Genomic DNA, 52,767 nt, shown 5'->3' with positions numbered 1-52,767 from the left:
TGGATCGGGCTGGCCGTCCTTGCCGTGATCGTGTTGATGACGGTCGTCGGCCGGTCCGGCGGCTACGAGACGGTGGACACCGGCAAGGTCGTTCTCACTGCTCCAGCAGTGAATCCGGGGCTCACCCCCGTCAGTCCCCGCGTCCCCTGCACGACCGCGGCCCCCGCTCCCACCCGGAGCGGGGGCCGCGGTCGTGCCAGGAACGTACAAGACCGGAGCCGCGCGGAAGCGGCAGGCTCGGAACGCCGGACGGAGCGGCCGACGAGGGCCATCGCCGCTCCGGCTTCGCCGGCCCGCAGAGTCCGCACAGCCCGAGAGGATCCGGATGCCCGAGTCCACCGCCCCCGCGTCCACCACTACTGAGCCCACCGCCCCCGCGCCCGCCGTCACTGAGCCCGCCGCCCCCGCGCGCGCCGCCTCCGAGCCCGCCGCCCCCGAGCCCGCCGCCGTGAACATCGCCGAGAAGCTGTCGCAGTTCGGCGAGCTGTGGTCGCAGAAGCGCATCGCCGTGCTCAACGACTACGAGGTCAAGGTCGCCAAGCTGAAGGGGGAGTTCGTTTGGCACACCCATGAGAACACCGACGAGCTGTTCCTGGTCGTCGCGGGGCGGCTCACGATCCAGCTCCGCGACGGCGACGTGGTGCTGGGACCCGGGGAGCTGTTCGTCGTCCCGCGTGGTGTGGAGCACTGCCCGGTGGCCCACGAGGAGACCGCGATCCTCCTGGTCGAGCCGGCCGGAACGCTCAACACCGGTGACGCGGGCGGGCCGATGACCAAGCCGGCCGAGAGCCTGGCCTGAGGGGGAGCCCTGAGCGAGCCGCCCTCACAGGCCCAGCTCGGCGGCCGTCGGCGGCTGGGCCCCCGGGCGGGTGCAGGTGAGGGCGGCGGCCCGGGCGGCCAGGGTCAGAAGGCCGTGCCAGTCGTCAGAGGTGAGGGCGGCGAGGGCGGCGGGGGAGAGGGCGTCCCGCAGCGCCAGTCCGTGCAGCAGTGCCGCCGTGACGGTGTCGCCCGCGCCGATGGTGTCGGCCACCTCGACCCGCGGGGCGGGGGCCGACACCTCCAGTCCGGCCGCCGTGACCACCGTGAGTCCCGCCGCGCCACGGGTCAGGACCACGGCCCGCGGTCCCGCCGCCGCCCACTCGCGCGGCGTGCCGCCCAGCCAGCCGGCGTCCTCCTCGGACAGCTTCAGCAGCGTGACCGCCGGGAGCCAGGAACGGAACCGTTCCCGGTACGCGGCGGGGGAGGGGATCAGCCCGGCCCGGATGTTCGGGTCGAGGACGGTGAACAGGCCCTCGGCCGCCGAGCTCCGCAGCAGCTGCTCGTAGGCGGTCGCCCCCGGCTCCAGCACCAGCGAGCAGGTCCCGAAGGACACCGCCCGGGTCCCCTCCGGCAGCCGCCCGGGCACCTGGAACAACCGGTCCGCGGTGCCCTCGACGTAGAACGCGTACGAGGCGGACCCGGAGTCGTCCAGCAGGGCCGCCGCCAGCGTGGTCGGCTCCGGCCCCCGCTGCACCGGCCCGGTGTCCACCCCCGACGCCCGCAGCCCGTCCAGCAGCGCCTCCCCGTAGCCGTCCGTGGAGACGCGCGAACAGAACGCCACCTCGGCGCCCAGCCGCCCCAGGGCCACCGCGGTGTTGTACGGGCCGCCGCCGGGCGCCGGGCGCAGCAAGGAGAGCGGCCCCCGCTCCTGGGGCACCAGGTCGATCAGGGCCTCACCGGCGACGACGAACACGGGCGGCTCCTTCTGCGGAGGGGACGACACGGGGCACGGCACGGCACCGTCGGCGAGGGCCGACGGGGTCACCACTCCCGCCGACGGGGGCACGGCCCCACGCTCGCACACCACGGGGCCCCCGGTATCGTCTGGCCTGTTCGAACTCCACGCAGACCAGGGGAGCCCCCGCATGTCCGGCAGCGACGACATCCGCCGACGTACCGTCCTGCGCGGCGCCGCGCTCACCCCCGTCGCCGGCCTGGGACTGGTGGCCTGCGGCGGCGCGGGCAACGACTCCTCCGGCGGCGCCGTGGAGCCCGGCGTCGAGCTCGGCGCGGACAGCGACGTCCCCAAGGGCGGCACCAAGCTCTTCGCGAAGCAGAAGGTCGTGGTCAGCCGCGGCGACGACGGCGCGCTCAAGGCCTGGAGCACCGTCTGCACCCACGCCGGCTGCGTGATGACCAAGCTGGACGGCACCACGATCACCTGCGGCTGCCACGGCAGCCAGTTCGACGCCGAAAACGGTCAGGTGGTCAACCCGCCGGCGACGGTTCCGCTCACCGAAGTGCCCGTGAAGGTCGAGAACGGCAAGATCGTCACGGCCCAGGCGTCCTGACACTGCCCCCCAGTAGGGTTGGGGTCATGGCCGACCCCTCCAGCTACCGCCCCCGGCCGGGGGAGATTCCGGACACCCCCGGGGTGTACCGCTTCCGCGACGAGCACCGCCGGGTGATCTACGTCGGCAAGGCGAAGAGTCTGCGCCAGCGGCTGTCCAGCTACTTCCAGGACCTCGCCAACCTGCACCCCCGGACCCGGTCCATGGTCACCACGGCCTCGTCCGTGGAATGGACGGTGGTCTCCACCGAGGTCGAGGCGCTCCAGCTGGAGTACACCTGGATCAAGGAGTTCGACCCCCGGTTCAACGTCAAGTACCGCGACGACAAGAGCTACCCCTACCTCGCGGTGACGATGAACGAGGAGATCCCGCGCGTCCAGGTCATGCGCGGCGCCAAGAAGAAGGGCGTGCGCTACTTCGGCCCGTACGGCCACGCCTGGGCGATCCGCGACACCGTGGACCTGCTGCTGCGCGTCTTCCCGGTCCGCACCTGCTCCGCCGGCGTCTACAAGAACGCCGCCCGCACCGGGCGGCCCTGCCTGCTCGGCTACATCGACAAGTGCTCGGCGCCCTGCGTCGGCCGGATCTCCCCCGAGGACCACCGGGACCTCGCCGAGGAGTTCTGCGACTTCATGGGCGGCCGCACCGGCACCTACGTCCGCCGCCTCGAACAGCAGATGACGATCGCCGCCGAGGACATGGAGTACGAGCGCGCCGCCCGGCTGCGCGACGACATCGGCGCGCTGCGCAAGGCCATGGAGAAGAGCGCGGTGGTGCTCGCCGACGCCACCGACGCCGACCTGGTGGCCGTCGCCGAGGACGAGCTGGAGGCCGCCGTCCAGATCTTCCACGTCCGCGGCGGCCGGATCCGCGGCCAGCGCGGCTGGGTCACCGACAAGGTGGAGGCCGTCACCACCGGCGACCTCGTCGAACACGCCCTCCAGCAGCTGTACGGCGAGGAGGCCGGCGACGCCGTCCCCCGCGAGGTGCTGGTCACCGCCCTGCCCGAGCCGCTGGAGCCGGTGCAGGACTGGCTGGCCGAGCGCCGCGGCTCCCACACCTCGCTGCGGGTGCCGCAGCGGGGCGACAAGAAGGCGCTGATGGAGACGGTGACGCGCAACGCCCAGCAGGCGCTCGTGCTGCACAAGACCAAGCGCGCCTCCGACCTGACCACCCGCTCCCGGGCCCTGGAGGAGATCGCCGAGGCGCTCGGGCTGGACAGCGCGCCGCTGCGCATCGAGTGCTACGACATCTCCCACCTCCAGGGCGAGGACGTGGTCGCGTCCATGGTCGTCTTCGAGGACGGCCTGCAGCGCAAGAGCGAGTACCGGCGCTTCGAGATCAAGGGCTTCGAGGGGCAGGACGACGTCCGCTCCATGCACGAGGTCATCTTCCGCCGGTTCCGGCGCTACCTGGCCGAGAAGGAGCGCACCGGCGAGTGGGCCGAGGGCGCGGTCGGCGGCGAGGTCACCGCCTCCGTGACCGAGGAGGACGGCCGGCCGCGGCGCTTCGCGTACCCGCCGCAGCTGGTGGTGGTCGACGGCGGGCGTCCGCAGGTCGCGGCGGCGCGGCGGGCGCTGGACGAGCTGGGCATCGACGACGTGGCCGTCTGCGGACTCGCCAAGCGGCTGGAGGAGGTGTGGCTCCCCGACGAGGAGGACCCGCTGGTCCTCCCGCGCTCCAGCGAGGGCCTGTACCTGCTCCAGCGGGTGCGGGACGAGGCGCACCGGTTCGCCATCACCTACCAGCGCGGCAAGCGGGCCAAGCGCCTGCGGTCCGGGCCGCTGGACGCGGTGACGGGCCTCGGTGAGACGCGCAAGCAGGCGCTGCTCAAGCACTTCGGGTCGGTCAAGCGGCTGCGCGCCGCGACGATCGAGCAGATCCAGGAGGTGCCGGGGATAGGCCGCAAGACGGCGGAGACGGTGGCCGCGGCGCTGGCAGCCGCGGTGCCGGGCGGTCCCGCCGTCAACACGGCCACCGGTGAGATCCTGGACGACACCCCGCCACCGCCCGCGCCCCGCCCGGCCCCCGCGCCGCGCTCCGCGCCCGAGGTGACGGAACTCCCGGAGCACGAGCCGACGGCGCCCGGCGGCGGAACCCCGCAGACCGCACCGGCGGCGCCCGCCGGCGCGGTCCCGCGGCACGAACCGCCGGCGGGCCACCCTGCCGAGGAACACGACGCCGGCCGGGACGACCACCCGGGCGGCGATGATCAAGGCGTGAGCGAGGACGCGGCCGGGAAGGCGCGCGACGGTGGCCCCGAGGGGTCGCCGGACGGCAAGGACGAGAGACGGGGGCAGCACGCATGACGCAGCAACAGCCGGGGCAACCGGCCGGTACGGACGACGGAGCGGCACAGGTGACGACGGGACCCGAGAGCACCCCGGCGGCGGTCGACACGGCCACCCCCGAACTGGTGATCATCTCCGGCATGTCCGGGGCCGGCCGCTCCACCGCGGCCAAGTGCCTCGAGGACCTCGGCTGGTTCGTCGTCGACAACCTGCCGCCCGCCCTGATCCCCACCATGGTGGAGCTCGGCGCCCGCAGCCAGGGCAACGTCGCCCGCATCGCCGTGGTCGTCGACGTCCGCGGCCGCCGCTTCTTCGACAACCTCCGCGAGTCCCTCGCCGAGCTCGACGCCCGCCAGGTCAAGCGGCGCTTCGTGTTCCTGGAGTCCTCCGACGACGCGCTGGTGCGCCGCTTCGAGTCGGTGCGCCGCCCGCACCCGCTCCAGGGCGACGGCCGCATCGTCGACGGCATCGCCGCCGAGCGCGAACTCCTGCGCGAGCTGCGCGGCGACGCCGATCTGGTGATCGACACCTCCGGCCTCAACGTGCACCAGCTGCGCGCCAAGATGGACGCCCAGTTCGCCGGCGAGGAGGAGCCGGAGCTGCGGGCCACCGTCATGTCGTTCGGCTTCAAGTACGGCCTGCCGGTCGACGCCGACCTCGTCGTCGACATGCGCTTCCTGCCGAACCCGCACTGGGTGCCCGAGCTGCGCGCGTACACCGGCCTCAACGAGGAGGTGGCCGCCTATGTCTTCTCCCAGCCCGGCGCCAAGGAGTTCCTCGACCGGTACACCGAACTGCTGCACATGATCGCGGCCGGCTACCGCCGCGAGGGCAAGCGCTACGTGACCGTCGCGGTTGGCTGCACCGGCGGCAAGCACCGCTCGGTCGCCATGTCCGAGAAGCTCGCCAAGCGCCTGGTCGCCGACGGTGTCGAGACGGTGGTCGTCCACCGGGACATGGGACGCGAATGAGACGCCACACCCCGCGGCTGACCAGCCTGCGCCGCAGCGCCGTCCCCGCCTTCCGCAAGGAGGGCAGGACGGCCGGCCGCGCCGCCACGGAGGCCCGGGGGGCCCGCCCCCGACGCAGGGGCGCCCCGCCCAAGGTCGTCGCCCTGGGCGGCGGCATGGGCCTGTCCGCCTCGCTGGCGGCACTGCGCCGGATCACCGGCGACCTCACCGCCGTGGTCACCGTCGCCGACGACGGCGGCTCCAGCGGCCGCCTGCGCCAGGAACTGGGCGTGCTGCCGCCCGGCGACCTCCGCAAGGCGCTGGCCGCGCTCTGCGGCGACGACGACTGGGGCCAGACCTGGGCCCGCGTCATCCAGCACCGCTTCCAGACCGAGGGCGACCTGCACGGCCACGCCGTCGGCAACCTGCTGATCGTGGCCCTGTGGGAACAGCTGGGCGATCACGTGCAGGCGCTGGACCTGGTGGGCCGGCTGCTCGGCGCGGACGGCCGGGTGCTGCCGATGTCCGCGGTGCCGCTGGAGCTGCAGGCCCTGGTGAAGGGCCACGACCCGGCGCGCCCGGAGGACGTGGACACCGTCCGCGGCCAGGCCACGGTGGCCCTCACCCCCGGTGAGGTGCAGTCCGTCCACCTGGTGCCGCACGACCCGCCGGCCGTCCCGGAGGCCGTCGAGGCGGTGCTGGACGCCGACTGGGTGGTCCTCGGACCGGGGTCCTGGTTCTCCTCGGTGATGCCGCACCTGCTGGTGCCCGAACTGCTCGACGCGCTCACCCGGACCCGCGCGCGCCGGGTGCTCTCGCTGAACCTCGCGCCGCAGCCCGGAGAAACCGAGGGCTTCTCCCCGCAGCGTCATGTGGAGGTTTTGGCACGACACGCCCCTAAACTCGCCCTGGACGTGGTGCTGGCCGACGAGGCCGCCGTACCGGACCGCGAAGCGCTCGCCGCGGCCGCCAAGCGGGTCGGCGCGGCGGTCGAGCTGGCCCCCGTGGCCCGGACCGACGGAACCCCCCGGCACGACCCGGAGCTGCTGGCAGCCGCGTACGACCGTATTTTTCGGATGCATGGAAGGATCGGCCCATGGCGATGACGCCGGCTGTGAAGGACGAGATCTCACGGCTTCCCGTCACCAGGACGTGCTGCAGAAAGGCGGAGGTCTCCGCCCTGCTGCGCTTCGCCGGAGGCCTCCACCTGGTCAGCGGGCGGATCGTGATCGAGGCCGAGCTGGACACCGCCATGGCGGCCCGGCGCCTCAAGCGCGACATCCTGGAGATCTTCGGCCACAGCTCCGAGCTGATCGTCATGGCGCCCGGCGGCCTGCGCCGCGGTTCCCGGTTCGTGGTGCGGGTGGTCGCGGGCGGTGACCAGCTGGCGCGGCAGACCGGCCTGGTCGACGGCCGCGGCCGCCCGATCCGCGGCCTGCCGCCGCAGGTCGTCTCCGGCGCCACCTGCGACGCCGAGGCTGCCTGGCGGGGGGCCTTCCTGGCCCACGGTTCGCTGACCGAGCCCGGCCGCTCCTCCTCGCTGGAGGTGACCTGCCCCGGCCCCGAGGCGGCCCTCGCCCTGGTCGGCGCGGCCCGGCGGCTGTCCATCGCCGCCAAGGCCCGCGAGGTGCGCGGCGTGGACCGCGTCGTCGTCCGTGACGGTGATGCCATCGGCGCGCTGTTGACGCGACTCGGGGCGCACGAGTCGGTGCTCGCCTGGGAGGAGCGGCGGATGCGCCGCGAGGTCCGGGCCACCGCCAACCGGCTGGCCAACTTCGACGACGCCAACCTGCGCCGCTCGGCCCGCGCCGCGGTGGCCGCCGGCGCCCGCGTGCAGCGCGCGCTGGAGATCCTGGGCGACGAGGTTCCCGAGCATCTCGCGGCGGCCGGGCGGCTGCGGATGGACCACAAGCAGGCCTCCCTGGAGGAGCTGGGCGCGCTCGCCGACCCGCCGCTCACCAAGGACGCGGTGGCCGGCCGGATCCGGCGCCTGCTCGCCATGGCGGACAAGCGCGCCTCGGACCTCGGAATCCCTGGCACGGAGGCTGGTCTGTCCGAGGAACTGGCGGACAACCTCGCTGGTTGACGCATATTCAAAGGGCTGTACGGGGGCGCGGAATCGGACCGCGCCCCCGTCGTCATGTGTGCGCGAGGGTGCACGGAAGAGCGTGTTCCGTCCGGCTACCGGCGGGTAAGGAAGGGCCTGCCGGGTATGGGTCATCTCAATGTCACTTCCGGGCCTCACGAGCGGTAGGGTCGGAGGCGGTCGGGGACAACTCATGCAACTCGCCGGGCGGCGGCTTTGCCGTACCGGCGCACAACAAGGAGATGGGTTCGTGACGATCCGCGTAGGCATCAACGGCTTCGGCCGCATCGGTCGCAACTACTTCCGGGCTCTGCTCGACCAGGGTGCGGATGTCGAAGTCGTGGCTGTCAACGACCTTGGTGACACCGCGACCACCGCACACCTGCTGAAGTACGACACCGTCCTGGGTCGCCTGGCCGAGGAGGTCACCCACACCGAGGACTCGATCACCGTCGGCGGGAAGACCGTCAAGGTGCTCTCCGAGCGCAACCCGGCGGACATCCCCTGGGGCGAGCTCGGCGTCGACATCGTCATCGAGTCGACCGGCATCTTCACCAAGCGCGAGGCCGCGGCCCAGCACCTCGCCGGCGGCGCCAAGAAGGTGCTGATCTCCGCGCCCGCCAAGGGCGAGGACCTCACCGTGGTGATGGGCGTCAACGAGAACCAGTACGACCCGGAGAACCACCACGTCATCTCCAACGCCTCCTGCACCACCAACTGTGTGGCGCCGATGGCGAAGGTCCTGGACGAGAACTTCGGCATCGTCAAGGGCCTGATGACGACGGTGCACGCGTACACCAACGACCAGCGCATCCTGGACTTCCCGCACTCGGACCTGCGCCGGGCCCGGGCCGCGGCGGTCAACATCATTCCGACGACCACGGGCGCGGCGAAGGCGACCGCCCTGGTCCTCCCGCAGCTCAAGGGCAAGCTGGACGGCATGGCCATGCGCGTCCCGGTTCCCACCGGCTCGGTCACCGACCTGGTCGTGGAGCTCTCCCGCGAGACCACCAAGGAAGAGGTCAACGCGGTCTTCCAGAAGGCCGCCGAGGGCCCCCTCAAGGGCATCCTGGTCTACACCGAGGACCCGATCGTCTCCTCCGACATCGTCTCCCAGCCGGCGTCCTGCACCTTCGACTCCTCCCTGACGATGGTCCAGGAGGGCAAGTCCGTGAAGGTCATCGGCTGGTACGACAACGAGTGGGGCTACTCCCACCGCCTCGTCGACCTGACGGTCTTCGTGGGCAACCAGCTCTGAGCCTCGAGCCACAACGTACAGTTCCACCGATGTGAAGACAGGGCTTGGACGGCGCAGCGAGGCGCCGTCCGGGCCCTGCTCCATGTCTGAATCAGCTCAGTCGATTCAGCTCAGTCACCGAGGAGTCCCTGTATGAAGACGATCGACGAACTGCTCGCCGAAGGAGTGGACGGCAGGCGCGTGTTCGTCCGCGCCGACCTCAACGTGCCGCTGGCGGAGGGCCGGATCACCGACGACGGGCGCATCCGGGCCGTCCTGCCGACCGTGAAGGCGCTCGCCGAGGCCGGCGCCAAGGTGGTCGTCGCCTCGCACCTGGGCCGCCCCAAGGGCGCCCCGGACCCCGCCTTCACCCTGCGGCCCGCCGCCGACCGCCTGGGCGAACTGCTCGGCGCCCCGGTGGCCTTCGCCGAGGACACCGTCGGCCCCTCCGCCCAGGAGACCGTGAACGGGCTCGAGGCGGGTCAGGTCGCCGTGATCGAGAACCTGCGCTTCAACGCGGGCGAGACCTCCAAGGACGACGCCGAGCGCGGCGGGTTCGCCGACAGCCTCGCCGCCCTCGCGGACGTCTACGTCGGCGACGGTTTCGGCGCGGTGCACCGCAAGCACGCGTCGGTGTACGACCTGCCGGCCCGCCTGCCGCACTACGCCGGCTACCTGATCGCCGCCGAGGTCAAGGTCCTCGAGCGGCTCACCGACGACGTCGCCCGCCCCTACGCGGTGGTCCTCGGCGGCGCCAAGGTCTCCGACAAGCTCGCCGTGATCGACCGGCTGCTGGGCAAGGCCGACCGCATCCTCATCGGCGGCGGCATGGCCTTCACCTTCCTCAAGGCCAAGGGGTACGAGGTCGGCACCTCCCTCCTGCAGGAGGACCAGCTCGGCACCGTCACCGAGTACATGGAGCGCGCCGAGAAGAGCGGCGTGGAGATCGTCCTGCCGGTCGACGCCCTCGTCACCCCGCAGTTCCCGGACCTGAAGACCAAGGCCCCGGCGAACCCCGACACCGTCGACGCCGACGCCATGCCGGCCGACCAGGCGGGCATGGACATCGGCCCGCGCAGCGGCGAGCTCTACGCCGAGAAGCTCGCCGACGCCGCCACCGTGTTCTGGAACGGCCCCATGGGCGTCTTCGAACACCCCGACTTCGCCCAGGGCACCCGCGCCGTCGCGCAGGCCCTCACCGAGTCCAAGGGCTTCACCGTGGTGGGCGGCGGAGACTCCGCCGCGGCGGTCCGTACGCTTGGCTTCGACGAGAACGCTTTCGGCCACATCTCGACCGGCGGCGGCGCCTCCCTCGAATACCTCGAGGGCAAGACGCTCCCCGGCCTCGCCGCACTGGAGGACTGACCCGATGACCACCCGTACGCCGCTGATGGCGGGCAACTGGAAGATGAACCTCAACCACCTCGAGGCCATCGCCCACGTCCAGAAGCTCGCGTTCGCCCTGGCGGAGAAGGACTACGAGGCCGTCGAGGTCGCCGTGCTGCCGCCGTTCACGGACCTGCGTTCCGTGCAGACGCTGGTCGACGGCGACAAGCTCAAGGTCAAGTACGGCGCCCAGGACATCTCCGCGCACGACTCCGGCGCCTACACCGGCGAGATCTCCGGCGCGATGCTGGCCAAGCTCAAGTGCTCCTTCGTGGCGGTCGGCCACTCCGAGCGCCGCCAGTACCACGCCGAGACCGACGAGATCGTCAACGCCAAGGTCAAGGCCGCCTTCAAGCACGAGCTCACGCCGATCCTGTGCGTGGGCGAGGAGCTCGAGGTCCGCCAGGCCGGCCGCCACGTCGAGCACACGCTCGCGCAGGTCGCCGGCGGCCTCAAGGACGTCCCGGCCGAGCAGGCCGAGACCGTCGTGGTCGCCTACGAGCCGGTCTGGGCGATCGGTACCGGCCAGGTCTGCGGCGCCGACGACGCCCAGGAGGTCTGCGGGGCGATCCGCGAGAAGCTCGCCGAGCTGTACTCCCAGGACATCGCCGACAAGATCCGCATCCAGTACGGCGGCTCGGTGAAGTCCGGCAACGTCGCCGAGATCATGTCCAAGCCGGACATCGACGGCGCGCTCATCGGCGGCGCCTCGCTGGACGTGGACGAGTTCGTGAAGATCGTCCGGTTCCGCGACCAGTGACCGGCCGTGACCGGTGGGTGATGCCCGCCGGTAGCGAGTAGGCGGCGGGGAGGATCCGTCGTACCCTTGCGGGGTCCGGTGTCCTGACCAGCGTGCCGCGTGCGGCGGGCGAGGTCGTCAGGGGCGCCGGGCCGCGCGTCGTCCATCCGATTCCGAGGAAGTTGGTCCAGCCGTGGTTATGGGGTTCCAGATCGCCCTGATCGTCTTCAGCTTGCTGATGATGCTGCTGGTGCTGATGCACAAGGGCAAGGGCGGCGGCCTGTCCGACATGTTCGGTGGCGGTATGCAGTCCTCGGTCGGCGGTTCGTCCGTCGCCGAGCGCAACCTGGACCGCATCACCGTGGTCGTCGGCCTGCTGTGGTTCGTCTGCATCGTGGTCCTCGCCATCATCACGAAGTCGCCCTCGGTCGGCGGCTGACCGGAAACCGACGCCGATCGACCGTCGTCGGCCGAAAGGCGAAGGGCGGCGGCCCACGATCCCGATCCACTCCCCGCGCAAGGCCCCATGACGGGTGCGCCTCCCCGGAGGCCGCCTATCATGGGGCCTGCGTCCGTTCGGGGGCCCGCAACTCCCGCCACTGGACGCGCGTTGGGCCTTACGTAGACTGACCGGGCCTACTGAGGGCGCTCGCGGCGAAGCGCTGCGCCGAGAAGCTTCGCGGCACCATCACGCAGGGAGTTACGACCGTGGCAAGTGGCAACGCGATCCGAGGAAGTCGGGTCGGGGCGGGGCCGATGGGCGAGGCCGAGCGCGGCGAGTCCGCGCCGCGGCTGCGCGTCTCCTTCTGGTGCTCCAACGGGCACGAGACCCAGCCGAGTTTCGCGAGTGACGCGCAGGTCCCCGACAACTGGGACTGCCCGCGCTGCGGCTTCCCGGCGGGCCAGGACCGGGACAACCCGCCGGACCCGCCCCGCACCGAGCCGTACAAGACCCATCTCGCCTACGTGCGGGAGCGGCGCAGCGACGCCGACGGCGAGGCGATCCTCGCCGAGGCGCTGGCCAAGCTGCGCGGCGAGATCTGATCCGCCGTCAACGGCCGGACGCCGAACGGGCGTCCGGCCGTTGCGTCATGCCCGCGCGGGCCCGGGCGCGGCGGTCCGCCGGCACGGCCGTCGGTGATTTCGGCCTGTGGACAAACGCGCCATGTCGGGACTGATCAACTAGGTTGGCAGAGGCCGCTGCACGGGTACGCGGCCCGCACACCTTGCAGGCATTGCAGGCACGAAAGAGGGCAGAGTCGATGAACGCAGAGAGCCGTCCGAGGCTCAACCGGCTGCCGGAGTGGAACGCTCTGGCCAAGCACCGCGAGGCGCTCGGCGAGGTGCGGCTGCGCGAACTGTTCGACGCGGAGCCCGGCCGCGGGCCGGCGTACACCCTGCGGGTGGGCGACCTGCACATCGACTACTCCAAGCACCTGATCACCGACGAGACGCTGCGCCTGCTGCGCGACCTCGCCGCCGCCCGTGACGTCTTCGGGCTGCGGGACGCCATGTTCCGCGGCGAGAAGATCAACATCACCGAGGACCGGGCGGTCCTGCACACCGCGCTCCGCGCGCCCCGCGACGCCTCCGTCGAGGTGGACGGAGCCGACGTCGTCCCGGAGGTGCACACCGTCCTGAAGAAGATGGCCGGCTTCGCCGACCGGGTCCGCTCCGGCGACTGGACCGGCCACACCGGCCGGCGCATCCGCAACGTGGTGAACATCGGCATCGGCGGCTCCGACCTGGGCCCGGCGATGGCCTACGAGGCGCTGCGCTCGTACACCGACCGCTCGCTCACCTTCCGGTTCGTCTCCAACGTCGACGGCGCCGACCTGCACGAGGCGCTGCAGGACCTGGACGCCGAGGAGACGCTGTTCATCGTCGCCTCCAAGACCTTCACCACCATCGAGACGGTCACCAACGCCACCTCCGCGCGGACCTGGCTGCTGGAGCGGCTGGGCGCCGGCCAAGAGGCGGTGGCCAAGCACTTCGTGGCGCTGTCCACCAACGCCGGCAAGGTCTCCGAGTTCGGCATCGACACCGAGAACATGTTCGCGTTCTGGGACTGGGTCGGCGGCCGTTACTCCTACGACTCGGCGATCGGCCTGTCGCTGATGATCGCGATCGGCCCGGACCGCTTCCGCGAGATGCTCGAGGGCTTCCACCTGGTCGACGAGCACTTCCGCACCGCCCCGCCGGAGGAGAACGCACCGCTGCTGCTCGGCCTGCTGGGCATCTGGTACAACAACTTCCACGACGCCCAGTCGCACGCGGTCCTGCCCTACAGCCACTACCTGTCGAAGTTCACGGCCTACCTGCAGCAGCTGGACATGGAGTCCAACGGCAAGTACGTGGCCCGCGACGGGCGGCCGGTGGAGTGGCAGACCGGGCCGGTGGTCTGGGGCACGCCCGGCACCAACGGGCAGCACGCGTACTACCAGTTGATCCACCAGGGCACCAAGCTGATCCCCGCCGACTTCATCGGCTTCGCCCGCCCGGTGGAAGGGCTCAGCCCCGAACTCGAGGCGCAGCACGACCTGTTGATGGCGAACTTCTTCGCCCAGACGCAGGCGCTGGCCTTCGGCAAGACGCCGGAGGAGGTCCGGGCGGAGGGCGTCGCCGAGGAACTGGTGCCGCACCGCGTGTTCCTGGGCGACCACCCGACGACCACGATCCTGGCGGAGTCGCTCACGCCGTCCGTGCTGGGGCAGTTGGTCGCGCTCTACGAGCACAAGGTGTTCGTCCAGGGCGCGGTGTGGGACATCGACTCCTTCGACCAGTGGGGCGTCGAGCTGGGCAAGGTCCTCGCCAAGCGGGTGGAGCCGGCGCTCACGGAGGGGGCCGACGTGCCGGGGCTGGACGGGTCCACCAAGGCCCTGGTCGCCACGTACCGGGAGCTGCGCGGCCGCTGACCCGGGTCTCCGCCGCCGGAACCGCTGCGCCGGGGCTGTTCCCTCACCCAGCTTCGCCCCTTCCCCGAACCGGGGCTCCGCCCCGGACCCCTGGCCCGCCCGGCGAGCCGTCCCGCGGTCACGTGCGGGTCTGCGCCCACCTGTGCCGCCCCAGCGGCACGATTGCCCGCAGGGTGAACCGGCTGCCCAGCACCCTCTGCGGGCGGCACGGGCGGCACGGTGGGCGCAGGCCGTCACGTACGCACGGGACCTGACCCGCACCAGGGCGCAAGCACAGCGAAGCCCCCGGCGCCGGAAATCGGGCACCGGGGGCTTCGGCAGAGCCAGGGCTACAGCTTGGACGCGGCCGCCGCGTCGAGGAGCCACACCGTGGCCTCACGGCCGTGCACCCCCGCCGCGGGCGCCTCGGCAGGGTCGATCCCGCCGCGCAGAACCGTCGCCGCGGCCTCCGCCTTGTCCTCGCCCGCCGCGAGCAGCCACACCTGACGCGCCGCCCGGATCGCCGGCAGCGTCAGCGACACCCGCACCGGCGGCGGCTTCGGCGCCTCCCGCACGGCGACCACCGTGCGCTCGGCCTCCCGCACCCCGGGCAGCCCCGGGAAGAGGGAGGCGACATGGGTGTCGGGCCCGACGCCCAGCATCAGCACGTCGAACTCCGGCACCGCCGCGCCGTCCCCGGCGGCCAGCGCCAGCTCCTGCGCGTAGGCGGCGGCCGCAGCCTCGACGTCGTCGCCGTGCGGCCCGTCGGAGGCCGGCATCGCGTGCACCCGCGCCGGGTCCACCGGGACCGCGTCCAGCAGCGCCTCACGGGCCTGCGTGACGTTGCGCTCCGGGTCCCCGGCCGGCAGGTACCGCTCGTCGCCCCACCACAGGTCCAGGCGGGCCCAGTCCACGGCGTCCCGCGCGGGCGAGGCGGCCAGCGCGGCCAGCAGCCCGTTGCCGTTGCGGCCGCCGGTCAGCACCACCGAGGCGTGCCCCCGTTCGGCCTGGGCGTCGACCACGGCGGTGATGAACCGCGCCGCGGCGGCCCGCGCCATCAGGTCCTTGTCGCGGTGGACCAGCAGCCGCGCCTCGACCCCGCTCACTTGGCCGCCGCCCGCTTCACGGCGGGACCGCGCTTGGCGGTCCGCTTCGCGGGACCCTTCACGACGTCCTCCTCGGGTACCTGGACCGCTTCCGCGTCGCCCGCCCCGGAGGCGTTCTGCGCGGGGACTCCCTCCGCCGGGACGCCCTCCGCACCCTTCCCGCCGAAGGCGTCGGCGGCGTCCGCCCCGGCGTAGAGCCGGTCCACCCCGTACTGCAGGGTGGCGGCGTACGTCTCGTCGGGGTCCAGCCGCCGCAGTTCCTCGGCGATCAGCTCCGAGGTCTCCCGCCGCTTGAGCGCCACCTGGCGGTCCGGCTGGCCCTCGATGCCGAGGGTGGCCAGGGTGCCGTCGGCGCGGTCCAGGGTGATCCGGCCGCAGTTGGTGTCCATCCGGACGCCGGTCAGCCCGGGCCCGGCGGAACGCAGGCGGCGCACCGGCACGTCGAGGCGCTCGGCCAGCCACATCGCCAGCAGCTCGCAGCTCGGGTTGAACTCCTCGCCCTCGACCTCGACGGCCTTGACCTGGCAGGAGACCTGGTCGAGCGCGGCGGCCAGCATCGACCGCCACGGGGTGATCCGGGTCCACGACAGGTCGGTGTCGCCGGGGGTGTAGGCGTCGGACAGCGCGCGCAGCTCGCCGACCGGGTCCTCCGACGCGTAGGTGTCCGTCACCCGGCGCTGGGCCAGTGCGCCCAGCGGGTCCTTCGCCGGGTCCAGCGGCGCGTTTATCGGCCACCAGACCACCACGGGGGCGTCCGGCAGCAGCAGCGGCAGCACCACGGACTGGGCGTGGTTGACCACCTCGCCGTAGAGCCGCAGCACCACCGTCTCGCCGGCCCCGGCGTCCGCGCCCAGCCGCACCTCGGCGTCGAGGCGGGACTGGGTGCGGTCGCGCGGGGAGCGGGCGTGCCGCTTGATGACCGCGATCAGCCGCGCGGGGTGCTCGTGCGAGGCCTCCGACGCCGCCTTCATGGCGTCGTAGGCGTTCTCCTCGTCGGTGACGACGACCAGGGTGAGCACCATGCCGACGGCGGGGGCGCCCAGGGCGCGGCGGCCCTGGACCAGCGCCTTGTTGATCTTGCTGGCCGTGGTGTCGGTGAGGTCGATCTTCATGGCCGGCGCCAGCTCCGTCCGTCTCGTGCGAGCATCTCGTCCGCTTCTGCGGGTCCCCAGGTTCCGGCCGGATATTGGGCGGGAGCTCCCTCGGCGTCCCAGAACTGCTCGATCGGGTCGAGGATCTTCCAGGAGAGCTCCACCTCCTCCGTGCGGGGGAAGAGGTTGGCGTCGCCGAGCAGGACGTCGAGGATCAGCCGCTCGTAGGCCTCCGGGCTGGACTCGGTGAACGACTCGCCGTAGGCGAAGTCCATCGAGACGTCCCGGATCTCCATCGAGGTGCCCGGCACCTTGGAGCCGAACCGGACCGTCATGCCCTCGTCGGGCTGCACCCGGATCACCATGGCGTTCTGCCCGAGCTCCTCGGTGGCCGTGTGGCCGAACGGGGAGTGCGGGGCGCGCTGGAAGACCACCGCGATCTCGGTGACCCGGCGGCCCAGCCGCTTGCCGGCGCGCAGGTAGAAGGGGACGCCCGCCCAGCGGCGGTTGTCGATCTCCAGCTTGATCGCCGCGTAGGTGTCGGTCCGGGAGGACTGGTCGATGCCCTCCTCCTCCAGGTAGCCGACGGCCTTCGCGCCGCCCTGCCAGCCCGCCGTGTACTGGGCGCGCACCGTGGAGGCGCCCAGGTCGGAGGGGAGCCGCACCGCGCCGAGGACCTTGGTCTTCTCGGCGGCCAGCGCGTCCGCGTCGAAGGAGGCGGGCTCCTCCATCGCGGTCAGGGCGAGCAGCTGCAGCAGGTGGTTCTGGATGACGTCACGGGCCGCGCCGATACCGTCGTAGTACCCGGCCCGGCCGCCGATGCCGATGTCCTCGGCCATGGTGATCTGCACGTGGTCCACGTAGGACCGGTTCCACAGCGGCTCGAACATCTGGTTGGCGAAGCGGAGCGCCAGGATGTTCTGGACGGTCTCCTTGCCGAGGTAATGGTCGATGCGGAAGACCTGCTCCGGCTGGAACACCTCGTGGACCAGGGAGTTGAGCTCCTCGGCCGACTTCAGGTCGTGGCCGAACGGCTTCTCGATCACCGCGCGGCGCCAGGCGCCGTCGTTCTGGTCGGCCAGGCCGTGCTTCTTCAGCTGCTGGATGACCACCGGGAAGGACCCGGGCGGGACGGACAGGTAGAAGGCGAAGTTTCCGCCGGTGCCCTGGGCGCGGTTCAGCTCGTCGATGGTGTCGCGCAGCGACTCGAAGGACGCGTCGTCGTCGAAGGAACCCTGGACGAACCGCATGCCCTGGGCCAGCTGCTGCCAGACCTCCTCGCGGAACGGCGTGCGGGAGTGCTCCTTGACGGCGTCGTGGACCACCTGGGCGAAGTCCTCGTCCGCCCACTCACGGCGGGCGAAGCCCACCAGGGAGAAACCCGGCGGCAGCAGACCACGGTTCGCGAGGTCGTACACCGCCGGCATCAGCTTCTTGCGGGACAGGTCGCCCGTGACGCCGAAGATCACCAGGCCCGACGGCCCCGCGATACGCGGGAGCCGTCGGTCCAGGGCGTCACGGAGCGGGTTCGCTCCGGTGACAGGAGAGGGTGACAAGGTCTAGGCCTCCGAGGGGGCGAGCCGCTCGAGCTCGGCCTTGGTCGAGTTCAGCAGGTCGTTCCAGGCGGCCTCGAACTTCTCGACGCCCTCCTTCTCCAGCAGCTCGACGACCTCGTCGTACGAGATGCCCAGGGCCTCGACGGCGTCCAGGTCGGCGCGCGCCTGCTCGTAGGTGCCGGTGACCGTGTCGCCGGTGATCTGACCGTGGTCGCCCACGGCCTCGAGGGTGCCGCCCGGCATGGTGTTCACCGTGTTGGGCGCGACCAGGTCGTCGACGTACAGGGTGTCCTTGTACGCCTTGTCCTTGACGCCGGTGGAGGCCCACAGCGGGCGCTGGCGATTGGCGCCCGCGCGCTCCAGGGCGTTCCAGCGCTCGGAGCCGAAGACCTCCTCGTACGCCTGGTAGGCCAAACGGGCGTTGGCCAGGGCGGCCTTGCCGCGGGCGGCCTTGGCGTCGTCGGTGCCCAGGGCGTCGATCCGCTTGTCGATCTCGGTGTCGACCCGGGAGACGAAGAAGGAGGCCACGGAGTGGATCTTCGACAGGTCCAGGCCGCGCTCCTTGGCCTTCTCCAGACCGGCCAGGTAGGCGTCCATCACCTGGCGGTAGCGCTCGAGGGAGAAGATCAGCGTGACGTTGACGCTGATGCCCAGACCGATGACGTCGGTGATCGCGGGCAGGCCCGCCAGGGTCGCCGGGATCTTGATCAGCGTGTTCGGGCGGTCCACCAGCCAGGCCAGCTGCTTGGCCTCGGCGACCGTGGCCCGCTCGTCGTGCGCCAGACGGGGGTCGACCTCGATCGACACCCGGCCGTCACGGCCGTCGGTGGCGTCGAAGACGGGGCGCAGCACGTCGGCCGCGTCGCGGACGTCCGCCGTCGTGATCATCCGGATCGCCTCCTCGACCGTCACCTTGCGGGCGGCGAGGTCGGTGAGCTGGGTGTCGTAGCCGTCACCCTCGGAGATCGCCTTCTGGAAGATCGACGGGTTGGTGGTGACACCGACCACGTGCTGGTCGTCGATCAGCTCCTGCAGGGCCCCGGAGGAGATCAGCTTGCGGGACAGGTCGTCCAGCCAGATCGCCACACCCTCGTCGGAGAGGCGCTTGAGTGCGTCTGTCATGAGTTTTGCATCTCCTACTTGATCGGTATCAGCGTCAGCGCTGGGCGGCGGCGAGGGATTCCCGGGCCTGGGCGGCGATGTTCTCGGCCGTGAAGCCGTACTCGCGGAACAGCACCTTCGCGTCGGCGGAGGCGCCGAAGTGCTCCAGCGAGACGATCCGGCCGGCGTCGCCCACGAAGCGGTGCCAGGTCAGGCCGACACCGGCCTCGACCGCGACCCGCGCCTTCACGGACGGGGGCAGCACGCTGTCCCGGTACGCCTGGTCCTGCTCGTCGAACCACTCCACGGACGGCATGGAGACGACCCGGGTCGGGACGCCCTCCGCCTGGAGCTGCTCGCGGGCCTCGACGGCCAGGTGCACCTCGGAGCCGGTGGCGATCAGCACGACCTGGGGCTCGCCACCCTCGGCGTCCTTCAGCACGTAGCCGCCGCGGGCGGTGTCCTCGTTCGCCTCGTACACCGGCACGCCCTGGCGGGTGAGCGCCAGACCGTGCGGGGCGCCCTTGCCGAACTCCTTGGTCCAGCGGCGCTGGATCTCGCGCCAGGCGAGCGCCGTCTCGTTGGCGTCGGCAGGACGGACGATGTTCAGGCCCGGGATGGCGCGCAGCGAGGCCAGGTGCTCCACCGGCTGGTGGGTCGGGCCGTCCTCGCCGAGACCGATCGAGTCGTGCGTCCACACGAAGGTCACCGGCAGGTGCATCAGCGCGGACAGGCGGACGGCGTTGCGCATGTAGTCGGAGAACACCAGGAAGGTGCCGCCGTAGACGCGCGTGTTGCCGTGCAGGGCGATGCCGTTCATCTCGGCGCCCATGGAGTGCTCACGGATGCCGAAGTGGATGGTGCGGCCGTACGGGTCGGCCTCCGGCAGCGGGTTGCCCTTCGGGAGGAAGGAGCTCGTCTTGTCGATCGTGGTGTTGTTGGAGCCGGCGAGGTCGGCCGAGCCGCCCCACAGCTCCGGTACGACCGAGCCGAGCGCCTGAAGCACCTTGCCCGAGGCGGCACGGGTAGCCACCGAGGTGCCCGCCTCGAAGACCGGGAGCTTCTCCTCCCAGCCGGCCGGCAGCTCGCCCGCGGCGATGCGGTCGAACTCGGCGGCCCGCTCCGGGTTGGCCTCGCGCCACGCCTGGAACTGCTTGTCCCACTCCGCGCGGGCGTCCCGGCCGCGGTCCACGGCCTTGCGGGTGTGGCCGATGACCTCGTCGGAGACCTCGAAGGTCTGCTCCGGGTCGAAGCCCAGCACGCGCTTGGTCGCCGCGACCTCGTCGTCGCCGAGCGCCGAGCCGTGCGCGGCCTCGGTGTTCTGCGCGTTCGGGGCGGGCCAGGCGATGATGGAGCGCATCGCGATGAAGGAAGGCCGGTCGGTCACGGCCTTCGCGGCCTGGACGGCCTCGTAGATCGCGGCCGGGTCCAGGTCGCCGTTCTCCTGCGGCTCGACCCGCTGGACGTGCCAGCCGTAGGCCTCGTACCGCTTGCAGACGTCCTCGGAGACCGCGGTCTCCGTGTCGCCCTCGATCGAGATGTGGTTGTCGTCCCACAGCAGGACCAGGTTGCCCAGCTTCTGGTGGCCCGCCATGGAGGAGGCCTCGGCGGCGATGCCCTCCTGGAGGCAGCCGTCGCCGGCGACGCAGAAGACGAAGTGGTCGAAGGGCGACTCGCCCGGCGCCGCCTCGGGGTCGAACAGGCCGCGCTCGTAGCGGGAGGCCATCGCCATGCCGACCGCGTTCGCCACGCCCTGGCCCAGCGGGCCGGTGGTGGTCTCCACGCCGGTGGTGTGGCCGTACTCCGGGTGACCGGGGGTCTTGGAGCCCCAGGTGCGGAAGGCCTTCAGGTCGTCCAGCTCAAGGCCGAAGCCGGCCAGGTAGAGCTGGGTGTAGAGGGTCAGGGACGAGTGCCCCGCCGAGAGGACGAAGCGGTCACGGCCCACCCAGTCGGCGTCGGTGGGGTCGTGGCGCATGACCTTCTGGAACAGCGTGTACGCCGCCGGCGCGAGGCTCATGGCCGTACCGGGATGGCCGTTGCCGACCTTCTGTACGGCGTCGGCGGCCAGGATGCGCGCGGTGTCCACCGCGCGCCGGTCCAGCTCTGTCCACTCGAGGGCTGTGGTGGTCGGCTTGTTGCTCACCCTGGGTCAGGGCTCCTCTCCACATGTCTAATGCCGGTGAGGTGTGCGCCCACCGGTCCCACCGACGGGTTCCGAGCCGCCGGCGGGTCGAGCCTATCCCGTGCAAACACGGCCTTCTCCCCTGTGACCAGAGTGTGGCCACAGCCCCGATTCTTCTGCGTTCACACCCGCTCACATGGGCATTTCTTCTGCGAACGAAGCCGCTCACATGGGCGAACGACGAGGCCCTCGCGAGGGCCTCCGCGGGTCCTCGGCGAGGCCTCCGCCAGGCCCCTCGTCATGCCCGTCGCCGGGTCCGTCGTCGTGCCCGTCGAGCGGTCCGTCGCGGCGGCCCGACGCCGGTTTGGACACGAGGCCTGCCGCGGGGCGCGGAAGCCTCCCCCGCCGGGTTCCCCGGCCGGTGCTCCCAACACGACAGCACCCCCGCGAATCGTGGGGTCTGGGCAACGTCTAGAGTGGCGTGGTACGCGCGAGCCTTCGCCGGACCTTTCCGACAGGTCCGATTCGGCGAGGGCTCGCTGGGATGTCTCTGTCAGGGGTGTGCGTGACGGCCGTTGAATCCCGTCCAGCGGCGGTGTCCGGGGCGAGCACGAGCAGCCCGAGGCCCAACCGCCGGCCGGTCCGGGCCCGGGTCATGGCCTTCGTGGCGCTCACCAAGCCGCGGATCATCGAGCTGCTGCTCATCACCACCGTTCCGGTGATGTTCCTGGCCGAGCAGGGCGTCCCCGACCTCTCGCTCGTGCTGCTGACCTGCCTCGGCGGGTACCTCTCCGCGGGCGGCGCCAACGCGCTGAACATGTGGTACGACCGCGACATCGACGCGCTCATGGACCGCACCTCGCAGCGTCCGCTGGTCACCGGCATGGTGAGTCCGCGCGAGTGCCTCGCCTTCGGCCTCACCCTGGCCGCGGTCTCCACCCTGCTGTTCGGGCTCACGGTCAACTGGCTGTCCGCCTGGCTCTCGCTCGGCGCGCTCTTCTTCTACGTCGTCGTCTACACGATGATCCTCAAGCGCCGCACGGCGCAGAACATCGTCTGGGGCGGCATCGCCGGCTGCATGCCGGTGCTGATCGGCTGGTCCGCGGTCACCGACTCCCTCTCCTGGGCGCCGGTCGTCCTCTTCCTCGTCATCTTCTTCTGGACGCCGCCGCACTACTGGCCGCTGTCGATGAAGGTCAAGGACGACTACGCGCGGGCGGGCGTGCCGATGCTGCCGGTACTGGCCTCCAACAAGGTCGTCGCCCGGCAGATCGTCGTCTACAGCTGGGTCATGGTCGCGGTCTCGCTGCTGCTGACGCCGCTGGGCTACACCGGCTGGTTCTACACCGCGGTCGCGCTGGCCGCGGGCGGCTGGTGGCTGTGGGAGGCCCACGCGCTCCAGGGCCGCGCCAAGGCGGAGGTCACCGGCGGGAAGCTCAAGGAGATGCGGCTGTTCCACTGGTCGATCACCTACGTCTCGGTGCTCTTCGTCGCCGTCGCCGTCGACCCCTTCCTGCGCTGACGCGGTCCGTTCCGCAATGCTTCGCCCCGACGCGAGGGGCGGGTGGCCAACGCCACCCGCCCCTCGCGTCGCCGCTTTCACTACCCGTCGGTAGCATCCTGACCATGGCAGACACGCAGCAGGTTGACGAGGCGGCCGCCCCGGCGGACGCGCACGGTGAGCGGCGCGCCGCGAAGCTCGCCAAGCAGATCGGGTCCTTCGCCGCGCAGCACGGCGGCGCGGAGGGCCAGGTGGCGCACCTCGGCCGCAAGGGGGCGCGGATCGTCCTGGTGGGCGAGGACGGCGAGTGGGGCGACCTGGTGGCCCCCACGTACGAGGTGGCCGTCGCGGCCGTCACCAAGGCGGGCATCACCGTCCACGAGGACTTCGACGGGGAGTTCGCCGCGAAGGTCAGGACGGGCCCGTACGAGTGGTCCCGGATGGCCGGCATCCAGCTCGGCGGCCCCAAGAATCCCGCCTGAGCCCTCCCCGCCCGAGCCGCCCCGCCCCGGCGCACCCGCGCCGGCCCGCGAGGCGGCTCCGGCGTTTCCAGGGCCCTCGCCGGGCCTCCTGGGTGCACAGGCGCGGGCCCGCACCGCGGAAGGCCGGGGGAACGCGCTGTGCCCCGCCGCGGAGGTCGCAGCGGGGCACAGGGGAGTGCGTCGTGGGGGAGTTACGCGGGGACGGGCTCCGCGGAGGAGGCCGGGACCGCGTCGGGCTCCGTGGCGGGACGCTCGCGCATCGCCAGCAGCACCCGCAGGGTGAAGATCCACACCAGCGCGGAGCCCCCCATGTGCAGCCCCACCAGCAGCTCCGGCAGGTCCAGGAAGTACTGGACGTACCCGATCAGGCCCTGGCCCAGCAGCACCAGGAACAGGTCCCGGGTCCGCGCCAGCGTCACCCGAGGGGAGTCGAACAGCTTCAGCCCCACCCACAGCGCCGCCGTGAGCAGCACCGTCAGCCAGGCCAGCACCGCGTGCGCACGGGTCACCGACTCCCAGTCCAGCGGCATCCGCGGCACGTCACTGGAGTCACCCGCGTGCGGTCCCGCGCCCGTGACCACCGTGCCGACGGCGATCAGCAGCGCGGACACCACCACCAGCGCCCAGGTCAGCCGCCGCAGCGGCGGCGCCGCCAGGGGGCGCGGCGCGGCGTCGCCCTCGCCGGCCCGGTGCCACATCACCGTGGCCGCCGCGATCAACGCGGAGGAGAGCAGGAAGTGCGCGGCCACCGTGTACGGGTTGAGACCGACCAGCACCACGATGCCGCCGAGCACCGCGTTGCCCATCACGATCCAGAACTGCAGCCAGCCGAGGCGGGTCAGCTCCCGCCGGAACGGCTTGGTGGAGCGGGCGGCGATGATCGCCCAGCCGACCGCCGCGCACAGCACGTACGTCAGCAGCCGGTTGCCGAACTCGATGACACCGTGCCAGCCCATCTCCCGCGTGGTGGCGAGCGAGTCGGCGGTGCACTTGGGCCAGGTCGGGCAGCCGAGGCCGGAGCCGGTCAGCCGGACGGCGCCGCCGGTGACCACGATGACCACCGCCATGACGAGCGCGACGAACGCCGCTCGGCGGACGGTCCGCGGATCGGGGGTCCAGCGGGCGGCGATGTAGGCAAGGGGGTTGCGGACCGCGGTCAGCGGCCCGCCGGGAATCTCGTTCGGCACGCGCACCATCGTAGAACGGGGCTTGTGCACGCTTTCACGAGGGTCCGTCCGAAACCCTGTGACGTTACTCCCAGCGGAAGAAACGGCCCGCCGCGGCCAGGCCGACCGCCGCCCAGACGGCCAGGATCCCCAGATCGCCCCACGGCATGCCGGCCCCGTGCTGGAGCACGTCCCGCAGGCCGCCGGAGAGCGCGGCGATGGGCAGCAGCCCCAGCACCGCCTGCGCGGCCTCGGGGAACTTCTCCAGCGGCACCACCACGCCGCCGCCGACCAGCAGCAGCAGGAAGACCAGGTTGGCCGCCGCGAGGGTTGCCTCGGCCTTCAGCGTGCCGGCCATCAGCAGCCCGAGACCGGAGAAGGCGGCGGTGCCCAGCACCAGCAGCAGGAAGACCGCGAAGGGGTTGCCCCGCGGGGACCAGCCCAGCGCGAGGGCGATGACGGTGAGCAGCGCGATCTGCAGCACCTCGGTGACCAGCACCGAGAGCGTCTTGGCGGTCATCAGCCCCCACCGCGGCAACGGCGACGCCGCCAGCCGCTTGAGGACCCCGTAGCGGCGCTCGAAGCCGGTGGCGATGGCCTGGCCGGTGAAGGCGGTGGACATCACCGCCAGTGCCAGCACGCCGGGCGCCAGGAAGTCCACGGCCTTCCCCTCACCGGTGTCGACGATGTCCACGGTGCTGAACAGCACCAGCAGCAGCGTCGGGATCACCACGGTGAGCAGCAGCTGCTCGCCGTTGCGCAGCAGCATCCGCGTCTCCAGCGCGGCCTGCGCGGCGATCATGCGGCCCAGCGGCGCGGCGCCCGGCCTGGGGGAGTAGGTCCCGGTGGCGGTCATGCGCGCAGCTCCTTGCCCGTGAGCTCCAGGCTGTGTCCTCCCGGGGGACGACCCCCGGACCCCCGGCCGGAGGTCGTGGTGTGCGAGGGGTGGTTCACGTCCGCAGTTCCTTCCCGGTGAGCTCCAGGAACACGTCTTCCAGGGTGTGGCGTTCGACGGCGATCCGCTCCGGCATCACCCCGTGCTGGGCGCACCAGGAGGTGACGGTGGCCAGCAGTTGGGGGCCCACGTCGCCGGTGACCCGGTAGGAGCCGGGGACGATCTCGGAGGCCAAGGAGCCGGAGGGCAGCGCCTTGAGGAGCGAGGCCACGTCCAGCCCGGGGCGGCCGGAGAAGCGCAGCGTGTTCTCGGCGCCCCCGCGGCACAGCCGGTCGGGGGAGCCCTGGGCGATCACCTTGCCGGCGTCGACGATGGCGACGTCGTCGGCGAGCTGCTCGGCCTCGTCCATGTGGTGGGTGGTGAGGATGACCGACACGCCGTCCTCGCGCAGGTCGCGCACCAGCTCCCAGGTGGCCCGGCGGGCCTGCGGGTCGAGGCCGGCGGTGGGCTCGTCGAGGAAGACCAGCTCCGGCCGGCCGACGACCGCCATGGCGAGCGCGAGCCGCTGCTGCTGGCCGCCGGAGAGCCGGCGGTAGGAGGTGCGGCCGCAGGAACCGAGACCGAGGCGTTCGATCAGCGCGTCGACGTCCAGCGGGTGGGCGTGCAGCTTCGCGACGTGGCGGAGCATCTCGTCGGCGCGGGCGCCGGAGTACACGCCGCCGGACTGGAGCATCACCCCGATCCGCGGCCGCAGCTCGGCGGCCTGGCGCACGGGGTCGAGCCCGAGGACCCGGACCGTGCCCGCGTCGGGGCGGCGGTAGCCCTCACAGGTCTCGACGGTGGTGGTCTTGCCGGCGCCGTTGGGGCCCAGGACGGCGGTGATGCCCGCCCGGGCCACCAGGTCGAGGCCGTCCACCGCGGTCTTGGTTCCGTACCGTTTCACCAGAGCCTGGATCTGGACGACGGGGGCCGCGGGATCGCTGTGCATGGGACACGAGTCTAGGTTCGCGCGGCGCCCGTCCCGTCCCCGGGTACCGGATCGACGGCGTCCGCCGCGGGGCCGTGCCCGCCGTCCGCCGCGGGCCGGTGCTCGCGCAGCCAGCCCTCCGCGTAGGCCACCGCGTCGGCGAGCGGGAACAGGCGGGCTCGCGCCGCCCCCGCCCGGCCGTGCGCCACCAGGCCCGGACGATCCCGCTCGAGGTCCTCGCCGAGCCGGTCGAAGTCGTCGGAGTCGAGCGCCACGTCGGTCACCACCTCCCACCCGTCGGGGCCCGGCCGCCCTCGCCTCTCCAGCACCGGGGAAGGCGTCCGGTACTCGGCGAGGTGCAGAGCGGTGCAGGAGTCGTAGCCGACGCCCAGCAGCAGCACCCGGGCGCCGAGCCGCTCCAGCCGGGCCAGCGGGCTGTGCTCGCCGAGCGCGCAGTCGGCGGCGTGGCCCTCGACGATCTCGGCGGCGCGGCGGCCGAGGGCGGCGAAGGAGGTCTGCGGATGCGCGCTGCGCACCGCGCCCGGCCAGGCGCGCACGGTCTCCGCGATCACGCCCATGTGCTGCGCCGGAGTGGTCGCGGCGTCGTAGCGGGGCATGGTGGCGCGGACCGTCTCCCACCACTCCCGGGGGATCGGCGGGTTCTCCCAGTAGGCCGGGTCGGACAGCGCGCCGGACTGCGCGGGCACCGCCAGGGTTTTTTCCGGACCGACGGCGTCCAGGAGTGCCTGGACGACCGCGACGGCGCCACCGTTCACCCACCCGAGTGAGCTCAGGGAGGAGTGGACGAGCAGGGTCCCACCTGCGCGGACACCCAGGGAACGCAGGTCGGCGGCGAGCGAGGGACGGGTCACCAGGGGGCCCGCGACGGGTTCGGAAGCCATGGGGTGCAGGGTCTTCGGGCCCTCGGCGGTCCCGCAACCCGATTTACCGGAACGCGTCTTTCCGCAGGTCAGGTTAGGTGTACCTAAGTGATGAAGGGCACCACCGGGCCGGAGAGGCGCGGGTTGTCCGTCCGCCGGTAATTACGCAACAATGGCGTTGTGAAAAACGTCGGCCAGGAAGAAACCGCGACCGGGGAGCGTTCCACACGCAACCGGGTCGTGCGCTCCATCCTGGACCACGGCCCGTCGACGGTCGCCGAACTCGCCGGCCGCCTGCGGCTGACCCAGGCCGCGGTGCGCAGGCATCTGGACGCGCTGGTCGCCGACGAGGTGGTCGAGGCCCGCGAGCGCCGGGTCTACGGCGCGCGCACGCGCGGGCGACCCGCGAAGGTGTTCGTGCTGACGGACGGAGGCAGGGACGCCTTCGACCAGTCGTACGACCAGCTGGCCAAGGACGCGCTGCGCTGGATCGCGGACCAGGAGGGCGGTGAGCGGGCGGTGGCCGCTTTCGCACGTGCCCGGCTGGCCGCGCAGGCAGGCGCCTACCGCACGGCGCTGGAGTCCGTCCCGCCCGAGCACAAGGCCGAGGCGCTGGCCAGAGCGCTGTCCGCGGACGGGTACGCTGCCAGTGCGCGCAGCGCTCCCTCCCCGCAACTCGGCGAGCAGCTCTGCCAGCATCACTGCCCGGTCGCCCATGTCGCTGAGGAGTTTCCGCAGCTGTGCGAGGCCGAGACGGAGATCTTCTCCGAACTGCTCGGCACCCACGTCCAGCGACTGGCCACGATCGCGCACGGTGACGGCGTCTGCACGACGTTCATCCCCAAGATTTCCAGGATCGACGACCACGCCACCAGTGGTCATCCATCATCTACGAGCACGGCCGGGAGGAACCCCGCATGACTCTCCCCACGGAGACTGCCCACCCCGAACTCGAGGGTCTGGGTAAGTACGAGTACGGCTGGGCGGACCCCGACGCGGCCGGCGCCGCCGCCAAGCGAGGACTCAACGAGGACGTCGTCCGCGACATCTCCTCGAAGAAGTCCGAGCCGGAGTGGATGACCAAGCTGCGCCTCAAGGGTCTGAACCTCTTCGAGAAGAAGCCCATGCCGAACTGGGGCTCGGACCTGTCGGGCATCGACTTCGACAACATCAAGTACTTCGTGCGCTCCACGGAGAAGCAGGCGACCTCCTGGGAAGAGCTCCCCGAGGACATCAAGAACACCTACGACCGGCTGGGCATCCCGGAGGCGGAGAAGCAGCGCCTGGTCGCCGGTGTCGCCGCCCAGTACGAGTCGGAGGTCGTCTACCACCAGATCCGCGAGGACCTGGAGGAGCAGGGCGTCATCTTCCTCGACACCGACACGGCGCTCAAGGAGCACCCGGAGCTCTTCAAGGAGTACTTCGGCACCGTGATCCCGGCCGGCGACAACAAGTTCGCCGCGCTGAACACGGCCGTGTGGTCCGGCGGCTCCTTCATCTACGTGCCGAAGGGCGTGCACGTCGAGATCCCGCTCCAGGCCTACTTCCGTATCAACACGGAGAACATGGGCCAGTTCGAGCGGACCCTGATCATCGTCGACGAGGGCGCCTACGTGCACTACGTCGAGGGCTGCACCGCGCCGATCTACCAGTCGGACTCGCTGCACTCCGCGGTCGTCGAGATCATCGTCAAGAAGAACGCCCGCTGCCGTTACACGACCATCCAGAACTGGTCGAACAACGTCTACAACCTGGTCACCAAGCGCGCCGTGGCGTACGAGGGCGCGACCATGGAGTGGATCGACGGCAACATCGGCTCCAAGGTGACGATGAAGTACCCGGCCGTCTACCTGATGGGCGAGCACGCCAAGGGCGAGACCCTGTCCATCGCCTTCGCGGGCGAGGGCCAGCACCAGGACGCCGGCGCGAAGATGGTCCACATGGCGCCGAACACGTCGTCGAACATCGTCTCCAAGTCGGTGGCGCGCGGTGGCGGCCGCACCTCCTACCGCGGCCTGATCGAGATCGGCGAGGGCGCGCCCGGCTCCAAGTCGAACGTGCTCTGCGACGCGCTGCTGGTCGACACGATCTCCCGCTCCGACACGTACCCCTACGTGGACGTCCGCGAGGACGACGTGTCCATGGGCCACGAGGCGACCGTCTCCAAGGTCTCCGAGGACCAGCTCTTCTACCTGATGAGCCGCGGTCTCTCCGAGTTCGAGGCGATGGCGATGATCGTGCGCGGCTTCGTCGAGCCGATCGCCAAGGAGCTGCCCATGGAGTACGCCCTCGAGCTCAACCGGCTGATCGAGCTCCAGATGGAGGGCGCGGTCGGCTGACCCCGGCCCCCGCCCCACCCGTCCGGTCCTGAAGCAACGAACAGTCCTGAAGCAACGAAAGCGAGCATGACGACAGCCATGGCTGACGCTCAGAACCTCCCGGTGGGCTCGACCACCACCGGATCCATCGCGGTGGCCGCCGAGTCGACCGTCGCCACGCGCATGAGCGCGCCGCCCTCCTTCGACGTGGCGGACTTCCCGGTCCCGCACGGCCGCGAGGAGGAGTGGCGGTTCACCCCGCTGGCGCGCCTGCGCGGTCTGCACGACGGGACCGCCACCGCCTCCGGCGACGGCGTGAAGGTCACCGTCGACGCCCCCGAGGGCGTCACGGTGGAGTCCGTCGGCCGCGGTGACGCCCGCCTCGGCCGCGCCGGCAAGCCGGTCGACCGGGTCGCCGCCCAGGCGTACTCGGCGTTCGAGCAGGCCACCGTGGTGACCGTGCCCAAGGAGGCCGTGCTGAGCGAGCCGGTCCGCGTGACCGTCGCCGGTCAGGGCGGCACCTGCTACTCCCACACCGTGGTCGAGCTGGGCGCGTTCGCCGAGGCCGTCGTCGTGGTGGACCACAGCGGCGACGCCGTCTACGCCGGCAACGTCGAGTACGTCCTCGGCGACGGCGCCAAGCTGACCGTCGTCTCCGTGCAGGACTGGGACGAGAAGGCCGTCCACGTCGGCCAGCACAACGCGCTGGTCGGCCGCGACGCCTCCTTCAAGTCCGTCGTCGTCACCTTCGGCGGCGACGTGGTGCGCCTGCACCCCCGCGTCGAGTACGCCGGTCCCGGCGGCGAGGCCGAGCTGTTCGGCCTGTACTTCACCGACCAGGGCCAGCACCAGGAGCACCGCCTCCTCGTCGACCACAACATCCCGCACTGCAAGTCCAACGTGGTCTACAAGGGCGCCCTCCAGGGCGAGCAGGCCCACGCGGTGTGGATCGGCGACGTGCTGATCGAGGCCGCTGCCGAGGGCACCGACACCTACGAGATGAACCGCAACCTGGTTCTGACCGACGGCGCCCGCGTCGACTCCGTGCCGAACCTCGAGATCGAGACCGGCGAGATCGTCGGCGCCGGCCACGCCAGCGCCACCGGCCGCTTCGACGACGAGCAGCTCTTCTACCTGATGGCCCGCGGCATCCCGGAGTACGAGGCCCGCCGCCTCGTCGTCCGCGGCTTCTTCGCCGAGCTGGTCCAGCAGATCGGTGTCGACGACATCGAGGAGCGCCTGCTCGCCAAGATCGACGAGGAGCTGGAGGCGTCGGTCGCATGACGACCTTCGTACGCGCCTGCGCGCTGGCCGAGCTGGAGGAGGACACCCCCAAGCGGGTGGAACTCGACGGCACGCCGGTCGCCGTCGTGCGCACCGAGGGCGAGGTGTTCGCGATCAACGACGTCTGCTCGCACGCGAACGTCTCCCTCGCCGAGGGCGAGGTGGAGGACTGCCGGATCGAGTGCTGGCTGCACGGCTCCGCGTTCGACCTCCGCACCGGCAAGCCGTCCGGCCTTCCCGCCACGCGCCCCGTCCCCGTATACCCCGTAAAGATCGAAGGGGACGACGTGCTCGTCTCCCTCACCCAGGAGTCCTGAGGCACCCATGGCAACGCTTGAAATCCGAGACCTGCACGTCACCGTCGAGGCCGACAACGCCACGAAGGAGATCCTCAAGGGCGTCGACCTCACCGTGAAGCAGGGCGAGACGCACGCCATCATGGGCCCCAACGGCTCCGGCAAGTCGACTCTCGCCTACTCCCTGGCGGGTCACCCGAAGTACACGATCACCGGCGGCACGGTCACCCTCGACGGCGAGGACGTCATCGAGATGTCCGTCGACGAGCGCGCCCGCGCCGGCCTGTTCCTCGCCATGCAGTACCCGGTCGAGGTCCCCGGCGTCTCCGTGTCGAACTTCCTGCGCACCTCCGCCACCGCCATCCGCGGCGAGGCCCCCAAGCTGCGCACCTGGGTGAAGGAGGTCAAGGAGGCCATGGAGCGCCTCAACATGGACCCCGCCTTCGCCGAGCGCAACGTCAACGAGGGCTTCTCCGGCGGTGAGAAGAAGCGCCACGAGATCCTCCAGCTCGAGCTGCTCAAGCCGAAGATCGCGATCCTCGACGAGACGGACTCCGGCCTCGACGTCGACGCCCTGCGCGTCGTCTCCGAGGGCGTCAACCGGGTCCGCGAGAGCGGCGAGGTCGGCACCCTGCTGATCACGCACTACACGCGCATCCTGCGCTACATCAAGCCCGACCACGTCCACGTCTTCGCGAACGGCCGCATCGTCGAGTCCGGCGGTCCCGAGCTCGCCGACAAGCTGGAGAACGAGGGCTACGAGGCCTACACGAAGGGTGGCGCTTCCGAGTGACACAGCTGCCGGGCCTCCTCGACGACCTTGAGGCGATCCGCAAGGACTTCCCCCTCCTGGACCGCGAGGTCCACGACGGGCGGAAGATCGTGTACCTGGACAACGCCGCGACCTCGCAGAAGCCGCGTCAGGTGCTCGACGCCCTCAACGCCTACTACGAGCGCCACAACGCCAATGTCCACCGCGGGGTGCACGTGCTCGCCGAGGAGGCCACGGCGCTGTACGAAGGCGCGCGCGACAAGGTGGCGGAGTTCGTCAACGCCCCCAGTCGCGACGAGGTGATCTTCACCAAGAACGCCTCCGAGTCCCTCAACCTGGTCGCCAACATGCTGGGCTGGGCCGACGAGCCCTACCGCGTGGACAGCGACACCGAGATCGTCATCACGGAGATGGAGCACCACTCCAATATCGTGCCGTGGCAGCTGCTGGCGCAGCGCACGGGCGCGAAGCTGAAGTGGTTCGGCCTCACCGACGACGGCCGCCTCGACCTGTCGAACATCGAGGAGGTCATCACCGAGAAGACGAAGATCGTCTCCTTCGTGCTGGTCTCCAACATCCTCGGCACGCACAACCCGGTCGACGCGATCGTGCGGCGGGCCCAGGAGGTCGGCGCGCTGGTCTGCGTCGACGCCTCCCAGGCCGCCCCGCACATGCCGCTGGACGTGCAGGCCCTGGGCGCCGACTTCGTGGCCTTCACCGGCCACAAGATGTGCGCCCCGACCGGCATCGGCGTTCTCTGGGGCCGCCAGGAGCTCCTGGAGGACCTGCCCCCGTTCCTCGGCGGCGGCGAGATGATCGAGACGGTCTCGATGAGCTCGTCGACCTACGCCCCGGCGCCCCACAAGTTCGAGGCGGGCACCCCGCCGATCGCGCAGGCGGTCGGTCTCGGCGCGGCGATCGACTACCTGTCGGCCATCGGCATGGAGAAGATCCACGCGCACGAGAAGGCGATCACCGAGTACGCGGTCAAGCGCCTGATCGAGGTCCCCGACCTGCGGATCATCGGCCCGGCCACGGCCGAGGACCGCGGCGCGGCGATCTCCTTCACGCTCGGCGACATCCACCCGCACGACGTGGGCCAGGTCCTCGACGAGCAGGGCATCGCCGTCCGGGTCGGGCACCACTGCGCGCGGCCCGTCTGCCTGCGGTACGGAATTCCCGCGACCACGCGAGCGTCGTTCTATCTGTACTCCACGCCGGCCGAGGTCGATGCCCTGGTCGACGGCCTGGAGCACGTACGGAACTTCTTCGGCTGAGAGGACGCGGCGGAGCCGTGAAGCTGGATTCGATGTACCAGGACGTCATCCTGGACCACTACAAGAACCCGCACGGGCGTGGTCTGCGCGATGGCGACGCCGAGGTGCACCACGTCAACCCCACCTGCGGTGACGAGATCACCCTGCGCGTGAAGTACGACGGCACGAAGGTCACCGACGTGTCGTACGAGGGGCAGGGCTGCTCGATCAGCCAGGCCTCCGCGTCCGTGCTCAACGAGCTGCTGGTCGGCAAGGAGCTGGACGAGGCGCGCGAGATCCAGGAGACCTTCCTGGAGCTGATGCAGTCCAAGGGGAAGATCGAGCCGGACGACGCCATGGAGGAGGTGCTGGAGGACGCGGTCGCGTTCGCCGGCGTCTCCAAGTACCCGGCCCGGGTGAAGTGCGCGCTGCTGAGCTGGATGGCCTGGAAGGACGCGACCGCCCAGGCGCTGGGCGCCACCGACAAGGAGACCCCCGCATGAGCGAGACGGTTGAGATGAAGCCCGCCTCGGAGGAAGAGGTCCGTGAGGCCCTGCTGGACGTCGTCGACCCCGAGCTGGGCATCGACGTCGTCAACCTGGGCCTGATCTACGGCGTGCACGTCGACGACGCGAACATCGCGACCATCGACATGACGCTGACCTCGGCGGCCTGCCCGCTGACCGACGTCATCGAGGACCAGGCCAAGTCGGCCACCGACGGCCTGGTCAGCGAGCTGCGGATCAACTGGGTCTGGATGCCGCCGTGGGGCCCGGACAAGATCACCGACGACGGCCGCGAGCAGCTGCGGGCGCTGGGCTTCAACGTCTGACGCCGCCCGCACCCGCGCCTGAACGGCGGAACGGCCCTTCCTCGACCCCCTTGCCGGGGGCCGAGGAAGGGCCGTTCGCCGTTGTCCGTTGTCCGGGGGGACGGCCGCGTCAGGCGGTGCCGCCGCGCAGGATCGACGTCATCTTCTTGCCGCGGGCCAGCTCGTCGACGAGCTTGTCCATCCAGCGGATCCGCTGCATCAGCGGGTCCTCGATCTCCTCGACCCGGTGGCCGCAGATCACGCCGGTGATCAGCGAGGCGTTCGGATTCATGGCGGGGGCCCGGTCGAAGAAGGTCTCCAGGTCCGTGCCGTCGGCGGCGACCCGGTCCAGTCCGGCGTCGTCGTAGCCGGTGAGCCAGGTGATCACCTGGCGGAGCTCGTCCTCACTGCGGCCCTTGCGCGCCACCTTGGTCACGTACAGCGGGTAGATGGAGGCGAAGGTCATGCGCCTGATGCGGTCGGCGGCCACGGTGTGCTCCCCACGTCGTCGGTCGCCCCCACTGTAGTTCCGCGGGAGGTTCCGCGGGGCGTGCCCGTTCAGCCGTCGAGCGGGGCCGCGCCACCGTCCCGGACCACCCGGAGGGCCTCCGTCACGCTCGCCACCACGTCGGTGACCGGGTAGAGGACGCGACGGACGATGCGGTCGCGGTCCACCACCAGCGTCAGCCGCTTCAGACGGCTCACCCCGCCAGCCCGGAAGGTGGGCAGGCGCAACGCCGCGGTCAGGGTCAGCCCCGCGTCCGACAGCAGCGGGAAGCGCAGGCCCTCCGCGTCGGCGAACGCCCGCTGCTCGTCCGGGCGCTGGGTGGAGACGCCGTGCACGGTCGCGCCCGCCGCGGTGAACTCGGCCAGGCTGTCGCGGTAGGTGCAGGACTCCAGGGTGCAGCCCGGCGCGCCGGGGATGCCGGCCCAGCCCGGCGGATAGGCGTCCTTGCGGGCGTAGGCCCCGGGGAAGCAGTAGAGGACCGTGAACGGGGTGTCGGAACAGACCGGGTCGCGCGGTCCGCCGTCCAGGTCCGTCAGGGTCAGCGGGGGCACCCTGGTGCCGGTCAGGGCCAGGACGCGGGCCGCCTCCGCGGACTCCTCGGTCGCCGTCGCCATGGTCTCTCCCTCCCCCAGGAGCCAGGTGTCCCCCCAGTCCTGGAGTGCGATCAGCACGGGCAGCAGGGCGCGCCCGCGCGGTGTCAGCCGGTACTCGTGGCGGACCGGCCGTTCCTGGTACCGCTCCCGGGAGAGCACGCCTGCCTCCACGAGCAGCCGCAGCCGCTCGGCCAGCACCTTGCGGGACATGCCCAGCTCGCGCTGAAGCTCCTCGAAGCGGTGCAGTCCGCGGGCGGTGTCGCGCACGATCAGCAGCGTCCACCAGTCGCCGACCACGTCCAGGGCCTGCGCGATGGCGCAGGAGGCGTCGTTCAAGCTGGTGCGCTGGGCCATGGCGGTGCTCGCTTCTTCGGTGGCGTGTTGACCCGAGGTTGCCATGCTGACATAGTCCGTTCCCAAAAGGAACTTACTCCGGCGGGTGGGGGACACGGGGATGGGCGCGGTGCGAGGGCTGCGGGAACTGTCGGGCGCTGTGTGGCTGCTCGCGGTCGGCGTGTTCGTCAACGCCTGCGTGAGCTTCACGTTCGTCTTCGTCTTCCTGTACCTGACCGGGCCGCGCGGGGTGGGCGTCGGCGGCGCCGGGCTGGTGATGGGCGCGGCAGGTGTCGGTCTGATGGCCGGCAACTTCACCGGAGGCTGGTTCGGCGACCGCTGGGGGCACCGCCGCACCCTCCTGGCGGCGGCCGCCTGCGGAGGGCTGCTGCTGGCCGTCGTCCCGGCGCTGCCGACGCCGCTGCTCGCCGCGGTGCTGCCGCTCGCCCAGTACGCGCTGGGTGCGGTGCGGGTGGCCAACTCGGCGCTGGTCGCGGTGACCGTGCCCGAGGGGGCGCGGCGGCAGGCGTTCGCGGTGATCCGCAGCGCGAGCAACGGGGGGTTCGCGGTGGGGCCGCCGCTGGGGGCGCTGGTCGCCACCCAGGTGTCGTACGACTGGCTGTTCCTCGCGGACGGGCTCGGGACCCTGTTCTTCGCCGCGTGGACCGCCCGGGTGGTGCCCGCCCGGGGCGCCGCCCGCAGCACGGGCGGTCCCGGTGGCCGGGCGGCGGGCGGGCGGCTGTGGCCCGAGCTGAGGGCGCGGCCCGCGCTGCTGCTCCTGCTCGGCGGGATCCTGCTGGTGGACGTCACCTACCGGCAGCTGTACACGACCTTCCCGCTGCACCTGGCGGGACAGGGGCTGGACACCCGGGTCTACGGCTGGCTGATCGCCGTCAACGGCGCGATGATCCTCTGCCTCGAACTGCCGGTGACCCTGGCCCTGCGGGACCGGCCCGCGCTGCTCGTGGTCGCCGGCGGGCTCGCGCTGGTCGGCGCGGGGTACGCGGCGCTGGCCACGGGCGGTGGAGTGGCCGCCGCGGCGACGATGACGGTGGTGCTGACGGCGGGGGAGATCCTCTACAAGACCACGGCCACGGCGTACGTCGCCGACGAGGCCCCCGAGCGGGCCGTGGGGCGGTTCCAGAGCCTGTACGCGGGGGTGTCGATCAGCGGGACGGTGCTGGCCGCGCCGCTGGGCGGCGCCCTGTACGAGGCGGCGCCCGGGGCGCTGTGGCCTGCCTGCGCGGGCGTGGCGCTGGTCGCCGCGGTGGCCGTCGCCTGCGCGCACCGGCTGGCCGGGCGGGGTGGGGGCGGGGCGGAGACGGAGAGTGCGGCCGGGGCCGCCTCCGCTTCCGCCTCCACTTCCGCTTCGGTGGGGGCTTCCGCTTCGGCTTCGGCGAGGGGTTCCGCCGGGGTCTCCGCTTCCGCGGGGGACTCCGTCACCCCGGGGTGAGACCGCCGGTCCGGTGGGCGGCGCGGGGGGCCGCCCACCGGACCGGTCATGCGTCGTCCGCTCAGGCGGGCGGGGCAGGAGGAGCGGGAGGAGCGGCCGGGCCCTCGGGCGGCGAGGAGGGACCCGCGGGCGGGGCGGACGGCGGAGCCGGGGGAGCGGCGGGCGGGGCGGACGGCGGAGCGGCGGGCGGGACGGGGGGTGCCATGGGCGGCATGTACGGACCCGTGGGGTTGGTGTACGAAGCAGCCGGGCCGGAATACGGAGGCGTCGGGCCGGCGTACGGAGCCGTGGGGCCCGTGTACGCGCCGGCCGGGGCCGTCGGGGAAGCCGCACCGGGCGGGCCGGTCGGCGTGGCGGACGAGGCGAGCAGCGTCTCCGCGAAGTTCTCGCGGCGCAGGCGCTGGTCGACGTAGAGCAGCCCGGTGCTGTACGAGCTCAGCGCGAAGGTCAGGAAGTACACGGCGGCCATCACCGCGCCGACCAGCACCATGACCACCACCGCGGCGATCCCCCACGTCGGGTCGGCCCCCTCGGAGAAGCCCGCGGAGGCGGCGAGAGGCAGCGTGACGACCATCATCACCAGCATGCAGGCGAGGATCGCCACGTACGCCAGGGCGCCGACGATCATGCCCATCAGATAGGTGATGCCGAAGACGCGCCACCAGTCGCCCTTCACCAGCGCCGCCGAACGGCGCAGCGAGGCCACCGGGCCCAGGTCCTCCAGGACGGTGATCGCCGGGGCGAAGATCAGGCGGTAGCCCATCCAGATCATGCCCACGAACGCCGCGCACACCACCAGGAAGCCGACGACCGCGAGCGCCGTGCCCCCGGGGCTCTGCTGCTCGACGCCGACGCCCAGGCAGACGCCGCCCACCACGGCCCCCAGGAAGAACGGCAGGATGACGCACGCCGTCGCCAGCATCGTGCCCAGCACGCGCAGCGTCCGGACGCCGATGCGCTCCCGCAGCACCGACACGGTGACCTTGCGGCCGACCACGGTCTCCCGGAGCGCGATCATGGGCGCCACGTACACCAGTCCCGGCAGGACCAGCAGCGAGGCCAGGCCGCCGATGACGAACAGCGCCACCAGGGCGGGAGCTTCGGTCTCCGTGTCGCCGGCGCCGAGCAGGACCAGCGGGACGGTGAGCAGCAGCCCGACGCCCAGCATCGTCAGCAGCGCGAAGACCAGCAGCTGGAGCCAGGACCGGCCGAACGCCGAGAACGTCCCCTTGATGATGTCGCCCACGCCCAGCGGACGCAGCGGGACGACGCCGGGCTGCGGCGCCCAGACCTGCTGCGCGTAGTACGGGTAGGGCGACTGCGGCGGCACGCCGTACCCGCCGCCGTACGGGGGCTGCTGCGGCGGAGGGCCGTACGGAGGCGGCGGCTGGTTGTACGACATTGCGGTGGTGCTCCCCCCTGGGGCGCCACGGAGATGTCGACCGTGGCGCGGTCCTACGTGGCGCGCTTCTACGTGAGCATGGCGAACGTTAGTTCGCCGGGCTCCGGACCGGCATGCCGGGGTCCGGCGCCGGGGTCCGGCAGCGAACGCCGCGGGCCGTTGCCAGACCCGCCCCGTGCCCACCGACGAGGACGCCCGTTTCGTGGACACCGGTTCGCCTCCACGAGCCCGGTCCGGATAGCGTTTCCCCCATGACCGACACGACTGCCTCCCGCGCCACCGGCGCCGTCGCGGCGGGTCTCGCGACCATCGCCGCCGACGGAACCGTTCTCGACACCTGGTTCCCCGCCCCCGCGCTCGCCGACGCCCCCGGCCCGACCGGGACGGAGCGGCTCTCCGCCGAGCGTGCCGTCGAACTCCTGGGCGAGGGCGCCGCGAAGGCCGTCGGCCCGGACGCCCGCCGCGGCGTCGAGGTGGTCGCGGTCCGCACGGTCATCGGCTCCCTGGAGGACAAGCCGGTCGACGCGCACGACGCCTACCTGCGTCTCCACCTGCTCTCGCACCGCCTGGTCAAGCCGCACGGCCAGTCCCTGGACGGCATCTTCGGCCACCTGGCCAACGTCGCCTGGACGTCGCTCGGCCCGGTCGCCGTCGAGGACATCGAGAAGGTGCGCCTCAACGCCCGTGCCGAGGGCCTGCACCTCCAGGTCACCTCCGTCGACAAGTTCCCCCGCATGACGGACTACGTCGTGCCCAAGGGCGTGCGCATCGCCGACGCCGACCGGGTCCGCCTCGGCGCGCACCTGGCCGAGGGCACCACCGTGATGCACGAGGGCTTCGTCAACTTCAACGCGGGCACCCTGGGCACCTCGATGGTCGAGGGCCGCATCTCGGCCGGCGTCATCGTCGGCGACGGCTCGGACATCGGTGGCGGCGCCTCCACCATGGGCACCCTCTCCGGCGGCGGCAACGTCGTCATCTCCATCGGCGAGCGCTGCCTGGTCGGCGCCGAGGCGGGCGTGGGCATCGCGCTGGGCGACGAGTGCGTCGTCGAGGCCGGCCTCTACATCACCTCGGGCACCCGGGTCACCATGCCCGACGGACAGGTCGTCAAGGCGCGCGAGCTGAGCGGCGCGTCCAACATCCTCTTCCGCCGCAACTCGGTCACCGGCACGGTCGAGGCCCGCCCGAACAACGCGGTCTGGGGCGGCCTCAACGAGATCCTCCACAGCCACAACTGACCACCCGGCGGCCGCGACGCGCGGCCGGGCCGCCGACAGCTGTCGGCGGTGGTCACCATCGAGCGCCCTTCCACGGCCCAGGACGGCCCGGGAGGGCGCTCGTGCTGGGGCCGCCGGCAGGAACGAGCGGGCTCGCCGTCCCTCGCGGGTCGCCTCACCGAGGCTGGTCCGACAGCGCCGCATACGCCCGCGCGACCTCGCCCAGGTACTGGTCCAGGCGGAAGCGCACCTCCTCGACGGGGCTGCCGTCGAGGCCCGGGTACGCGAGGCCGGTCCAGACGACCGTCTCCCCCCGCAGCCGGACCCGCACGGCCAGCCGGTCCTGCCCGGCATCCTCCTGGGCCGCCACGTCCACCGTGCGCGGCGCATCCGTCGGACAGAGCGGTCCGCCGGGGCGGAGCAGCCACCCCGGACGAAGGCCGGCCATCCTGCTGTCGCTGCGCGTGATCACGTCGAGGCCGTCGACGAAGAGGTACGTGTGCAGGGCGGAACACACCGGCCGGCCGGGGCACGCCCCGACGAGCAGCGTGCTCACCCCGCCGCCGTTCCGCCCACGGAGGACGGTGGCCCTGAGCTCGCGCGGGGACCTACGCGGCATCCGCCCGATGTGACGTCATGAGGCGATCCTAACGGCGACCACGGCGGCACCTCCTTGCCTCGTTCCGTTCCTCGGCGGCCGCTGTTCCTCGTCGGCCGTCGAGAGGTGCCCGACCGGCAGGAAGGAAAATCACCCGGCGAGGCATAGCGGCGGAGGGGTGCACGCGTCAGGTAGGGCGAGGGGGCGGGGCGCCGGGCGCCGCCGGGAGGAAGGTGACAGTGGATGCCGAAGACGTGCGCGGCTTCCGGGAGTTCGTCGACCACAGGTCGTCGGCGCTGCTGACCACGGCCGTGCTGCTCTGCGGCGGGGACCGGCACGCGGCGGAGGACCTGCTGCAGACCGCGCTGGTCAAGGCTGTGGGCAAGTGGCGGCGGATCGACGACCCGGAGGCGTACGTGCGCCGGATCCTGTACCGGCAGCAGGTCGGCCGGTGGCGGTTGAAGTGGCCGCGGCGGGAGATCTCCGTCGCCGAGCCGCCCGACTTCGGCCCCGGGGGCGGCCGAACCGAGGACCAGATCGCGACCCGGCTGCTGATGCGTGAGGCGCTCGCGGCGCTCACCCACCGGCAGCGGACCGTGCTGGTGCTGCGCTACTACGAGGACCTGCCGGAGGGCGAGGTCGCCCAGCTGCTGGGCTGCTCCGTCGGCACCGTGCGGTCCACCACCCACCGTTCCCTCGCGAAACTGCGCGCGCTGATGCCGGAGGCGGCCGGCGGGCGCCCTGGAACCACGCGTTCCTTCTCATCGCTGGAGTCATCGGAGGTGCGCTCGTGAACGAGGTCGACGAACTGGTGCGCGACGTGCTCACGGAGCAGGCGGACGCGCAGTCGCCCGCGTCGACGCTGCTGGCGGATCGCGTGCTCACGGCGCACCGGCGCCGGGCGCAACGGCGGATCGTCGGAGTAGCCGCGGTGACGGCAGCGGTGGTGGGGCTGGCGTTCTGGGGGCCGCTCCCGGGAGGCGCGGGCCACACGCCCGCCGGGAAGGAGCAAGGAGCCGCGAAGGAGATCGTGGCCCACCCGGACCAGTCGCCACCGCGGGATCTGATCGCGGCGGGAGACGTCATGATGGCCGGGTACGTCGTGCCGGAGCGGGTCCTGTTCGAGGAGAAGGGGGAGAAGAGCAGCGAAGAGTTCAGCGAGGGGGAGATCCGCAGGACCTTCTGGCTGCTGGACCCTGATTCCCGGACCTACGAGAAGGACGAGCGCTGGTCGACCCTTGCGATCGCTCCCAGCGGTCTGCAGGCCGCCGTCCTCGAACGAGGGCTGCCGTCCCGACGGATCGGCATCCTCGACCTGCGTACCCGTGAGGTCGAGCGGTGGATCGACATCGGGGGCGACGACCGTCAAGGCATCGGCGGATTGGCCTTCTCGCAAGACGGCGCGTCCTTGCTGGCCACCACCTACCACGACAATCCGGACCGCTTGCTGGAGGACGCCTCGGGGACCGTGCGGCAGTTCGTGGAGTCGACCCGGACCGGGTTCTGGCACCTCGACCTGGCCACCGGAGAACGCCACTGGGCCGCAGTGGAGGCGCCGGTGGAGAAGGAGCACGGATTCGAGTGGTCCCTGATCAACACGCGGCAGGACTTCGAGTACACCCAGGACGGACGGGCCGTGCGCAGCGGGCTGACCAGTCGGCCGGGGAGGGTGTTCCACGACCTGCGGGGGCGGTCCATCGACCCGCCGCCCGGCGAGGTGGACTGGGAACCGTCGGTGGAGGCGGGGGTCTCACCCGACGGCCGGTTGATGGCAGGGCCCTTCGCAGGGAAGAGGCTGGGTACGTCCTCGTGGATCCTCGACACCCGCACCGGCAGGAAGACCGAGGTGCCGGGCCAGCAACTGCTGGCGTGGGCGGGCAACGACTCGCTGATCGCCTGGGACATCGGGAAGGGCAGTAGCTCCGAACACGCCAACCGGCTGGTGCTGGTGACGATCGGCAGCGACAGGACGGTGCCCCTGAGCGGGCCGCGAGGCAGCAAGGGCGACAAGGGGCGGTGGCAGCCGCTGTTCGTCCGTCGCTGACTCCGACGGTGAGGTCACCGCCCGGGGGACGGGGACCTCACCCTCATGGCGTCCGCTGCCGGCCGTCAGGCCCCGGCCAGCGCCTCGTACCGCTCGCGCAGGTCCGCCGTCACCTCGGTGGAGGCGGACCGCAGCGGGGCGCGGACCGGGCCGGCCGGGAGGCCGAGGTCGGACAGCAGGGCCTTGGCGGTGACGGTGCCGGGCAGGCCCGCCGACATCATGGCCTCGATCAGCGGGACCGCCTCGCGCTGAAGCCGGGCCGCCCGCTCCGTGTCCCGGGCGTCGAAGGCGTCGAGGATCGCCCGGAAGTGCCCGGGCGCGACGTTCGTCACCGTGCCCACGTACCCCGCGCACCCGATCGCGTAGGCGGCGAGCACGTACTCGTCGCACCCCGTGTACACCGCGAGGTCCGACTCGGCCAGCAGCTTCTGCGTGCCGAGCAGGTCGTAGGCGCAGTCCTTGACCGCCGCGACCCGCGGGTGCTCCGCGAGCCGCAGCATCGTCGCCGTCTCGATGCGCACGCCGGACCGGCCGGGGATGTCGTAGAGCATCACGGGCAGCCCCGTGGCGTCCGCCACCGCGCGGAAGTGCTCCTCCAGCGCGTCCTGCGGCGGCCGGCTGTAGTAGGGCGAGACCACCAGGAGCCCGTCCGCGCCCGCCCTCTCCGCCTGCCGGGCCAGCTCCGAGGAGTGCGCCGTGTCGGCGGTGCCCACACCGGCCAGCACCGAGGGCCCCTCGCCCACCGCCGCCCGCACCGCGCCGATCAGCGCGGCCTTCTCCGCGTCCGAGGTGGTCGGCGATTCGCCCGTGGTGCCGTTCAGCACCAGTCCGTCGCAGCCGCCCGACACCAGGCGCTCCGCGAGGACGGCCGCGCCGTCCAAGTCGAGGGCGCCGTCCGGGGAGAAGGGGGTGACCATCGCGCACAGGGCACGTCCGAAAGGAAGCGTCGTCATGCCTGGAGTGTCGGCCGCACCTCGGTGAAGGTCCACTTAAAAGTTCTGGCCTGTATCGGGAAGCAGAACTGAAGCATGGGCCTTCATGTCAACGATCTTCTGGTGCATCCCCCGCAAGAGGGACACGCCGTCCCGGGGCCTCCGTCACCCGTCTAGGCTGGTCGCCCTGCCCGAAGAGCCGACCACGCCGCCCCGAGGAGAACCGCCCAGATGTCAGACAGCACCCCCCTGCCGCCGGTACGGCTGCCCTCCGAGGCGGAGCTGGCGCGGGACGCGCTCGCCACCCCGCTGCTCTCCCGGGCGGCCCGCCTGGCCCGCTGGGCGGGGCCGGACACCCGGGTCGACTCCGGCGGCGGCCTGGTCGAGGAGCAGCTCGCGGCGGCGGCCGAGGTGCTGGGGCTGACCGGCCGGAGCGGCGCGGACGCCGGGGCGGTCACGGACGCCGAGGCTGCCGAGGAGGCCGAGGCGGAGGCGAGCGAGGCGTGGCGCGCCGCCGTCGACACCGGCCTGGTGGAGGTCGTGGACGAGGACGAGGGCACCGTCCGCGCCGGCGACAACCTGACGCTGCTCACCTCCGGCGCCCCCGCCGAGGTGCTGCACATCTGGCTGGACGCCCTGGACGCGGCGATCGCCGACGCCTCCGTCCCCGACCTCGACGACCTGATGGACGCGATGGACGAGGGCGGTGAGATCGACTTCTCCACGCTGGACTGGGACCCGCAGGCCGAGGCCGAGTTCCTCGAGGGCGTCCTCGCGAACCTCTACCTCCTCACCGCCGACGAGCGGGCCCCCGAGGGCACTCCCGTGCCGCTGCCCGCGCTGGCCGCCTCGGTGGTCGTCCCCTCGGACGTCGCCGAGCCGACCGACGCGATGATGGAGGAGGTCTCCACCGCGATGATGCGGCTGGACGACCAGTTCCGGATCCTCGGCCCGACCGGCCTGGCCGACTTCCGGCCGGTCGACGAGTCACTGCTGATCGAGGAGGGCCAGGCGGCGCCGCAGGCCCCCGAGGACGAGCCGGAGGACCTGGAGCGCTACGGCGTCGTCCGGCTGACCCCGCTCGGCCTCTACGGGCTGCGCGCCCGGCTGCTGGACGCCGGATACGACGCCCCCGCCCTCGGCGACCTCGCGGACAAGGGCGCCGAGGCGCTGCTCGACGGCACCGCCCACTACGGCCCGCTGGCCGCCCGCGCGGAGACCGAGCAGTGGCTGGCCCGCCGTGAACCGCTCGCCGCGGCACGGGAGTTGCTGGCCGCCGCCCGGGGCGGCGACGCGGGCGCCCCGCTGCGCCGGCTGCACTGCCAGCAGGCGCTGTCCCTGGTCGGCTCCGAGGCCGAGCCCGCGCTGCGCGAGGTACTGGACGACCCCGAACTCGGCGGCCTCGCCCGGGTCTGGCTGGCCGAGCACGGCGCGGCGGACATCCCCGCGCCCTCGCAGGAGCTGGTCTTCTGGCTCACCGTCGACACCGTCGCCGCGCAGCTGGCCGCCGAGGGCAACTCGGCGGAGCTGGTGGCGCTGGTCGAGGGCCTGGCCGCGCAGCACAGCGGTTTCTTCGACACCGCCTGGCGGGTCGACCACCCGGCCACCGCCGAGGTGCTGGAGGCGATGGGGCGGCTCCACCCGGACAAGAGGATCGCCAAGGAGGCCCGCAAGGCCGCCTACAAGGCCCGCTCCCAGCAGTCCGGCTGAACCACCCGGGCGGCGCCACCGCCCCGCGACCGCGCCACGCGGCGGACCTTCCCCGGCGCCCGCAGGGCGACTTCCGCGCCGCGCCGCGCACCGTGGGGCGGGGCTTCCGTGCCGCGAACTGTCGGGCGGGCTCCCGTGCCGCGCACCCGTCGGGACGGGCTCCTGTGCCGCGAACCGTCGGGCGGGTCTCCGTGCCGCGCACCCTCGGACGGGTCTCCGCGCCGCGCACCGTCGGGTGGGGCCCCCGTGCCGCGAACCGTGGGGCGGGTCCCCCCGCACCGTCGGGTGGGGCCCCCGCGCCGCGCACCGTCGGGCGGGCTTCCGCGCTTCACGTGCCGGAAGCCCGCCCGCACCCCCGGTGTTCAACGGGCGTTCAGACATGGGCGCGACCGTGTGGCCGGAACGTGGCTGTCGGCCACGACGCCACCACCGTCGTCACTCCTCACCGTCCAGGAGAACCCATGTCACTGACGCGCAGGGACTTCACCAGACAGTCCGCCCTGACCGGCGCCGGGATCGCCCTCGCCGGCAGCGTCGGCGTGCTGGCCAGCGCCCCCAACGCCCTGGCGGCGGAGGACGTCACCACCGCCGACGGCGAGCACGCCGGCCCCGGCTACGGCCCGCTGCTGCCCGACCCCGAGGGCCTGCTGGCGCTGCCCGCCGGGTTCTCCTACCGGGTGCTCACCCGGGCCGGCGAGACCCGCCTGGAGTCCGGCGAGGCCACCCCGTCGAACCACGACGGGACGGCGGCCTTCGACGGCGGCCGCGGCACCGTCCTGCTGGTCAACAACCACGAGCTGGGCGGGCCCCGCTCCAACTGGGCCAACCCGGTGCCGCTCACCGAGGGCCTGGTGTACGACCCGGCGGCGTCCGGCGGCTGCACCGTGGTGGAGGTCCGCCGCGACGGGCACGTCACCGAATGGGTGGGCATCGCCGGCACCGCCACCAACTGCGCGGGCGGCAGCACCCCGTGGGACACCTGGCTGACCTGCGAGGAGACCGAGGACAAGGCCGGCCAGAACGGCATGACCAAGGACCACGGCTACGTGTTCGAGGTCGATCCGCTCGACGAGCGCGCCAACCGGAACCCCGAGCCGATCAAGGCGCTGGGCCGTTACGCCCACGAGGCCGTCGTCGTCGACCCCAAGCGCGGGCACCTCTACCTGACCGAGGACGCCTCCAACCCCAACGGCCTCCTCTTCCGCTGGACCCCGCCGGAGGGTTTCCGCCACGGCCGCGGCAAGCTCGCCTCCCTCGCCGACGACGCGGGCACCCTGCAGGCGCCGCGCTGCTTCGACTCGGCCGGCCGCTTCGTCGACGACCTCTCCCGGGCCACCCGCATCGGTACCGTCTACGGCGTCGACTGGGTGGACGTCCCCGACCGCGACGCCCGCACCGTGTCGGTGCGCAAGCAGTTCGCCGCCGGCGAGGTCACCCGGGCCCGCAAGCTGGAGGGCATGTGGTGGGGCGACGGCGGGACCTACCTGGTCTCCTCCTTCGCCCGCGCGGAGAGCCCCGGCGCCGCCCACGACGGCGCCGTCTGGTTCTACGACCCCAAGCGCCGCACCCTCACCCTCAAGGTGCTCATCGGCGTCAACCCCGACCCGGAGGCCGAGGGCGGCTTCGACGGCCCCGACAACATCACCGTCTCGCCCTACGGCGGCCTGGTCATCGCCGAGGACGGCGAGGGCCTCAGCCACCTGTTCGGCGCCACCGACAGCGGCCGCACCTACCCCATCGCCCGCAACGAGCTCAACGACAGCGAGTTCACCGGCGTGACCTTCTCGCCCGACGGCCGCACCCTGTACGCCAACATCCAGACGCCCGGCATCATGCTCGCCATCACGGGCCCCTGGAAGCGCCAGCACCGCAAGGGCTGACCGCCGTCCCGTGACCTCCGGCGGCGGGTACCCGAGGGCGCCCGCCGCCGGTCCGGTCGGACCGCGGCGCTCTCAGAGCGCGCGGGCGGACGGCTGGAGCATGTCGCGGACCGTGCGGGCCTTCACGAACTCGCCGATGGCCGTCATCTCCCACTCGCCGGAGTACTGGCGGATGAACTTGGCCATCATCACGCCCGTCTTGGCCTCCGCCGACGTGAGGTCGAAACGGACCAGTTCGTTGCCCGAGGCGTCCAGCAGGCGGCAGTAGGCCTTGGCGACCTCGGTGAACTTCTGGCCGGTGAAGGAGTTCACCGTGAAGACGAGGCCGGTGACCTCCTGGGGGATCCGCCCCAGGTCGACGGCGATGACCTCGTCGTCGCCGCCGCCCTCGCCGGTGAGGTTGTCACCGGAGTGCTTGATCGCGCCGTTGAGGATGGACAGCTTGCCGAAGTAGCAGGCGTCGACCACGTTGCGCTGCGGGCCGTAGGCAATCACCGAGGCGTCCAGGTCGATGTCCTTGCCGCGGTAGGCGGGCTCCCAGCCCAGGCCCATGCGGACCTGCGAGAGGACCGGCTGCCCGCCCTTGACCAGGGACACCGTCTGGTTCTTCTGCAGGGAGACGCGGCCCTTGTCGAGGTTGACCTTGCCGGAGCCCGGCGCGGGTGCGGCGGGTGCGGCGGGCGGCGCCGGGGGAGCGGGAGTGGAGGCGAAGGTCCGCGGATCGGCGACGGTGGGCTGCGAGGGAGCGGGCGGCGCCGCCGGAGGAGCCGGGGGAGCCGCAGGCGCGGGAGCGGCCTGGGCGGGGGCGGGCGAGGCGGGCTCCTCCACGGAGACGCCGAAGTCGGTGGCGATGCCGGCCAGCCCGTCGGCGTAGCCCTGCCCGACGGCACGGGCCTTCCAGACGCCGTTGCGACGGTAGATCTCGATCACCACGAGGGCCGTCTCGGAGCCGAGACCCGGCGGGGTGAAGGTGGCGAGGACGGAGCCGCCGTCCGCGTCGCGCAGCGTGGCGGTGGGCTCGACGCCCTGGAAGGTCTGGCCGGCCGCGTCCGGGCTGGCCGTCACCACGATCTTCTCGATGGCCGGCGGGACGGCGGCGGTGTCCACGGTGACGGAGTCGGGAGACGTCCCGCCGCCCGAACGGTACGTCACGCCCGGTCCTGACGGCTGGTTGTAGAAGATGAAGTCGTCGTCCGAGCGCACCTTGCCGTCGGCGGTGAGCATCAGGCCCGAGACGTCCAGCCGCACCGGTGCGGTGACCTCGACCGTCACACGGGCGGGATTGAGGGGGATGTTCGAGCCAGGGGTCATAGCGGTCATGTGAGGAAGAACGACCGGGAGCCTTTTACCGTTCCCTTACCGGCCGAACGGGTGGTCCGGACGGGGCGCGAGGGACGGGGCGAGGGACAGGACCGCCCGGGCCCCGGGAGCCGTTGCGCGATACCCGCGCCTGCATTCCCTGTCGGCGAAAAGGGCTCGATCCGTCGGTGCCGCCGGTGAATTGGAGCGGTAATTCGGGCGCTTATTCACCGCACGTTTCCTATTCGAGTATGCCCAATGCGCGGAAGGTCAAACGTCAAGGTTCTGCGAAGATCATGAGGGCGATCCGGGAGGGCCGAGCCGGTGTTACGCCAATGTAATCAGGTTCACAAGGCGACCCTTTTGTCGCGTTCGTACCGCCCGAAACCTCGCATAACGCCCTTCGTGACGCCGTCCGCTGCGCGCCCGCGTGATACCACAGCGGACGCGGTCGCGTAACCCCGCGCGGGAATGCATTTCTCATTTCCGCTGGGTAAGTTCATTTCGCATGACTGCCCTTCAAGCAGCCCCGACGACGCAGACGACGACGACTTCTGAATTCCCCGGCGGATTCCGTGACGGATTCCGCGTCGAACGCCCGAACGTGGCCGACGGCGCCGCCCTGTGGCGCATCGCCCGGGACTCCCGGACGCTCGACCTCAACTCCTCCTACAGCTACCTGCTGTGGTGCCGTGACTTCGCCGCCACCTCCGCGGTGGCCCGCTCCGAGGACGGCCGGGCGGCCGGCTTCGTGACCGGTTTCCTGCGCCCCGAGGACCCCCGGGTCCTCCTGGTGTGGCAGGTGGCCGTGGACGAGCGGTACCGCGGCCACGGACTGGCCGGCCGGATGCTCGACGAGCTGGTGGCCCGGATCGACCGCGAGAGCGAGCTCGGCGTGGACACGGTGGAGACCACCATCACCCCGGGCAACCGGGCCTCCGAGCGCCTCTTCGCCTCCTTCGCCGCCCGCCACGGCGCCCAGGTGACCCACGAGGTCCTGTTCGCCGGCGAGCAGTTCCCGGCCGAGGGAGAGGCCCACGCCCCCGAGGTCCTGCACCGCATCGCACCGCTGTGAGCCACCGCCGCGAGCCGCCCCCACCGCCGGAGGCGGCCCCCGCGCCCGAGAACTCCGGCCCGCCCGCCCGTGCGGCCCTCCCGGCCTCCCCGACTTCCCCGACGTCTCCGACTTCCCACGAGGAGCTCCACGCCGTGACCGTCACCCAGCCCGACCTGACCGTCTTCGAGACCCTGGAGTCCGAGGTGCGCAGCTACTGCCGCGCCTGGCCCACCGTGTTCGACCGCGCCCGGGGCAGCCACATGTACGACGAGGAGGGCCGCGCGTACCTCGACTTCTTCGCCGGCGCCGGCTCGCTGAACTACGGCCACAACAACCCGGTGCTCAAGCGCGCCCTGCTGGACCACCTGGAGCGGGACGGCGTCACCCACGGCCTGGACATGTCGACGACGGCCAAACGGTCCTTCCTGGAGACCTTCCACCGCCTCGTGCTCCAGCCCCGCCACCTGCCCTACAAGGTGATGTTCCCGGGCCCGACCGGCACCAACGCCGTCGAGTCGGCGCTCAAGCTGGCCCGCAAGGTGAAGGGCCGCGAGTCGGTCGTCTCCTTCACCAACGCCTTCCACGGCATGTCGCTGGGCTCGCTCGCCGTCACCGGCAACGCCTTCAAGCGGGCCGGCGCGGGCATCCCGCTGGTGCACGGCACCCCCATGCCGTTCGACAACTACTTCGAGGGCACGGTCCCCGACTTCCTGTGGTTCGAGCGCCTCCTGGAGGACCAGGGCTCCGGCCTCAACAAGCCCGCCGCCGTGATCGTGGAGACCGTCCAGGGCGAGGGCGGCATCAACGTCGCCCGCCCGGAGTGGCTGCGCGCCCTCGCCGAGCTGTGCGAGCGGCAGGACATGCTGCTGATCGTCGACGACATCCAGATGGGCTGCGGCCGCACCGGCGCCTTCTTCTCCTTCGAGGAGGCCGGCATCACCCCGGACATCGTCACCGTCTCCAAGTCCATCAGCGGCTACGGTCTGCCGATGTCGCTCTGCCTGTTCAAGGGCGAGCTGGACGTGTGGGAGCCGGGCGAGCACAACGGCACCTTCCGCGGCAACAACCCGGCCTTCGTCACCGCCACCGCCGCCCTGGAGGCGTACTGGTCGGACGGCTCCGCCCTGGAGAAGCAGACCCTGGCCCGCGGCCTTCAGGTCGACCAGGCACTGGCCCAGATCACCGCCGAGAACCGCCCCGACGTCAAGGAGTACCGCGGCCGCGGCCTGGTGTGGGGCCTGGAGTTCCGCGACAAGGAGCGGGCCGGCCGGGTGGCGCGCCGCGCCTTCGACCACGGCCTGCTCATCGAGACCTCCGGCCCGGAGAGCGAGGTCGTCAAGCTGCTCCCCGCGCTGACGATCACGCCCGACGAGCTGGACGAGGGCCTGCGCGTCCTCGACCGGGCCGTGCGGGAGACGGCGTGACGCGCCGTCCCAGCCCCCGCACGACCGCCGCAACGATCACCAGAGAGGTGAGCACAACACCGTGATAGTCCGATCCTTCAAGGAGATCGAGGGCACCGACCGGCACGTGAAGGCCGCCACCGGTACCTGGGAGAGCAAGCGCATCGTCCTGGCCAAGGAGGGCGTCGGCTTCTCCGTGCACGAGACGGTCCTCTACGCGGGCACCGAGACGACCATGTGGTACGCCAACCACATCGAGGCCGTCGTCTGCACCGAGGGCGAGGCCGAACTCACCGACGAGACCACCGGTGAGAAGTACCTGATCACGCCCGGGACCATGTACCTCCTGAACGGCCACGAGAAGCACACCATGCGGCCGAGGACGGACTTCCGCTGCATCTGCGTCTTCAACCCGCCCGTGACCGGACGGGAGGACCACGACGAGAACGGCGTCTACCCTCTGATCACCGAGGAGGTCTGAGCACCGTGTCCACCACGACGACCGCAACCGCCGCCAACGGCGTCACCGACCTGTATCCCACCCGCGGGGCACAGGAGGTGACGGTCCCCCGCCAGGACCCCGTCGTCTGGGGCAGCCCGGACGCACCCGGCCCGATCCAGCCGCAGGACCTCGGCGCCTTCGAACGCGACGGCTTCCTGGCGGTCGACCAGCTGATCACCCCGGAGGAGGTCCAGGTCTACCGGCGTGAGCTGGACCGTCTGGTGGCCGACCCGGAGATCCGCGCCGACGAACGCTCCATCGTCGAGCCGCGCACCCAGGAGATCCGCTCGGTCTTCGAGGTGCACCGGATCAGCGAGCTCTTCGCCCGCCTGGTCGCCGACGAACGCGTCGTCGGGCGGGCCCGGCAGATCCTGGGCTCGGACGTCTACGTCCACCAGTCCCGGATCAACGTCAAGCCCGGCTTCGGAGCCTCCGGCTTCTACTGGCACTCGGACTTCGAGACCTGGCACGCCGAGGACGGTCTGCCGAACATGCGGACCGTGTCGGTGTCGATCGCGCTCACCGAGAACTTCGACACCAACGGCGGCCTGATGATCATGCCGGGGTCGCACAAGACCTTCCTCGGCTGCGCGGGGGCCACGCCCGAGGACAACTACAAGAAGTCGCTGCAGATGCAGGACGCGGGCACGCCGTCCGACGAGGCGCTCACCGCCCTCGCCGGACAGCACGGCATCAAGCTCTTCACGGGCAAGGCCGGTTCGGCGACCTGGTTCGACTGCAACTGCATGCACGGGTCCGGGGACAACATCACGCCCTTCCCGCGCAGCAACGTCTTCGTCGTGTTCAACAGCGTGGAGAACGCCGCCGTCGAGCCGTTCGCCGCGCCGGTGCGGCGCCCCGCCTTCCTCGGGGCCCGGGACTTCACGCCGGTGCGCTGAGCCGGCCGCGTCCCCCGGGCGCGCCGGGCATCCCCTCCGCCCGGCGCGCCCGGCGGCGTTCCACCGCGCCGGGCGCTTCGGCGTGCTCGCGTCGGCCGGCGGGCCGGGGCGTTCGGCGCGCCGGGCCGTTCAGCGTTCCAGGGCGTCGAGCAGGCGGTCGACGTCCCCGGGGCCGTTGTGGAGGTGGAAGGCGGCCCGCAGACTGCCCGCGCGGTCGGAGACCTCGATCCCGGCCGCGGACAGCGCGGCCCGCCGTCCGCCCAGCCCCGGCACCGACACGATCGGCGAGCCCGGCGAGGGCAGCGGCTCGTGCCCCAGCCGCAGCAGACCCTCGCGGAAGCGGTCCGCCAGCGCCAGGTCGTGCCGCCGGATCGCCTCCACCCCCACCTCCTCCACCAGGGTCAGGGACCGCGCCCCGGCCACGCAGGCGACGCTCTGCGGCTCGTCGAACCGCCGTGCCGTGCGCGCCAGTTCGGCCACCGGCCCGTAGCAGCTCGCCCACGGGTCCTCGCCCGCCACCCAGCCGGCGGTCAGCGGCAGCAGCCCGCCGAAGTCCTCCGGGACGGTCAGGAACGACAGGCCGAACATGCCGCACAGCCACTTGTGCGTGACGGTGACGGTGAAGTCGTACTCCCCGGCGTCCAGCGGGAGCCAGCCCGCCGCCTGGGACACGTCCAGGCAGATCCGCGCACCGTGGGCCGAGGCGGCGGCGCGCAGCGCGGGCAGGTCGACCAGCCGGCCGTCGGCCGACTGCACGGCGCTCACCGCCACCATCGCGGTCCCCGGACCGACCTCCTCGGGGATCCGCTCCAGGGGCACCGTCCGGACCTTCAGGTCGCCGCGCACGTGGAACGGGTTGACCAGCGAGCTGAAGTCGCCCTCCGCCGTGAGCACCTCGGCGCCGGCCGGCAGCGAGGCCGCGATCAGCGCGCAGTACCCCACCACCGAGGTGCCGACGGCCACCCGGTCGGCGGTCACGCCCATGATCCGCGCGTAGGCGGCCCGGGCCTCCTCGACGGGCCCGAAGAAGTCGGGGGGCAGCCCCGCCGCGCCCCCGTCCAGGGCGGCACGGGCGGCGCGGGCGGAACGGGACGGGACCAGGCCCACGGCGGCGGTGTTCAGGTACACGCGCGCCGGGGCGAACTCGGACGCGACGACAGGGGCAAGGTCGAGGTTCGGCATGACACTCACCATGCATCCCCGGCCGCTCCCCGTCCACGGTGCGTCACCGCGCCGCGCGGCAGGCGCCCGGCACGCCGCAGCGAACACGGGGCGCCCGAGCGGGCCCGGGGCGCCGCGGCGGACACGGCATGCGCGACGGGCCCCGGGCGTGCGCCGTCACCAGGGGGACGGCTCCCTCGGTCGCTCTCTGGTCCCCCTTGGCGGCTTCCGCGCGCAGGGTCTTGCGGGTTTTCC

General features: G+C 72.1%; 49 protein-coding genes. 32 read left to right on the top strand and 17 right to left on the bottom strand.

Annotated elements, in window-relative coordinates:
- The first annotated feature begins 325 nt into the window (after nucleotides 1-325).
- On the top strand, nucleotides 326-799 hold the full coding sequence (locus ABT026_RS29425; protein ID WP_351118225.1) for a cupin domain-containing protein: 474 nt from the start codon (nucleotides 326-328) through the stop codon (nucleotides 797-799).
- A 24-nt stretch (nucleotides 800-823) separates the two neighbouring features.
- Here ABT026_RS29425 and ABT026_RS29420 read toward each other — a convergent pair whose 3' ends face one another.
- Nucleotides 824-1,732 carry a carbohydrate kinase family protein gene (locus tag ABT026_RS29420; RefSeq protein ID WP_351118224.1) on the bottom strand — a complete coding sequence of 303 codons (909 nt, stop codon included), beginning with the start codon at nucleotides 1,730-1,732 and terminating at the stop codon, nucleotides 824-826.
- A 172-nt stretch (nucleotides 1,733-1,904) separates the two neighbouring features.
- Between ABT026_RS29420 and ABT026_RS29415 the strand changes: the two genes are divergently transcribed.
- From ABT026_RS29415 to pgi, 11 genes are all read left to right on the top strand, one after another.
- The gene (locus ABT026_RS29415) at nucleotides 1,905-2,330 is read left to right on the top strand and encodes a Rieske (2Fe-2S) protein (protein ID WP_351118223.1); all 426 of its coding nucleotides are present in this window, start codon (nucleotides 1,905-1,907) and stop codon (nucleotides 2,328-2,330) included.
- Nucleotides 2,331-2,356: 26 nt separating this feature from the next.
- On the top strand, nucleotides 2,357-4,639 hold the full coding sequence (gene uvrC / locus ABT026_RS29410) for an excinuclease ABC subunit UvrC (protein ID WP_351118222.1): 2,283 nt from the start codon (nucleotides 2,357-2,359) through the stop codon (nucleotides 4,637-4,639).
- The gene (gene rapZ / locus ABT026_RS29405; protein ID WP_351118221.1) at nucleotides 4,636-5,592 is read left to right on the top strand and encodes an RNase adapter RapZ; all 957 of its coding nucleotides are present in this window, start codon (nucleotides 4,636-4,638) and stop codon (nucleotides 5,590-5,592) included. The genes uvrC and rapZ overlap by 4 nt, the downstream gene beginning before the upstream one ends.
- Nucleotides 5,589-6,677: a gluconeogenesis factor YvcK family protein gene (locus ABT026_RS29400; protein WP_351118220.1), complete on the top strand. Its 1,089-nt coding sequence runs from the start codon at nucleotides 5,589-5,591 to the stop codon at nucleotides 6,675-6,677. Before rapZ ends, ABT026_RS29400 begins: the two co-directional genes overlap by 4 nt.
- The gene (whiA, locus tag ABT026_RS29395; RefSeq protein ID WP_351118219.1) at nucleotides 6,668-7,657 is read left to right on the top strand and encodes a DNA-binding protein WhiA; all 990 of its coding nucleotides are present in this window, start codon (nucleotides 6,668-6,670) and stop codon (nucleotides 7,655-7,657) included. Before ABT026_RS29400 ends, whiA begins: the two co-directional genes overlap by 10 nt.
- Before the next feature lie 250 nt (nucleotides 7,658-7,907).
- Nucleotides 7,908-8,915, top strand: coding sequence for a type I glyceraldehyde-3-phosphate dehydrogenase (gene gap, locus ABT026_RS29390; protein ID WP_351118218.1), 1,008 nt, complete (start codon nucleotides 7,908-7,910; stop codon nucleotides 8,913-8,915).
- Between the two features lie 132 nt (nucleotides 8,916-9,047).
- On the top strand, nucleotides 9,048-10,259 hold the full coding sequence (locus ABT026_RS29385; RefSeq protein WP_351118217.1) for a phosphoglycerate kinase: 1,212 nt from the start codon (nucleotides 9,048-9,050) through the stop codon (nucleotides 10,257-10,259).
- Nucleotides 10,260-10,263: 4 nt separating this feature from the next.
- Nucleotides 10,264-11,040 (top strand): triose-phosphate isomerase, encoded by a 777-nt coding sequence (gene tpiA / locus ABT026_RS29380; RefSeq protein WP_351118215.1) that lies wholly within the window; start codon nucleotides 10,264-10,266, stop codon nucleotides 11,038-11,040.
- 178 nt (nucleotides 11,041-11,218) lie between these two features.
- The gene (secG, locus tag ABT026_RS29375) at nucleotides 11,219-11,458 is read left to right on the top strand and encodes a preprotein translocase subunit SecG (RefSeq protein WP_351118229.1); all 240 of its coding nucleotides are present in this window, start codon (nucleotides 11,219-11,221) and stop codon (nucleotides 11,456-11,458) included.
- A 269-nt stretch (nucleotides 11,459-11,727) separates the two neighbouring features.
- Nucleotides 11,728-12,063, top strand: a complete 336-nt coding sequence (locus ABT026_RS29370; protein ID WP_128377828.1) for an RNA polymerase-binding protein RbpA — start codon at nucleotides 11,728-11,730, stop codon at nucleotides 12,061-12,063.
- A gap of 218 nt (nucleotides 12,064-12,281) precedes the next feature.
- The gene (gene pgi / locus ABT026_RS29365; protein ID WP_351118214.1) at nucleotides 12,282-13,934 is read left to right on the top strand and encodes a glucose-6-phosphate isomerase; all 1,653 of its coding nucleotides are present in this window, start codon (nucleotides 12,282-12,284) and stop codon (nucleotides 13,932-13,934) included.
- A 329-nt stretch (nucleotides 13,935-14,263) separates the two neighbouring features.
- Here pgi and pgl read toward each other — a convergent pair whose 3' ends face one another.
- Genes pgl through tkt form a run of 5 tightly spaced genes read right to left on the bottom strand, consistent with a single transcriptional unit; the run spans nucleotide 14,264 to nucleotide 20,910 of the window.
- Complete coding sequence (pgl, locus tag ABT026_RS29360; RefSeq protein ID WP_351118213.1) at nucleotides 14,264-15,019, bottom strand: 6-phosphogluconolactonase; 756 nt, start codon at nucleotides 15,017-15,019, stop codon at nucleotides 14,264-14,266.
- Entirely contained in the window at nucleotides 15,016-16,131 is a 1,116-nt protein-coding gene (gene opcA, locus ABT026_RS29355; RefSeq protein WP_351118212.1) for a glucose-6-phosphate dehydrogenase assembly protein OpcA, read from the bottom strand. Before opcA ends, pgl begins: the two co-directional genes overlap by 4 nt.
- On the bottom strand, nucleotides 16,128-17,666 hold the full coding sequence (gene zwf, locus ABT026_RS29350; protein ID WP_351118211.1) for a glucose-6-phosphate dehydrogenase: 1,539 nt from the start codon (nucleotides 17,664-17,666) through the stop codon (nucleotides 16,128-16,130). Before zwf ends, opcA begins: the two co-directional genes overlap by 4 nt.
- A gap of 3 nt (nucleotides 17,667-17,669) precedes the next feature.
- Nucleotides 17,670-18,788, bottom strand: a complete 1,119-nt coding sequence (gene tal, locus ABT026_RS29345; protein WP_351118210.1) for a transaldolase — start codon at nucleotides 18,786-18,788, stop codon at nucleotides 17,670-17,672.
- Between the two features lie 34 nt (nucleotides 18,789-18,822).
- Complete coding sequence (gene tkt, locus ABT026_RS29340) at nucleotides 18,823-20,910, bottom strand: transketolase (RefSeq protein ID WP_351118209.1); 2,088 nt, start codon at nucleotides 20,908-20,910, stop codon at nucleotides 18,823-18,825.
- 538 nt (nucleotides 20,911-21,448) lie between these two features.
- Here tkt and ABT026_RS29335 point away from each other — a divergent pair.
- Entirely contained in the window at nucleotides 21,449-22,411 is a 963-nt protein-coding gene (locus ABT026_RS29335; RefSeq protein WP_351118228.1) for a heme o synthase, read from the top strand.
- A 104-nt stretch (nucleotides 22,412-22,515) separates the two neighbouring features.
- On the top strand, nucleotides 22,516-22,872 hold the full coding sequence (locus ABT026_RS29330; RefSeq protein ID WP_351118208.1) for a hypothetical protein: 357 nt from the start codon (nucleotides 22,516-22,518) through the stop codon (nucleotides 22,870-22,872).
- Nucleotides 22,873-23,063: 191 nt separating this feature from the next.
- Here the strand turns inward: ABT026_RS29330 and ABT026_RS29325 are convergent, their stop codons facing one another.
- The 4 genes from ABT026_RS29325 to ABT026_RS29310 form a co-directional block, all read right to left on the bottom strand.
- Nucleotides 23,064-24,068, bottom strand: a complete 1,005-nt coding sequence (locus ABT026_RS29325; protein WP_351118207.1) for a COX15/CtaA family protein — start codon at nucleotides 24,066-24,068, stop codon at nucleotides 23,064-23,066.
- A gap of 55 nt (nucleotides 24,069-24,123) precedes the next feature.
- Nucleotides 24,124-24,894, bottom strand: coding sequence for an ABC transporter permease (locus ABT026_RS29320; protein WP_351118206.1), 771 nt, complete (start codon nucleotides 24,892-24,894; stop codon nucleotides 24,124-24,126).
- 94 nt (nucleotides 24,895-24,988) lie between these two features.
- Nucleotides 24,989-25,921 carry an ABC transporter ATP-binding protein gene (locus ABT026_RS29315; RefSeq protein ID WP_351118205.1) on the bottom strand — a complete coding sequence of 311 codons (933 nt, stop codon included), beginning with the start codon at nucleotides 25,919-25,921 and terminating at the stop codon, nucleotides 24,989-24,991.
- An 11-nt stretch (nucleotides 25,922-25,932) separates the two neighbouring features.
- A complete protein-coding gene (locus ABT026_RS29310; RefSeq protein ID WP_351118204.1) occupies nucleotides 25,933-26,802 on the bottom strand; it encodes an AAC(3) family N-acetyltransferase in 870 nt (289 codons plus the stop codon).
- A gap of 159 nt (nucleotides 26,803-26,961) precedes the next feature.
- Between ABT026_RS29310 and ABT026_RS29305 the strand changes: the two genes are divergently transcribed.
- The 8 genes from ABT026_RS29305 to ABT026_RS29270 all read left to right on the top strand — a co-directional run bounded on the left by ABT026_RS29305 (nucleotide 26,962) and on the right by ABT026_RS29270 (nucleotide 33,539).
- A complete protein-coding gene (locus tag ABT026_RS29305) occupies nucleotides 26,962-27,702 on the top strand; it encodes a helix-turn-helix transcriptional regulator (protein WP_351118203.1) in 741 nt (246 codons plus the stop codon).
- Nucleotides 27,699-29,120: a Fe-S cluster assembly protein SufB gene (gene sufB / locus ABT026_RS29300; RefSeq protein WP_351118202.1), complete on the top strand. Its 1,422-nt coding sequence runs from the start codon at nucleotides 27,699-27,701 to the stop codon at nucleotides 29,118-29,120. The genes ABT026_RS29305 and sufB overlap by 4 nt, the downstream gene beginning before the upstream one ends.
- A gap of 78 nt (nucleotides 29,121-29,198) precedes the next feature.
- Complete coding sequence (sufD, locus tag ABT026_RS29295; protein ID WP_351118201.1) at nucleotides 29,199-30,383, top strand: Fe-S cluster assembly protein SufD; 1,185 nt, start codon at nucleotides 29,199-29,201, stop codon at nucleotides 30,381-30,383.
- On the top strand, nucleotides 30,380-30,700 hold the full coding sequence (locus ABT026_RS29290) for a bifunctional 3-phenylpropionate/cinnamic acid dioxygenase ferredoxin subunit (RefSeq protein ID WP_351118200.1): 321 nt from the start codon (nucleotides 30,380-30,382) through the stop codon (nucleotides 30,698-30,700). The genes sufD and ABT026_RS29290 overlap by 4 nt, the downstream gene beginning before the upstream one ends.
- 7 nt (nucleotides 30,701-30,707) lie before the next feature.
- Complete coding sequence (gene sufC / locus ABT026_RS29285) at nucleotides 30,708-31,472, top strand: Fe-S cluster assembly ATPase SufC (protein WP_351118199.1); 765 nt, start codon at nucleotides 30,708-30,710, stop codon at nucleotides 31,470-31,472.
- On the top strand, nucleotides 31,469-32,728 hold the full coding sequence (locus tag ABT026_RS29280) for a cysteine desulfurase (protein ID WP_351118198.1): 1,260 nt from the start codon (nucleotides 31,469-31,471) through the stop codon (nucleotides 32,726-32,728). Before sufC ends, ABT026_RS29280 begins: the two co-directional genes overlap by 4 nt.
- A 17-nt stretch (nucleotides 32,729-32,745) precedes the next feature.
- Complete coding sequence (sufU, locus tag ABT026_RS29275) at nucleotides 32,746-33,210, top strand: Fe-S cluster assembly sulfur transfer protein SufU (RefSeq protein ID WP_351118197.1); 465 nt, start codon at nucleotides 32,746-32,748, stop codon at nucleotides 33,208-33,210.
- Entirely contained in the window at nucleotides 33,207-33,539 is a 333-nt protein-coding gene (locus ABT026_RS29270) for a metal-sulfur cluster assembly factor (RefSeq protein ID WP_351118196.1), read from the top strand. The genes sufU and ABT026_RS29270 overlap by 4 nt, the downstream gene beginning before the upstream one ends.
- Nucleotides 33,540-33,648: 109 nt before the next feature.
- Here the strand turns inward: ABT026_RS29270 and ABT026_RS29265 are convergent, their stop codons facing one another.
- Both ABT026_RS29265 and ABT026_RS29260 read right to left on the bottom strand, forming a co-directional pair.
- Nucleotides 33,649-34,008: a DUF2200 domain-containing protein gene (locus ABT026_RS29265; RefSeq protein WP_351118195.1), complete on the bottom strand. Its 360-nt coding sequence runs from the start codon at nucleotides 34,006-34,008 to the stop codon at nucleotides 33,649-33,651.
- 68 nt (nucleotides 34,009-34,076) lie between these two features.
- Nucleotides 34,077-34,973, bottom strand: coding sequence for a winged helix-turn-helix transcriptional regulator (locus tag ABT026_RS29260; RefSeq protein ID WP_351118227.1), 897 nt, complete (start codon nucleotides 34,971-34,973; stop codon nucleotides 34,077-34,079).
- A 100-nt stretch (nucleotides 34,974-35,073) separates the two neighbouring features.
- Between ABT026_RS29260 and ABT026_RS29255 the strand changes: the two genes are divergently transcribed.
- Nucleotides 35,074-36,405 carry an MFS transporter gene (locus tag ABT026_RS29255; RefSeq protein ID WP_351118226.1) on the top strand — a complete coding sequence of 444 codons (1,332 nt, stop codon included), beginning with the start codon at nucleotides 35,074-35,076 and terminating at the stop codon, nucleotides 36,403-36,405.
- A 61-nt stretch (nucleotides 36,406-36,466) separates the two neighbouring features.
- Here ABT026_RS29255 and ABT026_RS29250 read toward each other — a convergent pair whose 3' ends face one another.
- Entirely contained in the window at nucleotides 36,467-37,807 is a 1,341-nt protein-coding gene (locus ABT026_RS29250; RefSeq protein ID WP_351118194.1) for a hypothetical protein, read from the bottom strand.
- Between the two features lie 251 nt (nucleotides 37,808-38,058).
- Here ABT026_RS29250 and dapD point away from each other — a divergent pair, with 251 nt between their 5' ends.
- The gene (gene dapD / locus ABT026_RS29245; RefSeq protein WP_351118193.1) at nucleotides 38,059-39,048 is read left to right on the top strand and encodes a 2,3,4,5-tetrahydropyridine-2,6-dicarboxylate N-succinyltransferase; all 990 of its coding nucleotides are present in this window, start codon (nucleotides 38,059-38,061) and stop codon (nucleotides 39,046-39,048) included.
- Between the two features lie 154 nt (nucleotides 39,049-39,202).
- Here dapD and ABT026_RS29240 read toward each other — a convergent pair whose 3' ends face one another.
- The gene (locus tag ABT026_RS29240; RefSeq protein ID WP_351118192.1) at nucleotides 39,203-39,583 is read right to left on the bottom strand and encodes a hypothetical protein; all 381 of its coding nucleotides are present in this window, start codon (nucleotides 39,581-39,583) and stop codon (nucleotides 39,203-39,205) included.
- A gap of 281 nt (nucleotides 39,584-39,864) precedes the next feature.
- Between ABT026_RS29240 and ABT026_RS29235 the strand changes: the two genes are divergently transcribed.
- Together ABT026_RS29235 and ABT026_RS29230 are read left to right on the top strand one after the other, a co-directional pair.
- The gene (locus ABT026_RS29235; RefSeq protein WP_351118191.1) at nucleotides 39,865-40,419 is read left to right on the top strand and encodes a SigE family RNA polymerase sigma factor; all 555 of its coding nucleotides are present in this window, start codon (nucleotides 39,865-39,867) and stop codon (nucleotides 40,417-40,419) included.
- Nucleotides 40,416-41,669, top strand: a complete 1,254-nt coding sequence (locus ABT026_RS29230) for a WD40 repeat domain-containing protein (protein ID WP_351118190.1) — start codon at nucleotides 40,416-40,418, stop codon at nucleotides 41,667-41,669. Before ABT026_RS29235 ends, ABT026_RS29230 begins: the two co-directional genes overlap by 4 nt.
- A 65-nt stretch (nucleotides 41,670-41,734) precedes the next feature.
- Here the strand turns inward: ABT026_RS29230 and dapA are convergent, their stop codons facing one another.
- On the bottom strand, nucleotides 41,735-42,622 hold the full coding sequence (gene dapA / locus ABT026_RS29225; protein ID WP_351118189.1) for a 4-hydroxy-tetrahydrodipicolinate synthase: 888 nt from the start codon (nucleotides 42,620-42,622) through the stop codon (nucleotides 41,735-41,737).
- 210 nt (nucleotides 42,623-42,832) lie between these two features.
- Here dapA and ABT026_RS29220 point away from each other — a divergent pair, with 210 nt between their 5' ends.
- Both ABT026_RS29220 and ABT026_RS29215 read left to right on the top strand, forming a co-directional pair.
- Nucleotides 42,833-44,311 (top strand): hypothetical protein, encoded by a 1,479-nt coding sequence (locus tag ABT026_RS29220; protein WP_351118188.1) that lies wholly within the window; start codon nucleotides 42,833-42,835, stop codon nucleotides 44,309-44,311.
- Nucleotides 44,312-44,772: 461 nt separating this feature from the next.
- Complete coding sequence (locus ABT026_RS29215; RefSeq protein ID WP_351118187.1) at nucleotides 44,773-46,191, top strand: alkaline phosphatase PhoX; 1,419 nt, start codon at nucleotides 44,773-44,775, stop codon at nucleotides 46,189-46,191.
- Nucleotides 46,192-46,263: 72 nt separating this feature from the next.
- On the opposite strand, the gene ABT026_RS29210 is transcribed toward ABT026_RS29215, so the two are convergent.
- Nucleotides 46,264-47,502 carry a TerD family protein gene (locus ABT026_RS29210; RefSeq protein WP_351118186.1) on the bottom strand — a complete coding sequence of 413 codons (1,239 nt, stop codon included), beginning with the start codon at nucleotides 47,500-47,502 and terminating at the stop codon, nucleotides 46,264-46,266.
- A gap of 496 nt (nucleotides 47,503-47,998) precedes the next feature.
- On the opposite strand from ABT026_RS29210, the gene ectA reads away from it, so the two are divergent.
- The 4 genes from ectA to thpD all read left to right on the top strand — a co-directional run bounded on the left by ectA (nucleotide 47,999) and on the right by thpD (nucleotide 51,351).
- The gene (ectA, locus tag ABT026_RS29205) at nucleotides 47,999-48,565 is read left to right on the top strand and encodes a diaminobutyrate acetyltransferase (RefSeq protein WP_351118185.1); all 567 of its coding nucleotides are present in this window, start codon (nucleotides 47,999-48,001) and stop codon (nucleotides 48,563-48,565) included.
- Between the two features lie 134 nt (nucleotides 48,566-48,699).
- Nucleotides 48,700-49,971 carry a diaminobutyrate--2-oxoglutarate transaminase gene (gene ectB, locus ABT026_RS29200; protein WP_351118184.1) on the top strand — a complete coding sequence of 424 codons (1,272 nt, stop codon included), beginning with the start codon at nucleotides 48,700-48,702 and terminating at the stop codon, nucleotides 49,969-49,971.
- Between the two features lie 61 nt (nucleotides 49,972-50,032).
- A complete protein-coding gene (locus tag ABT026_RS29195) occupies nucleotides 50,033-50,431 on the top strand; it encodes an ectoine synthase (RefSeq protein WP_351118183.1) in 399 nt (132 codons plus the stop codon).
- A 5-nt stretch (nucleotides 50,432-50,436) separates the two neighbouring features.
- Nucleotides 50,437-51,351: an ectoine hydroxylase gene (gene thpD, locus ABT026_RS29190; protein ID WP_351118182.1), complete on the top strand. Its 915-nt coding sequence runs from the start codon at nucleotides 50,437-50,439 to the stop codon at nucleotides 51,349-51,351.
- Between the two features lie 129 nt (nucleotides 51,352-51,480).
- On the opposite strand, the gene ABT026_RS29185 is transcribed toward thpD, so the two are convergent.
- Nucleotides 51,481-52,533 carry an aminotransferase class V-fold PLP-dependent enzyme gene (locus ABT026_RS29185; RefSeq protein WP_351118181.1) on the bottom strand — a complete coding sequence of 351 codons (1,053 nt, stop codon included), beginning with the start codon at nucleotides 52,531-52,533 and terminating at the stop codon, nucleotides 51,481-51,483.
- Nucleotides 52,534-52,767 lie beyond the last annotated feature (234 nt).

This window comes from Streptomyces sp. NPDC002734 (assembly GCF_040295685.1).
Taxonomy (GTDB): domain Bacteria; phylum Actinomycetota; class Actinomycetes; order Streptomycetales; family Streptomycetaceae; genus Streptomyces.
The sequence above is the reverse complement of the archived record's forward strand: the minus strand, read 5'-3'. Positions and strand labels throughout refer to the sequence as shown.

Excerpts from the sequence above, each read along its gene's own strand:
- ABT026_RS29425 (WP_351118225.1), top strand. The coding sequence starts at position 326 with ATGCCCGAGTCCACCGCCCCCGCGTCCACCACTACTGAGCCCACCGCC.
- ABT026_RS29415 (WP_351118223.1), top strand. The coding sequence starts at position 1,905 with ATGTCCGGCAGCGACGACATCCGCCGACGTACCGTCCTGCGCGGCGCC.
- uvrC (WP_351118222.1), top strand. The coding sequence starts at position 2,357 with ATGGCCGACCCCTCCAGCTACCGCCCCCGGCCGGGGGAGATTCCGGAC.
- rapZ (WP_351118221.1), top strand. The coding sequence starts at position 4,636 with ATGACGCAGCAACAGCCGGGGCAACCGGCCGGTACGGACGACGGAGCG.
- ABT026_RS29400 (WP_351118220.1), top strand. The coding sequence starts at position 5,589 with ATGAGACGCCACACCCCGCGGCTGACCAGCCTGCGCCGCAGCGCCGTC.
- whiA (WP_351118219.1), top strand. The coding sequence starts at position 6,668 with ATGGCGATGACGCCGGCTGTGAAGGACGAGATCTCACGGCTTCCCGTC.
- ABT026_RS29385 (WP_351118217.1), top strand. The coding sequence starts at position 9,048 with ATGAAGACGATCGACGAACTGCTCGCCGAAGGAGTGGACGGCAGGCGC.
- tpiA (WP_351118215.1), top strand. The coding sequence starts at position 10,264 with ATGACCACCCGTACGCCGCTGATGGCGGGCAACTGGAAGATGAACCTC.
- secG (WP_351118229.1), top strand. The coding sequence starts at position 11,219 with ATGGGGTTCCAGATCGCCCTGATCGTCTTCAGCTTGCTGATGATGCTG.
- pgi (WP_351118214.1), top strand. The coding sequence starts at position 12,282 with ATGAACGCAGAGAGCCGTCCGAGGCTCAACCGGCTGCCGGAGTGGAAC.
- opcA (WP_351118212.1), bottom strand. The coding sequence starts at position 16,131 with ATGAAGATCGACCTCACCGACACCACGGCCAGCAAGATCAACAAGGCG.
- tal (WP_351118210.1), bottom strand. The coding sequence starts at position 18,788 with ATGACAGACGCACTCAAGCGCCTCTCCGACGAGGGTGTGGCGATCTGG.
- ABT026_RS29330 (WP_351118208.1), top strand. The coding sequence starts at position 22,516 with ATGGCAGACACGCAGCAGGTTGACGAGGCGGCCGCCCCGGCGGACGCG.
- ABT026_RS29325 (WP_351118207.1), bottom strand. The coding sequence starts at position 24,068 with ATGGTGCGCGTGCCGAACGAGATTCCCGGCGGGCCGCTGACCGCGGTC.
- ABT026_RS29320 (WP_351118206.1), bottom strand. The coding sequence starts at position 24,894 with ATGACCGCCACCGGGACCTACTCCCCCAGGCCGGGCGCCGCGCCGCTG.
- ABT026_RS29315 (WP_351118205.1), bottom strand. The coding sequence starts at position 25,921 with ATGCACAGCGATCCCGCGGCCCCCGTCGTCCAGATCCAGGCTCTGGTG.
- ABT026_RS29310 (WP_351118204.1), bottom strand. The coding sequence starts at position 26,802 with ATGGCTTCCGAACCCGTCGCGGGCCCCCTGGTGACCCGTCCCTCGCTC.
- sufB (WP_351118202.1), top strand. The coding sequence starts at position 27,699 with ATGACTCTCCCCACGGAGACTGCCCACCCCGAACTCGAGGGTCTGGGT.
- sufD (WP_351118201.1), top strand. The coding sequence starts at position 29,199 with ATGGCTGACGCTCAGAACCTCCCGGTGGGCTCGACCACCACCGGATCC.
- ABT026_RS29290 (WP_351118200.1), top strand. The coding sequence starts at position 30,380 with ATGACGACCTTCGTACGCGCCTGCGCGCTGGCCGAGCTGGAGGAGGAC.
- sufC (WP_351118199.1), top strand. The coding sequence starts at position 30,708 with ATGGCAACGCTTGAAATCCGAGACCTGCACGTCACCGTCGAGGCCGAC.
- ABT026_RS29270 (WP_351118196.1), top strand. The coding sequence starts at position 33,207 with ATGAGCGAGACGGTTGAGATGAAGCCCGCCTCGGAGGAAGAGGTCCGT.
- ABT026_RS29260 (WP_351118227.1), bottom strand. The coding sequence starts at position 34,973 with ATGGCCCAGCGCACCAGCTTGAACGACGCCTCCTGCGCCATCGCGCAG.
- ABT026_RS29255 (WP_351118226.1), top strand. The coding sequence starts at position 35,074 with ATGGGCGCGGTGCGAGGGCTGCGGGAACTGTCGGGCGCTGTGTGGCTG.
- ABT026_RS29250 (WP_351118194.1), bottom strand. The coding sequence starts at position 37,807 with ATGTCGTACAACCAGCCGCCGCCTCCGTACGGCCCTCCGCCGCAGCAG.
- dapD (WP_351118193.1), top strand. The coding sequence starts at position 38,059 with ATGACCGACACGACTGCCTCCCGCGCCACCGGCGCCGTCGCGGCGGGT.
- dapA (WP_351118189.1), bottom strand. The coding sequence starts at position 42,622 with ATGACGACGCTTCCTTTCGGACGTGCCCTGTGCGCGATGGTCACCCCC.
- ABT026_RS29220 (WP_351118188.1), top strand. The coding sequence starts at position 42,833 with ATGTCAGACAGCACCCCCCTGCCGCCGGTACGGCTGCCCTCCGAGGCG.
- ABT026_RS29215 (WP_351118187.1), top strand. The coding sequence starts at position 44,773 with ATGTCACTGACGCGCAGGGACTTCACCAGACAGTCCGCCCTGACCGGC.
- ABT026_RS29210 (WP_351118186.1), bottom strand. The coding sequence starts at position 47,502 with ATGACCCCTGGCTCGAACATCCCCCTCAATCCCGCCCGTGTGACGGTC.
- ectA (WP_351118185.1), top strand. The coding sequence starts at position 47,999 with ATGACTGCCCTTCAAGCAGCCCCGACGACGCAGACGACGACGACTTCT.
- ABT026_RS29185 (WP_351118181.1), bottom strand. The coding sequence starts at position 52,533 with ATGCCGAACCTCGACCTTGCCCCTGTCGTCGCGTCCGAGTTCGCCCCG.